Raw genomic sequence first — 57,671 nt, 5'->3', positions numbered from 1 at the left:
CGGGGCTCAAATCCGCCAACGTCGCGCTCGAACGAATGTACAGCGGCGAGACCGCCGCATTGACGGCTTTGGCCGACAGCACCGCTGACCTTTTACAGGCGCGTGTGGAGTTGGGCGGCTATGAGACGCTCGTCGCCCAAGGCAAGCCGACGGCGGCCACGCTCGAGCGCGCGCATGCCGCACTGGCTGCGAGCGATCGCGCGCTGTCGGCATACGGAGCACTTCCCGTATCCGATAATGTCGAAGCTGCGCTGGGCACGGCGCTGCGCGCGGTGCGAGACAAGCTGATCAAACAGGTCATTGCGCCGGAGGTGGCGGCACTCGATCAGGATGACTTCGCGTCGTTTCGGATGATCGAGCGACAGGCGCCCGATTCGCTGTTCGAGGACTATAAGCGGGCATCGCGCCAACTCGTTGACTTTCAAGTGCGGGCACAGCAGCTTCATTTCGCGCAGGCGCAACAGCGGTTCCATCAGTTGCTCGGGCTGTTCGCCATGGTCGGCTGCGCGTCGGTCGGATTCGCGCTGCTCGCGCGCAGGTTTTTGCGCGCCGCTGTCATCAAACCGATCGGCGCGGCGATCGACCATTTCGAGCGGATCGCAACCGGCGATCTGACTTCGGCGATCGATACGTCGTTCGGTGGCGAAATGGGCCGTTTGATGGCCGCGCTGGCCAGCATGCAACGCAGCTTGGCCGATGCCGTGACGCGCGTGCGCGAAGGCACCGCCGAAATCAGGCGCGGCGTGCATGAAATGGCCCACGGCAATGCGGACCTCTCTGTGCGTACGGAGCGCCAAGCGGCGGCGTTGCAGCAAGCCGCGGCGAGTCTCGAAGCGTTGACGAGGACGGTTACACAGAATGCCGGCCATGCGCGCAATGCCGACGCGTTGGCCGAGACGGCATCCGCAACGGCGCGGCGGGGCGGCGGTGTCGTGAGCGAGATCGTCGATGCGATAACCGATATGTCGGCCGACTCCGAGCACATTGTCGACATCATCGGCGCGATCGAAGGCATCGCTTTCCAAACGAACATTCTTGCGCTCAATGCCGCGGTTGAGGCGGCGAGAGCGGGCGAAGAAGGGCGCGGATTCGCTGTAGTGGCCGGGGAAGTGCGGGCGCTGGCGCAGCGCTCTGCCGCGGCGGCCAAGGAGATTCGCGAATTGATGACGACCTCCGTCGCGAAGGTACAAGCCGGGACGGAACTCGCCGAACGCGCAAGGGCGACGATGACGCAAGTGGTCGATGCGGCAGGTGAAGTGACGCAGATCGTCGCCGAAATCAGCCTGGCGTCGGAGCGTCAATCGTCGGGTATTGAACAGATCAACCGCACGGTGTCGCAGATGGAAACGACGACGCAGCAAAATGCCGCGCTGGTCGAAGAGGCGGCGAGCGCTGCGGCGTCGCTTGAAGAGCAGGCGCGCATGCTCGATGAAACGGTGGCGTCGTTTCGCCTTGACCGGGACGGGCGACGCCTCGGCAGGCGGGAATCAACGTCATCGGGCTCGCGGCAGCGTCTCCCGATCATTCACGCATGAGTACGATAGACGTTTGCCCGAAGCCGGCGGACACCTGTCGAAGCGAGGGGCACCGCCGCACCGGCCATCGCATCGTCGGGCTCATGCACAGCGGCAAGCCATTTCGTCCGGGCGACTGGGCCGAGCGGCTCGCGGGCGTCATCGCGCTGTTCGTCAAGGAGCGGCGCCCGGGCAGCAGCGTCGCGGCGACATGGCTTGCCGTGCCGTACGTCGATGGCAGCGTCAAATGTCTCGACGTCTGTGCGGAGCTTGCCGAAATCTGTCCCGAGGCATTCGACTTCGTCATGCGGTTCGCCGAGGACAACGAACTGCGGATTCAACCTGGACGATGACCGAAGCGGACCGGTCGCGTGCGACGCGCTTGCGCGCTAATGGGTCGGCTTGCAGCGAATGACCGGCGCCGTGTAAGGCGTGGGGTATTCCGAATAGGGACCGCTCAAGACACGCAACCGCTGGGTGGCCAGCACCTCGGCTTGCCGTTGTTCGGTCAGGCTCAAGCCGTTGGGCGCGCCGCTCGCGCTTGCGGGCCATTCGTTGACGTCGCAATCGACCGTCTTTCCGTCGGGTAGGCGCACTGTCGTCGAATAGGCGTAATCGGACGATATCGGCGTGCATGCCGCTTCCGCCACAAGGACGGCGATGCACGCGACAAGCGAAGATGAGCGCGTCGTCATGATGCTGCCTCCCGTTGCAACGCTGTCCTGGTTCGACCTTGCAAACGCCGATGCGTTGCGGCGGTCTCGCACGCTGGATGGTTCAAACAATAGGCGAACGTAGTGCTGGCCGACTGCGGCGTCGGCATTTCTTCCTTCTTTTTCTGCCAATTGAGTGCCACCCGCAGACAACCGGGTTGCCGCGAGCGGCCATGGACGGCAAACTGTTGTCCCGCTTTGCGCACCCCGTGTTTTTCTCTACATGAAAGAGAGGCATCGATGCAACTGATTGGCATGATGGATTCCCCGTTCGTGCGCCGCGTGGCCATTTCGATGGCTGTGTACGGCATGCCGTTCGAGCACCGGCCGCTGTCCGTATTTCGCAGCTTCGACCAGTTCCGGGAGATCAATCCCGTCGTCAAAGCGCCCACGTTCATCGACGACGATGGCACGCAACTGATCGATTCCACGCTCATCCTCGATTATCTCGATCAGTGCGTCGCTCCTCAAGCGCGTCTGATGCCGCAGGAGAACGCGATGCGCCGCCGGGCGCTGCACCTGGTCGGGTTTGCGCTGGCAGCTTGCGAGAAGACCGTCCAGACCATCTACGAGCGTAAAGTGCGGCCGCAGGAAAAGCAGCATGCGCCGTGGCTCGAGCGGCTGCAGAAGCAATTGACTGCCGCATACGATACGCTCGAAAGCGACATGGCGAGCCTGAGGGCCGACGCGTGGCTGTGCGGCGACCGTCTCATGCAGCCGGATATCACAGTGGCCGTGGCTTGGCGCTTCACGCAGTACATCCTGCCGGGCGAGTTCGATGCGAGCCGTTATCCGGCGCTGACGGCGCTCTCCGAGCGGGCCGAAGCATTGCCGGCGTTTCTCGGCGCGCCGCTGGAATAGGTCACTGAGCCCGGCGCGTCGCGATTGTTCGTTTCTTGCGGCTTCTGACTTTCGATTTGACGCATTTATCGGCATCGCGCGCGTCTCTAGAATGGCGATCAGGCTGCATGACGGGGCATAGGCTGCCCCGCAGCGCCAGCCAGGAGAGTCGCCATGAAGAAGCTCATCGAACAACGGCTGTATAGCCCGACCGTCGTCTTGCCGATGGTCGAACTGATGGAATTGATGGTGTCGCTCGATTTCAACCTGGGGCAGGTCGGCGCGGTCATGGCCACGCGCGGCGCGCGCGCGGCGTTGCATCGCTCGCGTGGCTTGCTCGGGCACCGTCAAACCAGCGCGGCCGCAGCGGTCTAGCGGCGCGTTTCCGGCCGGCGCCGGCTCTGGCGGGGCTGATCGGCGATCGATCTCCATGCGCAACCAAAGCGCTACCATCCGCATCGGTCTCATTTCCGACACGCACAATCTCGTGCGGCCGGAGGCGTTGGCGTGGCTGGCAGGCGTCGATGCGATCGTGCATGCGGGCGATATTTGCAAACCGGACGTGCTCGACGCCTTGGCGCGGATCGCGCCTGTCACCGCGGTGCGCGGCAACAACGATCGTGGCCCGTGGGCCGACGGTTTGCCACATGCGACGACGTTGACGACGGGCGACGTTGCGATTCATGTCGTCCACGATATCGCCGACTTGCGAATCAACCTGCAGCAGGCGCGAATCGACGTGGTCGTGACGGGGCACTCGCACAAACCGTCGATGGCGACGCGCGACGGCGTGTTGTTCGTCAATCCGGGCAGTGCGGGCCCGCGGCGTTTCAAATTGCCGATATCGGCGGGTATGTTGCTGATCGAAGGCGCGCACGTGAAGGTGGAGCTTCGTACGCTGGTGGCGGGATGAGTCGGCTCGCCAACGTTGGCGAGCCGCGGGTATCAGGTCAAACGCATGAACTGAAGGCAGGGCAGAGGGGCAGTGCAGCTCACCCTTCCGTCGGCGGCACGTATCCCGCCGCTTGATCGGCGCCTTCGCCGAAGAAGAACTTCTCGGTCTGCTTCATCAGGTACTGGCGAGCGCGCGGATCGGCCATGTTCAGGCGATTCTCATTGATCAGCATCGTCTGCTGTTTGAGCCACGCTTGCCAGGCTTCCTTCGAAACGCCCTCATAGATGCGCTTGCCGAGCTCGCCCGGCAGCGGCGGAAAATCGAGTCCTTCGGCTTCCTTGCCGAGCTTGACGCATTGAACCATGCGGGCCATCGTAAATTTCTCCTGTAGTCGATAGAGTCGGGCAGCGATGCCGGTGCGCTCAGAGGTGCTTCATCAGCACGAGCGACTTACGCTGCCAGTTGTAGAGGCGACGGCGGTCTTCGGGCAGGTCGTCGACCGTTGCCTTGACGAAGCCGCGCTTCAAGAACCAGTGCTCCGTGCGCGTCGTCAGCACGAAAATACGGGTCAGGCCACGCGCGCGCGCGCGTTGCTCGACGCGCTTGAGCAGCCGCTCTCCGTCACCCGCGCCTTGCGCATCGGGCGCCACGGTCAGGCAGGCCATTTCGCCGATGCGCTCTTGCGGGTACGCATAGAGCGCCGCGCAGCCGAACAGCACCCCATCGTGCTCGATGACGGAGAAGTGATCGATGTCGCGCTCGATCTGATGGCGGCCGCGTTTGACGAGCGTGCCGTCTGATTCGAGCGGCTCGATCAGCGTCAGGATGCCACCGACGTCGTCCGGCGTCGCTTCGCGCAGGCTTTCGAGGTTTTCATACGAAATCATTGTGCCGACGCCGTCGTGCAGGAACAGTTCGAGCAGAAGGCTGCCATCGAGCGCATACGGAATGATGTGCGCCCGTGCGACGCCGCCGCGGCAGGCGCGCACGGCATGTTTCAGATAGAACGCCGCATCGCCCTTGACCTCGCCGCTGTCGAGCAGCTTGTAGGCGTCGTCGAGCGACAGCTCCTGCACGAGTTCGCCGGCGTCGTCCATGAGCCCCGGCGTTTCGGTCAGGAAAATGATCTTGTCGGCGCGCAGCGCAATGGCGGCTGCGGAGGCGACGTCTTCCATCGACAGATTGAACGCCTCGCCTGTCGGCGAAAAGCCGAGCGGCGAGAGCAGCACGAGCTTGCGGCTCGCCAGCGAATGGCGGATCGACTCCGCATCGATCTTGCGCACGACGCCCGTGTGCGCGAAGTCGACGCCGTCGAGAATGCCGACCGGGCGCGCCGTGACGAAGTTGCCCGAGACGACGCTGATGTGCGCGTGCGCCATCGGCGTGTTCGGCAAGCCCTGGCTGATCGCCGCTTCGATATCGAGGCGCACTTCGCCGGCCGCTTCCTTCGCCGACTCCAGCGCTCGCGCGTCCGTAATGCGCATGCCGTGCGAGAACTCCGACTGCACGCCATGCAGATTCATCTGCTCTTCCACCTGCGGGCGCGATCCATGCACGAGCACGATCTGGATCCCCATCGCCTGCAGCAGCGCGACGTCGGAGACGAGCGCGTTGAGCAGCCCCTGGTGGACCACTTCGCCCCCGAACCCGACGACGAACGTCTTGTTGCGGAACGCGTGAATGTACGGCGCCACCGATCGCATCCAGTCGACGAACTGGGCGGGCGAGACGGCGGCGGTGTCGGGTACGGCGGAACGCGCAGCGGCGCTCTCCGGCGTGGGGGCGAGGTCGGTTTGGGAATTCATGCCGGGATTATAATGCGCCCCCATGTCGAACGTACCCAAAAGTCCGGCCGCAAGTGAGGTCCGCGCACAACACGCGCAACCGGCGCAGCAGGCCCCACGCACGCCTCGGGCGGCTCGCGGCCCAGGCCCGCGCCGTCCTGCCGCCCCGCCCAATCCCGTCCCACCGATCGATTTCCCGGCCGCACTGCCGGTATCGGCGCGGCGCGACGAGATCGCGCGCGCGATTCGCGACAATCAGGTCGTGATCGTTTCGGGCGAGACAGGGTCGGGCAAAACCACACAACTGCCGAAAATATGTCTTTCCCTCGGTCGCGGGCTCGGCGCCGGCGGCACGGGGCTCATCGGCCATACGCAGCCGCGGCGGATCGCAGCGTCCGCGACGGGCCGGCGCATCGCCGAGGAACTCGGCACGCCCTTCGGCGAGGTGGTCGGCTACAAGGTTCGATTCACCGATAACCTTGCGCCCGGCGCGTCGGTCAAGCTGATGACCGACGGCATTCTGCTGGCGGAGACGCAAACCGATCCGCTTTTGCGCGCCTACGACACGCTGATCATCGACGAGGCCCACGAGCGCAGTCTGAACATCGATTTTCTGCTCGGTTATCTGAAGGAAATCCTGCCGCGGCGGCCCGACCTGAAACTGATCGTCACGTCGGCCACGATCGACGCCGAACGCTTTGCGCGCCATTTCGACGGCGAAGAGACGCCCGCTCCCGTGATCGAGGTGAGCGGCCGGCTTTACCCGGTCGAAATCCGCTATCGTCCCGTCGAGGAACAGAGCGCGGCGATCAAGGCCGCACAGGGCACCGCGGCGCGCCCCAGAAGCGCGCGCGACGCCGATCGCGACCTCATGGACGCGATCGTCGATGCCGTCGACGAGCTGTGCCGCGAAGGCCCCGGCGACGTGCTCGTGTTTCTGCCTGGCGAGCGAGAGATCCGCGAGGCGGCCGAGGCATTGCGCAAGCATCATCCGCCGCACACCGAGATCTTGCCGCTGTTCGCACGGCTTTCGGCTGAAGAGCAGGCGCGCGTGTTCAAGCCGTCGAACGCGAGGCGTCTCGTGCTCGCGACGAACGTCGCCGAAACGTCGCTGACCGTGCCCGGCATTCGCTATGTCGTCGATACGGGCCTCGCGCGCGTGAAACGCTATTCGTACCGCAACAAGGTCGAGCAGTTGCAGGTCGAGGCGATTTCGCAGGCGGCCGCGAATCAGCGCGCGGGCCGCTGCGGCCGGGTGGCGGACGGCGTCTGCATCCGGCTGTTCGACGAAACCGAATTCCAGGGCCGCGCGCGCTTTACCGACCCCGAAATCCTGCGTTCGTCGCTGGCGGCCGTCATCCTGAGGATGAAGGCGCTGCACCTGACGGCAATCGAGACGTTCCCGTTCATCGAGCCGCCCCCGGGCCGCGCGATTGCCGACGGCTACCAGCTCCTGGCCGAGCTTGGCGCCGTCGACGACGACAACGCGCTGACGCCGCTCGGCGGCGAGCTTGCGCGCTTGCCGCTCGATCCGCGCGTGGGCCGCATGATTTTGGCCGCGCGCGACCAGCAGGCGCTGACGGAGGTGCTCGTGATCGCGAGCGCGCTGTCCGTCCAGGATCCGCGCGAACGCCCGGCCGATGCCCAGGAGCAGGCCGATGAAGCACACCGCCGTTTCGCGGACGAGCGTTCCGAGTTTCTGCAGTGGCTGCGGATATGGAAGTGGTTCGGCGAGGCCGTCGCGCACAAGAAGTCGAACCGGCAACTCGTCGATGCCTGTCGCGCGCAGTTCTTGTCGCATCTACGGCTGCGCGAATGGCGCGACGTTCATTCGCAGTTGCTGACGGTCGTGCGCGAGCACGGCTGGCGCTTGAACGAAAGCGAAGCGACCTACGAGCAAATCCATCTGGCCCTGTTGACGGGCTTGCTGGGCAATGTGGGTCTGAAAGCCGACGACGAACCGTATTACCTCGGCGCGCGCGGCATCAAATTCTTCCTGTGGCCCGGCTCGACGCTCGCGAAGAAGGCGGGGCGCTGGGTCATGGCCGGCGAACTCGTCGAGACGAGCCGGCTCTACGCACGCTGCCTCGCCAAAATCGAGCCGGAGTGGATCGAGAAGGTCGCCGGCCATCTGCTGAACAAGCAGCTCTCCGAGCCGCACTGGGAGAAGAAGCCGGCGCAGGTGACGGCGTTCGAGCGGGCGACGCTCTATGGGCTGCCTGTCTATCATCGCCGCCGCGTGGCCTTCGGTCGGCAGGATCCCGCGCGTGCGAGGGAGCTTTTCATTCGCGGGGCGCTCGTCGAAGGCGAATTCGACACGAAGCTCCCGTTCTTCGCTCATAACCGGAAGCTGCTCGCCGACATCGAGCAGCTCGAGCATAAGTCGCGTCGTCAGGACGTGCTCGTCGACGACGAACTGATCTTCGCGTTCTACGATCAGGCGTTGCCCGAGGGCGTCTATACCGGAGCGGCGTTCGAGCGCTGGTATCGCGACGAAGTGAAGAAGAGCGGTCAGGGCGAAGACAAGCCGCGTCTGCTCTATTTGTCGCGCGACGACCTGATGCGTCACGAAGCGGCCGGCGTCACGACCGATCTGTTCCCGAAGCGAATCACGATGGCCGGCATCGAAATGGGGCTCGGCTACCATTTCGAGCCCGGTTCGCCGCGCGACGGCGTGACGCTGACCGTGCCGCTTTACGCGCTCAATCAGGTCGACCAGCGGCGCACCGAATGGCTTGTGCCGGGCATGCTCAAGGAGAAGGTGCATCTGCTGCTCAAATCGCTGCCGCAGAAGCTGCGCCGCCATTGCGTGCCGTTGCCGGACTATGCGGCTGCGTTCGTCGATCGTCAGGCGCAGCGGGAGCAGGCCGCGCGCGGGGACACGCTGCGCGGCGGGCTCGTCGAGGCGATCATCGCCGATGTGCGCGAGCAGACGCAGGTTGCTTTGAGGTCGACCGACTTCAAGCTCGAAACGCTGCCCGCCCACTTGTTCATGAACTTCAAGATCGTCGACGAGCACGGCAGGCAGCTCGCGATGGGCCGCAATCTCGCGCAGCTGCGCGGTGAACTCGGCGCCGACGCGCAACGGCATTTCCAAAAGCTTGCGGCCGGCGCAGCGTTGACGGGGAGCGGGGCCGGGCGGCTCGGCGCGGCGGCCGACACGCCAGCGGCGCCCGCGCGCTCGCACGCGTCGGCTCATACGTCGGCCAATGCGTCGAAGGCGGGCGAGCGCGCGCCGGACACCGGCCGCAGGAGCGGTGAGGCGGGCGCTGCGGCCCCGGGCACGACCACCACCGCCCTTTATGACAACCTGACGACGTGGAACTTCGGCAAGCTGCCCGAGTTGCTCGAGATTCGGCGCGGTGGACAGACGCTGTTCGGCTATCCGGCGCTGGTCGATCGCACGACGCACTGCGACGTCGAAGTCTTCGATTCGCCAGAGGAAGCCGCCCGGATTCATCGCGCGGGCTTGCGGCGCCTGTTTGCGCTGCAGTTGCGCGAGCCGATCAAGTACCTCGAAAAGAATCTGCCGGGCTTGCGCGAAATGGCCATGCAGTTCATGCCGCTCGGCACCCAGGAGGCACTGCGTGATCAGCTGATCGATACGGCGCTCGATCGCGCCTGCCTGCAGGATCCGTTGCCCGACGACGACACGAGCTTCCACACGCGTCGCGACGAGGGCAGGGGGCGACTGTCGCTGCTTGCGCAGGAGATCGCGCGGCTCGTCGGGCAGATCCTGACCGAATACGCCGCCGTGACCAAAAAGCTGGCACAGGCCAAGCCTTTCGCCGCGGCGTACGCCGACATGCAGCAGCAGTTGCAGGGGCTGATCGGCAAGCGGTTCGTCGTCGATACGCCTTACTCGCAACTCGCGCATTTCCCGCGCTACCTGAAGGCGATCACGCAGCGAATCGACAAGCTCAAAGCCGATCCGACCCGCGATGCGCGTTCCTTTGCGGAAATGCAGCCGCTGCTTCAGCAATATCAGCGTGCGCAATCGGCTCGAGGCGGGGTGACCGACGGCCGGCTCACGGAATTTCGCTGGCTGCTCGAAGAGCTGCGCGTATCGCTGTTTGCGCAGGAACTCCGTACGCCGATGCCGGTCTCCGTCAAGCGGCTGCATAAAGTGTGGGAATCGATGCAGCGATGAGCGCACGGGCGGCGCGATGCCGCCCTTTATGGGTTCGCGTTCCGGCTATGCCCGTTTGCCGTCGTTGGCTGCGTTTTTTGAATCCGGGTCAACCGTACTGCGTGGCAAACGTTTAATGATGGCGGCGGTTTTTCAAACGGGTTCTCATGCTTACCTCTTTCTCCTCATGCGTCGGGCGCGTCAAACGTACGCTCGGCGTGCTGGCGACCGCGCTTCCCGCGCTCCTCGCGGCGGCATTGCTTGCTCCCGCGGCACACGCGAACAACGTCATCGTCCTCAATTCCGGCGAAGCCACGCTTTCGCTGATCGACGAAGCCACGCAGCAGGTGGTGGGCGCGAAGACGCCGACGGGCAAGGAGCCCCATCACCTGATGGCGACGCCCGACGGCCGGTTTTTGATCGTGGCCGATTCGGTCTCGAACGATCTGATGTTTGTCGACCCCAAGACGGGGAAGGTGCAAAAGCGCCTGGAAAACATCGAGGATCCTTATCAACTGGGTTTCTCGCCCGATCGCAAGTGGTTCGTGACGACCGGCCTGCGCCTGGACCGTCTGGACATCTACGCTTATGACGACAAGACGGAGACGCCGACGCTCGTGAAGCGCCTGCCGCTGGCGACGATGCCGAGCCACATGGCCTTCAGCAACGACAGCAAGACGGTGTTCGTCACGCTGCAGGTGTCTGGCGAAATCGCAGCCGTCGATCTGGCGTCGCAAACGGTCAAGTGGAAGATGAAGGTGGGCAACACGCCCGCCGGCCTCTGGCTGACGCCGGGCGACAAGTATCTGCTCGTCGGCATGACGGGCGAGGACGACGTCGCCGTTGTCGATTGGCGCAAGCAGGCGGTCGTCAAGCGGATTCAAACGGGCAAGGGCGCCCACAATTTCCGCTCGCTCGACGACGGCACGCACGTCGCCGTCAGCAATCGCGTGGCCAGCACGATCAGCATCATCGACGAAAACACGCTGACGAACGTCGGCGACATCACGGGCCTCATGCCCGGCCCCGACGATATGGAGCTCACGGCCGACAAACGCTACCTTTGGGTGACGTTTCGCTTCTCCAAGCATGTCGGCGTGATCGACCTGGCGTCGCGCAAGCTCATCAAGACGATTGCAGTGGGACGATCGCCGCACGGCATCTACTTTTTCGACCGTGCGCCGGTAACGGCACCGAACGGTGCCTGAGCGCTCCGTCAGGCAGGCGCCCAGGCGCCCACTCATTTAATCACTTCGGTCCGCCATGCTGCACCTGATCGTTGCATCGCTCGACTCGCTCGTTTCGTCGCTGCAAACCTGGGTCTTCATTCATGTCGCCCAGCCTCTGCTGTTCAGGTTCGGCTGGATGGACTACGACGAAGACACCTACGACGCCCTGTATCCCGTCATCGTCGGCTTTCTGACGATCCTCGCGATGTATGCGTTGTTGCGGCCGCTCGAAATGCTGCGGCCCGTCGAAAAGTGGCACGATCGCAAGGCCGTGCGCGTCGACGTGTTCTATACATGGATCAGCAAGCTCGGCCTGTTCAATCTGTTCTTCTTCGTCGCCTTCCAGCCGATCTTCGATCGCACGCAGGTCTGGCTTCGCTACCACGATATCGCCAACGTCAATCTCGATACGCTATGGCCGGGGGTGACTTCGCAGCCGCTCGTCGCCTTTGCGATCTACCTCGTCGTGCTCGATTTCGCCGGCTACTGGTATCACCGGTGGCAGCATCGAATCGGTATCTGGTGGGAACTGCACGCCGTGCACCACAGCCAGCGGCAAATGTCGCTGTGGTGCGACGATCGCAACCACTTGCTCGACGACGTGCTGCAGGCGGGGTTCTTTGCGGCGATCGCGTTGGCGATCGGCATTGCGCCGACCCAGTTCGTCGTGTTGTCTGCCGTGACGAACTTCTTGCAAAGCGTCCAGCATTGCAACGCACGCCTCGATTTCGGGCGTGTGATCGAGCGGCTGATCGTCAGCCCGGGTTTCCATCGACGCCACCATGCCGTGGGCTACGGGCATGAAGGAACGGCGTACGGTTGCAACTTCGGCGTCCTTTTCCCCTGGTGGGATATGCTGTTCAAGACCGCGTCGTGGGATCGCACGGTCGAACCGACAGGTATCCGCGAAGAGCGCGAGGGGCAATTGTATGGGGAAGGGTTCGTTTCGCAGCACTGGCTCGCCTTCGTGCGGATCGCGCGGCGCCTTGGCGCGGCACGCTCGGCCGCTCGCAGCGGGGGCGCGGCATCGCTCTGAAGGGGCCTGCGCATGACCGATTTTCTGCGTTCGTTCGGCAAGGCCGCGGCCAGTGCGCTGCATCCGCGTATGCTTTGGCTCACCTTCATGCCGTTCTTCGTCGCGACGGCGGGGTGGGGGCTGTTCTTTTGGTTCATGTGGCAGCCGCTCGTCGACAGTGCGCGGGGCTGGCTTGCGGCATCGTGGTTCGGCCAATCGCTCTACCATGCCTTCGATTGGATCGGCCTGACTTCGCTGCATGCCGCGCTGGCGCCGTTCATCATCGTCGCACTCTCGGTTCCGCTGATCGCTACGACGGTGCTGCTGCTCATCGCCACGATTTCGATGCCGATGGTCGTGCGCTATCTTTCCGCGCGACGTTTCGCCGGCCTCGAACAGCGTCGCGGCGGCACATGGTTCGGCAGCCTGGTGCATACGCTCGTGACGACGCTCGTCTGCATCGTGCTGTTCGTGCTGACGGTGCCGCTCTGGTTGTTTCCGCCGTTGTTCGCCGTCATTCCGCCGTTGCTATGGGGCTGGCTCACCTACCGGGTGATGACCTACGATGCGCTTGCGCTGCACGCCAGCAGCGAGGAGCGCCGTGCTTTGATCCGACGCCATCGCGGCCCGCTATTCGCCATCGGCATCGCCACGGGCCTGATGGGCACGGTACCGACGCTGATCTGGGCCTGGTCCATCTGGCTCGTCGTGCTGTTTCCCGTAATCGCCGCCGCCACGATTTGGATTTATGCGTTTATCCTCGTGTTTTCGGCGCTCTGGTTCGGTCATTATTGCCTGGACGCGTTGCAGCGCCTGCGCGCCAATGAGGCGCTTCCATCCACATGAGGGCGAGGGCAGTCTATGGCATTTGGCGTGATCATCATCGGCGATGAAATTCTGTCCGGCCGGCGCGTCGACAAGCATCTGCCGAAAATCATCGAATTGCTGAGCGCGCGCGGCCTCGCGCTCGACTGGGCGGAATACGTGGGCGACGACCGCGACCGCATCACGGCTACGCTCAAGCGCACCTTCGCGTCAGGCGATATCGTCTTCTCGACGGGCGGCATCGGCGCGACCCCGGACGACCATACCCGGCAATGCGCTGCCGAGGCGCTCGGCGTGCCGCTGGAGCTGCATCCCGAAGCGGCCGAACTCATTCGTGCACGCATCCGCGAGATGCATGGCGCCGCTGCAGGGGCGGGCGGCGCGAGTTCGGCCGCGGCGGCGTCGACCCCGCTCGACCTCGATTCGCCCGAAAACCTCCATCGCTTGAATATGGGCGTGTTTCCGCTCGGCGCGTCGATCATTCCGAACGGCTACAACAAGATTCCGGGCTTTTCGGTCGGCGACCACCATTTCGTGCCCGGCTTTCCGGTCATGGCGTGGCCGATGATGGAGTGGGTGCTCGATACGAAGTACGCCCATCTCCATCATGCTGTCGCCCGTGCCGAGCGCTCGCTTTACGTCTTCGAACTGATGGAGTCGACGTTGACGCCGCTCATGGAAAAGATCGAGGCCGATTTTCCGGGCGTGCGCGTATTCAGCCTGCCGAGCGTCGGCGACGCCGAGCGCGGCGGTCTCTTCGCGCGGCGGCACATCGATTTGGGCGTCAAAGGCGAACCCGAGGCGGTGGCCGCCGCTTTCGTCAAGCTAAGGGAAGGCGTGCATCTGCTCGGCGGCGATATCGTCGAGCCGGAGGCCGGTTAAACACGACCCCATAGACTGGAGGCCTGATTGCGGCTCAAGCCCCCATCCACGGCAGCCCGCGGAAGCACCAGCCGCTGACCATCTTTCGGTGACCATTCCCATCCTTGTCGCCCTCGAAGCCTTCGAGCAGGTCGTACGCTCGTGTAAAGCCCTGTTGAGCGGCGGTCACGGCCGCCAGCTTCGAGCGCGCGGCGCTGCGGCACAAGAACAGCACCGGCGTATCAGGGGAGCCCACCGCTTCCCGCAACTGAGCGACGAACTCCGGATTCGGCACGCCGCCCGGATACCGCGTCCATTCGATATGAACGTACTGGCCGTCGCCGACGAGCGGCCTTCCTACCCAATCGAGTTCGGCGCGCGTGCGCACGTCCACGAGTCGGGCCTTTGGTTCGAGCTGCAAAAGCTCGAACGCCTCCGCCGGCGACAGCGCCCCGGCGTAGGTCAATTGATGTTCGGCGCGGCGCTTGTCGGCCTGCGCGAGGATTTGTTCGAGCGAGCTCATGAGCCGTTGTCCCCTTCGTTCGGAAAACCGTCATCGTAAAAGTGCATTCTAGCGCGGCGGCACCCGGTGCTTCAGTGCGTCGTGGTGCATGGCTCGCGCATGATGTGTGCGCCAAAGAGGTGCATTTTTGGGGGTAATGCACCACAATGAGAGTGGCTGGCCGTTGCGTACGCGAATGAGCACCAAAACGGTGCTGTTTCGGCGCGGGCGCTGCGCATGCAGCGTCTCGTCGGTTCCCCAGCGCGGGGCGCGCTGCCTCGCGGCTTTGCGCCCGGTGGATCGAAAGTCTGGGCGTGATATCGAACGCTTGGCACGGAAGCTGCTTTTACCCGCGGCGATCGCTTGATAGACCGGATTTGGCGTCGGAAGGCGCGATGAGCCGAAGCGGCAAGAAGCGAAGAACCGCCGAACCTATTAAATGGAGAAGAGGATATGAGTAAATCCGTGGCCGACGTCATGCAGCTCGTGAAGGACGAGGACGTCAAGTTTGTCGACTTTCGCTTCACCGACACGCGCGGCAAGGAGCAGCACGTCTCGGTGCCGCTGTCGGCGTTCGACGAAGACAAGTTCGAGAGCGGCCATGCGTTCGACGGTTCCTCGATTGCCGGCTGGAAGGGCATCGAGGCATCGGACATGCTGCTCATGCCCGATCCCAACTCGAGCTTCATCGATCCGTTCTATGAAGAGCCGACGCTCGTGATGACCTGCGACGTCATCGAACCGGCAGACGGCAAGGGCTACGAACGCGATCCGCGCTCGCTCGCCAAGCGCGCCGAAGCGTATCTGAAGAGCACGGGCCTGGGCGATACCGCCTTCTTCGGTCCCGAACCCGAGTTCTTCATTTTCGACTCGGTTCAATGGAACACCGACATGTCGGGCTGCTTCGTCAAGATCGGCTCCGAAGAAGCGCCGTGGTCGTCGGGCAAGGAATTCGAAGGCGGCAACACGGGTCACCGTCCGGGCACGAAGGGCGGCTACTTCCCGGTCGCTCCGGTCGATACGTTCCAGGACATGCGCTCGGAAATGTGCTTGCTGCTCGAACAGATCGGCATTCCGGTCGAAGTGCATCACCACGAAGTGGCGGGCCAAGGCCAGAACGAAATCGGCACGAAGTTCTCGACGCTCGTGCAGCGCGCCGACTGGACCCAGCAATTGAAGTACATCGTCCACAACGTCGCGCACACGTACGGCAAGACGGCGACGTTCATGCCGAAGCCTGTCGTGGGCGATAACGGCTCGGGCATGCACGTCCACCAGTCGATCTGGAAGGACGGCCAGAACCTGTTCGCGGGCAACGGCTACGCCGGCCTCTCGGAATTCGCGCTGTTCTACATCGGCGGCATCATCAAGCACGCGCGCGCGCTCAATGCGATCACGAACCCGACGACGAACTCGTACAAGCGTCTCGTGCCGCACTTCGAAGCACCGGTCAAGCTCGCTTACTCGGCGCGCAACCGTTCGGCTTCGATCCGTATTCCGCACGTGAGCAACCCGAAGGGCCGCCGCATCGAAACGCGCTTCCCGGATCCGATGGCGAACCCGTACCTCGCATTCTCGGCGCTGATGATGGCCGGTCTCGACGGCGTGCAGAACAAGATTCATCCGGGCGAAGCCGCGGATAAGAACCTGTACGATCTGCCGCCCGAAGAAGACGCGAAGATCCCGACCGTTTGCGCAGGTCTCGAGCAAGCGCTCGAGGCGCTCGATGCCGATCGCGAGTTCCTGACGCGCGGCGGCGTGTTCACGGACGCGATGCTCGACGCCTACCTCGAACTGAAGGAAGGCGAACTGCAACGCTTCCGCATGACGACGCATCCGATCGAGTTCGAGATGTACTACTCGCTGTAAGCGACGCGATGCGCTTCGCTTGTTGTCGTCGGTGGAGCGCATCAGCAAGCTGATCGGTCTCGAAGGGACGGCGGCGCCGTCCCTTTTTCGTTCCGGTGAATCGACGATGGTGCTCAACAATTTGATCAAGGCGCAGAAAGGCCAAACCGAGCCGCTTTCAGACGACGATGCGCTCACGCAGTCGGGCTTGTTGCCGGGCTTCGAGGCGTTGCCGACCGTTGCGCTCCTGCTCGAGACGCGCACGCTGCGCGTTGCGTTCGCGAACCCGTCAGCGGAGTCGATGCTCGATTTGTCGCGTCGGCAGCTCATGCAGATGTCGTGGTCGGAGTTGTTCGTCAACAGCGACGACCTCGTCACGACGATTGCAGCCATCGCGGAGCATCGCTTTCATGCGACGCATCTCGACACCGTGCTCGAGCGGCCGGGGCGCGAGCCGTTGCATGTGCATGTCGTGGTCGGTTTCCTCGAAAGCGCGCCCGATTACGTTTTGCTCGAGTTGTTCGAAAACGAGCGCCATTTGCGCACCGATCGCGAAGAGCGTATTCACGATCTGTCGATTGCGAACAAGCAATTGATCCGCAATCTTGCGCATGAGATCAAGAATCCGCTCGGCGGAATACGCGGCGCCGCGCAACTGCTCGAATTCGAGTTGGGCGCACGCGAGCGACAGGAGTTGCGTGAATACACGCAGGTGATCGTGAAGGAATCGGATCGCCTGCAAACGCTCGTCGATCGGTTGCTCGAGCCGCATCGACATCCGCACATCGTCGGCGACGTCAATATCCACGAAGTGTGTGAGCGCGTGCGTGCCGTGATTCTCGCGGAATTCCCGCGCGGTCTCACGATCGAGCGCGATTACGACGTGAGCGTGCCCGATTTGCGCGGCGACAAGGAGCAGCTCATTCAAGCGCTGCTCAACATCGTGCGCAATGCCGCGCAGGCGCTGCGCGAGCGCATCGGCCAGGGCGATGCGCGCATTGCATTGCGTACGCGCGTTGCGCGCAAAGTCACGATCTCGAAGCGCCTGTGCAAACTGGCATTGGATTTGCGAGTGATCGACAACGGGCCCGGGATTCCCGAAGAAATCCGCGATCGTATTTTTTATCCGCTCGTGTCCGGCCGCGAGGACGGCAGTGGGTTGGGTCTCACACTCGCGCAGACGTTCGTCCAGCAGCACGACGGACTGATCGAAGTGGAGAGCCGCCCCGGACACACCGAGTTTCAGATTTTGCTGCCGCTCGTCAATTGATAAGACCCACTCCATGAAGCCGATCTGGATAGTAGACGACGACCAATCGATCCGTTGGGTGCTCGAGAAAGCCCTCGCGCGCGAGAATTTCCCGACGCGTAGTTTTGCCAACGTACGCGAGGCGCTCGCCGCCCTCGATCGCGAAAGCCCGCAAGTGCTCGTCTCCGATATCAGAATGCCGGGGGCGTCGGGCCTCGAATTGCTGCAGGCGATCCGTACGCGACTGCCCGAGCTGCCCGTCATCATCATGACCGCGTACTCCGATCTCGACAGCGCGGTGGCCGCGTTCCAAGGCGGCGCGTTCGAATATCTGGCGAAGCCGTTCGACGTCGACAAGGCCGTCGAATTGATTCGCCGCGCGGTCGACGAGAGCCTGCGCGGTTCGCCGGCCAGCGAAGTGCTCTCGAGCGACGCCCCCGAAATGCTGGGCCAGGCGCCGGCGATGCAGGACATGTTTCGCGCCATTGGGCGGCTTTCGCATTCGGCCGCCACCGTTTTGATCACGGGCGAGTCGGGCACGGGTAAAGAGCTCGTCGCGCGTGCATTGCATCGGCACAGCCCGCGTGCGAATGGGCCGTTCATCGCGCTCAATACCGCTGCGATTCCGAAGGATCTTTTGGAGTCCGAACTGTTCGGTCATGAGCGCGGTGCATTTACGGGCGCTCAAGCTACGCGACAAGGACGCTTCGAACAGGCCGAGAACGGCACGCTGTTTCTCGACGAAATCGGCGACATGCCGTTCGACCTGCAAACGCGACTCTTGCGCGTCCTTTCGGACGGACAATTCTATCGCGTGGGTGGGCATAGCCCGCTGCGCGCGAACGTGCGCGTGATTGCCGCGACGCACCAGAATCTGGACGCGCGCGTGCGGCAGGGATTGTTCCGCGAAGACCTGTATCACCGCTTGAATGTCATCCGTCTGCGCTTGCCGGCGTTGCGCGAACGGCGCGAGGATATCCCGTTGCTGACGCGCCATTTCTTGCAAAAGAGTGCGCGCGATCTTGGGGTTGAGCCGAAGCGCGTATCCGAGGCGGCGCTCGCCTATCTGACGACGTTGCCGTTTCCGGGCAATGTGCGGCAGCTCGAGAATCTCGCGAATTGGCTGACCGTGATGGCGCCAGCGCAGACGATCGAGATCAAGGATTTGCCGCCCGACCTCGTGCCCGGCGCGACGCCCGAGAGCAGCGGCGACATCGTTGCGGGGCCTGCTACGAGCGCATCGGTTTCTGCGAATCCGGCCGGGCTTGACGGTAGCGAGCGCAACGGGGTCGCGATTGCGCCGGCTGCGCTGGCCGGCGTGGCCACGGGGCTGCCTGTCAGCGTGTGGGAAAGTGGTTTGCGCGCGGAAGTCGCGCGCATGCTGCGCGAAAATACGGGCGACGTCATGGACGAACTCGCGCGGCGATTCGAAGCGGCAGTCATTCGAGAAGCGCTCGACTTCACGCGCGGTCGCAAGGTCGAAGCGGCGGAGCGGCTTGGCATTGGCCGCAATACCATCACGCGCAAGATCCAGGAACTGCATCTGGAGCCGTGACGCGCGAGGGGTAGAGCGTTGTCAGCCCAGCTGCGCGATGACGGGAGCGTGATCTGACGGCTGCTCCCATTTGCGCGGGGTTTTATCGACTTCGCAAAGCGTGCATGCTTGGGCGAGCTCGGGCGAGAGCAAGATGTGGTCGATACGTAGCCCGGCGTTGCGACGGAAGGCGAGCATTCGATAGTCCCACCAGGTGAAGGTTTTTTCGGGCTGCTCGAATTGACGGAAGGCGTCGACGAGGCCCAGTTCGACGAGCTTGAAAAACGCTGCGCGCTCTTCGGGCGAGACGAGGTTCTGACCTTCCCACGCTTTGGGATCGTGAACGTCGCGATCTTCGGGCGCGATGTTGTAGTCGCCGAGCAGCGCGAGCTTCGGATGAACGTGGAGTTCGTCTTTGAGCCATTGCGCAAGGGCATCGAGCCAGCGCAGCTTGTACGCGAACTTTTCGGTGCCGGGCGCTTGTCCGTTCGGAAAGTACGCCGATACGATGCGGGCGCCGCCGACAGTCAGGGCGATCAAGCGCTGCTGTTCGTCGGCGAAGCCGGGGATGTTGCGCACGATTTGCGTTTCGTCCACTTCGATGCCATCGCGCACGATGATCGCCACGCCGTTGTAGGTCTTCTGTCCGGCGAACCAGCTTCGGTAGCCTTTTTCAGCCAGCTCGGCGCGCGGAAATTTCTCGTCGGGCATTTTCAATTCCTGCAGACAGAGCACATCGACATGGCTCAACTCGAGCCAATCGATGACGTGTTGCTGGCGAACCTTCAGAGAATTGACATTCCAGGTGGCGATTTTCATTGTGTTCTCACGTCTTTGCTGCACGGGGCAGGCGTCATATCGTTGGCTCTTTTCGCTCCGGGCGAAAGCGAAAGGTTCGCTGGACTACCGATGCGCACGGGTGCGATCTGCGGCGGGCGGAAGCCAGACGTGATGGTAAACGAGGACGGCCGACGCCGTCCCGAATCGACGGTTTTGCTATGCAGTGGCCGCAGCGCCTATGTCGGCTTGCGAGGCGGCGCCGTGGTGCCTGACGGGCATTGCGTATGACATGCGCCTCGGGCTGTCGACATGCTTACCGGTAGTACATGAGGAACCATTTTTTATCGCTGCCCGATTGCGCATGTGCGAAGACGACCAGTAGGAGGTTTGTCAATCCTTTTGTAGCCAGGTCGTGTCGATTTCGTCAATGGTGCAGACTGAACGTATCGGACGATGCTATATTCGGCGCCGAATGAGTCCAAGAACTCTTACAAAGTGTCCACGAGACCTTTAATAACCACTTGCTATTCCGGGGCTTAGACAGATGCAAAGCAGCAATCCTATCGTTCGACTCGTCGCGCAATGCGGCGTTTCGGTCGTCAATCGTTTCCCTGGTTCATCGCGCAAAGGCTGCGGGCACGGCGTGCCTATGGGCCTACGATCGCGGCGCGTCGGCTCGCCGTGGGCGCGCGTAGCCGCGTAACGTTTTTGGTTCGACTGGTGTTTTCCGGTCGAATCAAGCGACTCCGAGAAAAGCATTCCGCAATCGCAATCCGAGCGTTCGCCGTTTTGTTCGCGCGGCGTCCGAATGCGCATGGTTGTTTTATCGGAATTCGTTAGGGGCGGCATGGCGGCCCCGTCTATTAAAAGCAAAGAGGAGCTTTACCTGATGCGTAGTCACCCCTTGTTTCGTCGGGCCGGCGAATTCGCCGCGGCAGCTATTCTCACGTTCGCCTTGGCCGCTTGCGGCGGCGGCAATAGCGCGGTCGGCGTTTCTTCCGGAAGTACGTCCACGACAAACGCGACCGTCGAGCAGGTATCGACCGTGGCGGGATCGACCGCATGGGGCGCGACGAATGGCCCGGTAGCGACGGCAACGTTCAACGATCCGTGCGACGTGGCCGTCGATGCGGCGGGCAATCTCTACGTGGCCGATACGGGTAACCATCTCATCCGCAAGATCGATACGAGCGGGAACGTCACGACGGTGGCCGGAGCGGGTACAGGCGGCAACGTCGACGGCAATGGGGTAGCCGCAAAATTCACTTTCCCGAACGGCTTCGCGCTCGATTCGAGCGGAAACCTGTATGTCGCGGATTCGGGCAACAACACGATCCGCAAGATCGATACGAGCGGCAATGTGACGACGCTCGCGGGCTCGAGCACCCCGGGCTCGGCCAATGGTCGTGGCACAGCCGCCTCGTTCGATTTCCCGGCAGGTATCGTCGTCGATCCGGGCGGAAACCTTTTCGTGGCGGACGATGGAAACAACCTCATCCGTAAGATCGATCCGAGCGGCAACGTCACGACGTTCGCGGGCTCCGGCGCCCAAGGCTCGGCTAACGGACTGGGCACGGCCGCGTCGTTCAATGCGCCGCATGGCCTCGTCCTCGATGCGAGCGGCAATTTGTATGTGGCCGACGCGGGAAACAACCTGGTCCGCAAGATCGATCCGAGCGGAAACGTCACGACGCTCGCCGGCTCGGGGGCACAAGGCTCGGCTAACGGCCAGGGCACGGCTGCTACGTTCAACAAGCCGAACGGCGTTGCTGTGGACGCGAGCGGGAACGTCTATGTCGCGGATACGGGCAATAACGTGATTCGCAAGGTCGACTCGGCGGGGAACGTGACCACGCTCGCAGGCTCGGGCGCGGCAGCTTTGACGAACGGTCAGGGTACGGCGGCATCGTTCGATAGCCCCGACGGGCTCACCGTTGACGCAGCCGGTAACGTGTTCGTGGCCGATACGCTGAACAACGCGATCCGCAAGATCGTTGCTACGCACTCCTAATGGTTAGAACGTACTCGAAAGACGCCTTGCCGTTGTCTCGCGGCAGGGCGCGACGCCGCTAAGTCCTCGCGCTTTGGCTCGGTAAATAGAAAAAGCCGACCGAGTCGCGTTCAGCCACACCTCGCCGCCGAAATCCAGGCTTCAAGAGAAATTGGGATGCGCAATCCGTTCTGGGACAAAAGAGGGAAAAACGTTTCCGTTTGGACCCGGGACGACCATGACCGACGAAGTCGGCGTCGAGTCCGTACGCCAGCATCGCGCGAGTTCGATCTTGCAGCGCCCGGGCACGGTGGAAGAGGTGCGAACCTTGTCGTCTATGTCTGCTCGCCGCAAGCCTCGGCCACGACAGGTGCGGCGCTGCGTGTAGATGGTGGCGTCGTCGACAGTATTGTTTGACGCAGCGCACGAAGTCTCGTATAATTTATTTCTCTGACGCGGGGTGGAGCAGTCTGGCAGCTCGTCGGGCTCATAACCCGAAGGTCGTAGGTTCAAATCCTACCCCCGCAACCAAACACAAAAACCCGCTGATTTTGGCGGGTTTTTGCTTTTGTAGTCTTTCCGCCTTGTCTTTCTGCCTCTCTGGCATGAGCGACATGGCCACCGGCACGGTGGCTTCAATCAACGCGGCTGCATTTTCATCTTCGCACCCCCCTTTTCCGTGCGTGCTGACGCCCGCAACGATCGCATCCACCCTCAGGCATTCGCGGCGCGCGCCGATATTGCATGCAGCAGTCTGGGCGAGCGGATGTCGGCCTCGAACCCTTGCTCGCTTGCGTGCGGAACGGTTATTCCTCTGGGCGCGTCCGTCCCCATTCGATGTTGCGTACAAACGTTGTCGCGTGTTCTCCCGGATTACTTAGGAGAACTGAATGAATGTACGAGTCCCGCGCTCGTTCACACTTTCGCCCATCGCACGATTGGCGCCGTTCGCGGTCAGGGGTTTCGGCATTTATCGGTCGCGACGCATCTACGACGCCGCCAGCTACGGTACCGAACACCGTGCGGAGCTTCGAAATGCTCGACCGCGCTTTGAAGGCTTACGAGGGCGAGCACTTGGTCACGGATTTGCGCCGACTTCGCCTGAGCCGCTCGTCACCCGCGCCGCTTGATATGATTACTGTGTTTTTGTACAGTAACGCTCACTTTGCATACGCGCGAACCGACCCCACCGGCCCCCGTTCCTGCGCCATCGGGCGCGGCGGCTGCGCTCGCGCGCAAAATCATCCACTGCGATTGCGATTGCTTCTATGCCTCGGTCGAAATGCGCGACGATCCGAGCTTGCGCGGCAGGCCGCTTGCGATCGGCGGTCGGCCCGAGCATCGCGGCGTAATCGCCACGTGTAACTATGAGGCGCGTCGCTATGGCGTGCATTCGGCCATGTCTTCGGCACTCGCCATGCGCAAGTGCCCCGATCTCCTGATCCTGCCGCCAGCGATGGAGAAGTACCGCATCGCATCGCGCCAGATCATGGCGATCTATCGCGATTACACGCCGATCGTCGAACCGCTGTCGCTTGATGAGGCGTATCTGGACGTGACGCAGGCCACGCACTGCAAGGGCAGTGCGACGCTGATGGGCGCCGAGATCCGCGAGCGCGTGCGCGAGACAGTCGGCGTCACGGTATCGGCAGGCGTCGCGCCGAACAAATTCGTCGCGAAGATCGCCTCCGATTGGAACAAGCCCGATGGCCTCTTTGTCGTGCGCCCGCACGAAGTCGACGCCTTTGTCGCGGCGTTGCCGGTGCGCAAGATCTTCGGCGTCGGCAAGGTCACGGCCGCCAAGCTCGAAAAGCTCGGCATCGAAACCTGCCGTGATCTGCGCGAATGGACGCTCGTCGATCTGCATCAACGCTTCGGCGCATTCGGTCGCCGGCTTTACGACCTCGCTCGCGGCATCGATCATCGCGCGGTCGAGCCCGATCAGGAACGCAAGTCGATCAGCGTCGAAACCACTTACGTGACCGACTTGCAGACGCTCGATGCCTGCGCGGCCGAAATCCGGCAGTTGGCCGGGCAACTCGACGCGCGCATCGAACGCGTGGGTGCGGCGGCCGCCATCCGCAAGCTCTACGTGAAGATTCGCTTCGCGGATTTTCAGCGGACGACGGTCGAATGCGTGGCCGGCGAGACCAACGTGCCGACATTCATTGCTTTGCTCGAAAAGGGCTTCGCACGGCGCAATCGGCCGGTGCGTCTGCTCGGGGTTGGCGTGCGACTGGAAGAGGACGACGGCATCGCCAAGGGCCAGTTTCCGTTGTTCGACGACAAAGATGATGAGGAAAGCGACGCGGCTGGCTAGAATCATTGCCAGACGCACGCTATGCACGCCTTGCCGCTCGTTGCCGCTTGCGCGGCGCAGTCACGCAAAAGCAGGAGCTTCGCTGCCCCGGCAGCGCACGCCGGCCCAACGCCCGAGGAACCATCCATGGATCTCATCATCCGTCGCGCTGCATTGGCCCACCACGTTGCTGGTCGCGATGCACTCGTCGATATCGCGATGAAAGACGGGCGCATGATCGGCGTCGAGCCGAACCTTGCGGCGAAGGCCGCGCAGGAGATCGACGCAGCGGGCCTGCTCGTCATACCGGCTTTCGTCGACGCGCACTTCCATCTGGACGCCACGCTTTCATACGGTTTGCCGCGCGTGAACGCGTCGGGGACGTTGCTCGAAGGGATCGCACTATGGGGCGAGTTGAAGCCGCAACTGACGCAAGAGGCGTTGATCGAGCGTGCGCTCCAGTATTGCGATTGGGCCGTTGCGCGCGGTCTGCTGGCAATCCGCTCTCACGTCGATGTCTGCGACCCCCGCTTGCTGGCCGTGGAAGCGCTGCTCGAGGTCAAGCGCCGGGTCGCGCCTTACCTGGACCTGCAACTTGTAGCGTTTCCGCAGGACGGGTTGCTTCGCTCACCGGGCGCTTTCGACAATCTGAAGCGGGCGGTGGGGATGGGCGTCGATGTCGTCGGCGGTATTCCGCATTTCGAGCGGACGATGGCGGATGGGGCGGAATCGATTCGGCTTCTCTGCGAATTCGCGGCCGAGAAGGGCCTGGCCGTCGATATGCATTGCGACGAATCGGACGATCCGCTCTCGCGCCACATCGAAACGCTTTGCGCGCAGGCGCATCGGCTCGGGATGCAAGGCCGCGTCGCGGGCTCGCACCTGACGTCGATGCATTCGATGGACAACTATTACGTCAGCAAGCTGCTGCCGTTGATGCGTGAGTCGGGCGTGGCTGCCATCGCCAACCCGCTCATCAACATCACGTTGCAAGGGCGTGCGGATACCTACCCCAAGCGGCGCGGCATGACGCGCGTGCCCGAGATGTTGGCCGCCGGCATCAATGTCGCGTTCGGCCACGATTGCGTGATGGACCCTTGGTACAGCCTCGGTTCGGCCGATATGCTCGAAGTCGCGCACATGGGCCTGCACGTCGCGCAGATGACCGGCGTCGATGCGATGCGCGCCGCTTTCGACGCAGTCACGGTACGCCCGGCGCAAATCCTGAATCTCGATGGCTACGGTATCGCGCCCGGATGTCGCGCCGATTGCGTCTTGCTCGATGCGCGCGACCCGATCGAAGCGATCCGGCTGCGGGCGACGCGCCTTGCCGTCGTCCGGCGCGGAGCGATCGTCGCGCGCACGCCGTCGGCACGTGCGACGCTTTCGTTGGAGGGGCGCCCTGGCGAGATCGACTTCAAGCTAAGCCGCTAAAGCCGACACGCGCAGGGCGCCCCGTTCGATCCCCGGCAGTGCGAGTGGGGGCGTCAGCTCGTCTGCAGCGGCGCTTGCGCCATTCCGTGATGGCGCAGCAGCGCGTCGATCGTCGGCGCCCGGCCGCGGAACGCCTGGAACGAATCCATCGCGGGACGGCTGCCGCCGACCTCGAGGATTTCCCGGCGATACCGTGTGCCCGTCTCGACATCGAGTACGCTGCCCTGCGCGGCTTTCGCCGCTTCTTCGAACGCGGCATACACATCGGCCGACAGAACTTCGGCCCATTTGTAGCTGTAGTACCCGGCCGCGTAGCCGCCGGCGAAGATATGGCTGAACGTATTGGGCCAACGCGAGAAGCTCGCTTGCTCGATGACGTGGTAGCGCGCGTTGATTTCACGTGCGAGATCGATTGCGCTTTTCGCGCCGGCGGGATCGAAGCTCGTATGCAGCTCGATGTCGTACATCGAGAACACGATCTGACGCAGCGTCGCCAGCCCGCTTTGGAAGTTCTTCGCAGCGATCATTTTGTCGAACAGCGCGCGCGGCAGCTTGGCGCCCGTATCGACGTGCGACGACATATCGGCCAGGACGTCCCACTCCCAGCAGAAGTTCTCGAGGAATTGCGAAGGCAATTCGACGGCGTCCCACTCGACGCCGTTGATGCCCGAGACGCCTAATTCGCCCACGCGCGTCAGCATGTGATGAAGCCCGTGTCCGAACTCGTGGAACAGCGTGATGACTTCGTCGTGCGTGAAGCATGCCGGCTTGCCGCCGACAGGCGCCGAAAAGTTGCAGGTCAGGTAAGTGACCGGCGTTTGCAGCGTGCCGTCGCTGCGCTGGTGGCGCGAACGCGCGTCGTCCATCCAGGCGCCGCCGCGCTTGCCTTCGCGCGCGTACAAGTCGAGATAGAACTGCGCGCGCAGCGTGCCGTCGGCATCTTCCACGCGGAAAAAGCGCACGTCCGGGTGCCAAACGGGCGCTTGATCCTGGCGGATCGTTACACCGAACAGCGTTTGCGTGACCTTGAACAGCCCCTGGATAACGGCCTGCTCGGGGAAGTATTGCTTGACCTCGTTTTCCGAGAACGCATAGCGCTTTTCGCGCAGGCGCTCGCCCGCGAACGCGACGTCCCAAGGCTCGAGTTGGGCCAGACCCAGCTCGTTGGCAGCGAATTCGCGCAGTTCCTGCCAGTCCTTCTCGCCATAGGGGCGGGCGCGCTGTGCGAGGTCTTCGAGGAACGTGGCGACCTGGCTTGGCGTATCGGCCATCTTCGGCACGAGCGAGACCTCTGCGAAGTTGCCATAGCCGAGCATCTGCGCTTCTTCTTTGCGCAGCTTCAAGATCTCAGCGACGTTGTCGGTGTTGTCCCACTCGGCCTTACCGCCGCCGTAGGTTGGGCCGAGCTCGGATGCGCGCGTGACGTAAGCGCGGTACATCGCCTCGCGCATCGGGCGATGGGCCGCGTACTGCATGACGGGAAAGTACGACGGGAAGTGCAGCGTGAACTTCCAGCCTTCGAGGCCGGCTTCCTGCGCCGCTTCGCGAGCAGCCTGGATTACATCGGCCGGCAATCCGGCCAGCTCGGCTTCGGTTTTCGCGATATAGGCGTAAGCGTTGGTCGCGTCGAGAACGTGATCGGAGAACGCCTTCGCGAGCGCCGCCTGACGCTCCTGCAATTCGGAGAATCGCGGCTTTTTGTCTTCGGGCAGCTCGGCGCCCGACAGACGGAAGTCCCGCAACGAGTTTTGCAGGATCTTTTTGCGTTCGGCCGAGAGCGCGGCATAGGCGTCGCTGGCGACGATAGCCTTGTACTTCTCGAACAGGGCCAGGTTCTGGCCGACGCTGGACCAGAATTCGGTGACGCGAGGCAGATTCTCCCCATAAGCGGCACGCAGCTCGGGCGTATCGGCCACGGCGTTCAAATGACCGACGACGCCCCAGGCGCGCGAAAGCGGCTCGGTTGCGGCCTCCGTGGCATCGACGACATCGGCCCAGATGGCGGGCGTAGCGGGATCGGTGGCGCGATCGATCGCCGCTTGAGCCTGGGCCAGCAGCGTGTCGAGCGCGGGCGTGATGTGCTCGGGGCGGATTTCGCCGAAGCGCGGCAAGCCGGAAAAGTCGAGCAGCGGGTTCTCGTGAGGAATGCGCTGATCGGTTGCGGGGGACGAATCGGATGTATTCGAAGCCATAGCGCTGGTCCTGTCTGTCGAGTGTAGAGAGGCGGGCGCTTCGAGCGCCCGATTCCGACATTATTGGGGCGAGGCGCGCCGATTCCAAATGCACGCGCGATTTTTCGTCCGCACGGCCGATCCCGATCGTCCGTGCGCCGACCGTGCCGCGGCTGGCTCAGCCTTGCGCCGCGCTGCGCTCGGCCGCTTCGATCGTATTGACGAGCAGCATCGTGATCGTCATAGGACCGACGCCGCCCGGCACCGGCGTAATGAGTCCGGCCACTGCCGATACGCCGGCGAAATCGACGTCGCCGCAGAGCTTGCCGGCGTCGTCGCGGTTCATGCCGACGTCGATGACCGTTGCGCCGGGCTTGACCATGTCGGCCGTCAGGATGTTGCGCCGCCCGGTCGCGGCCACGACGATATCGGCCGCGCGCGTATGGCCGGGCAAATCGCGTGTCTTGCTATGGCAGATCGTGACGGTGGCGCCGGCTTCGAGCAACAGCATGGCCATCGGTTTGCCGACGATGTTCGAACGACCGATCACGACGGCGTTCGCGCCCTGCAATTCGACGCCGTACGCTTCGAACATTTTCATGACGCCGTAGGGGGTGCAGGGACGAAACAGCGGTTTGCCGGTCATCAATGCGCCGGCATTCGCCACATGGAAGCCGTCGACGTCTTTCTCGGGCGCGATGGCTTCGATGACTTTGTGGCTGTCGATATGCTGCGGCAGCGGCAGTTGCACCAGGATGCCGTGAATGCGCGGATCGCGGTTCAGCGCGTCGATGCGCGCGAGCAGATCGGCCTCGGAGAGCGTGGCGGGATAGCGGTCGTAAGTGGAATACAGGCCGTTGTCTTCGCAGGCTTTCACCTTGTTGCGCACGTACACTTCGCTGGCCGGGTTGTCACCGACGAGCACCACCGCGAGCCCCGGCTGGTGGCCGCGCGCGGTGAGCTGGGCGGCTCGCGCGGCGACATCGGCGCGAAGGGTCCTGGAAAGAGCAAGGCCGTCGATCAGTTTGGCTGTCATGGTGGTCGGTCGAGAATGAGACGATGAAAAGCAGCGGTCGCGCGAGGGGCGGGGGCCAGCGGGGCAAGGCGCTCGGCTTCGATGGTTCGGGTGCGAACAGCAAAGCATGCGTGCCCGGCGACTGGCATGGGCGGCGGCGGCCGCCGACGCATCGCGGCGCGTGACAAAAGCGTGATTATAGCGTCGGACGCCATCCCGACGTGGAGGGAAGTCCCGGCGCGAACGCGCGCCGGGGCGGGAGCAGGCGGACCGGCGTGCGCCGGGCGGAACGTTACGCCTGGTTGGCGGGCTTGTTCGACAGCGCGAGGCGCAGCAGATCGGCCACCGTGTTGACGTTGAGCTTTTCCATGATGTTGGCGCGGTGCGCTTCGACCGTCTTGATGCTGATGCCGAGGTCGTCGGCGATCTGCTTGTTCAAGCGGCCGGCGATGATGCGCTCGAGCACCTGATGTTCGCGCGCCGTGAGCTTGCCCAGGCGCTCTGCTGCCGCGCGCTGCTGCTGCACGGTGCTGCTCTCGCTGCGCGCTTTGTCGAGCATGCGCTCGACCAGTTTGCGAAGTTCCGCTTCGTCGAACGGCTTCTCGATGAAATCCATCGCACCTTTCTTCATGGTCGAGACGGCCATCGGCACATCACCGTGACCCGTGACGAAGATGATCGGCAGCGAGGCGTTTTCTGCGATAAGGCGCTCTTGCAGTTCGAGTCCGCTCATGCCCGACATGCGCACATCGAGGATGAGGCAGGCGATCTGGCCGGCGTGTGGTCCAGGCTGGTAGGCCTCGAGAAACTGCTCGGCGCTCGAAAAGCACTGCACGCGATAGCCGTTCGCTTCCAAAAGCCAGCGCAGTGAATCCCGCACGGCTTCGTCATCGTCGACCACGAAGACGGTTTCTTGACTGGTGACTGGGCTGCTCATAGCTCTCCCGTAACGGTTTGTGGTCTCGGCGCCTCGACCGTGCCGATGTGGCTCGGATCGCCAGGCTCGCCGATCGGCAGACTACAGTGAAACGTGGCGCCTGTGATCCTGCCGTTGTCGTCGACGTTGTTGACAACCCACAGACGGCCCCGATGCGATTCGATGATCGAGCGGCAGATGTTCAATCCCATGCCCATGCCGTCCGACTTCGTGCTGTAAAACGGCTCGAACAGCCGTTCGATGGCCGCTTCGTCGACACCGGGGCCCTGATCGATGACGCTGATGCATACGAACCCGGCGTCGAGCCTGACGATGACGCGGATGATCGGGTCGATCGCGTTGGGCCGCGCGTCGTGCATGGCCTCGGCGGCATTCTTGAGCAGATTGACGAGAACCTGCTCGATCAGCACGGGGTCGACGTAAATGACGGGCAGCCGCGAGCGGATTTCGGTGAGGATGCGAATGCGACGCTTGCGCGCTTCGATCTCGGCCAGACCGACTGCGTCGGCGACGATATCCGAGACGCGTGCGGCTTGGCGCTTGGGTTCGCTGCGCTTCACGAACTCGCGGATACGCTTGATGATCATGCCGGCCCGCACGGCCTGCTGGGCTGTTTTCTCGAGCACGGGCAGCAGCGTCTCCTGCGTCGTGCGGCCCGCCTTGACGAGCGCGACGGTGCCCGAGCAGTAATTGTTGATGGCAGCGAGCGGCTGGTTGAGTTCGTGCGCGAGCGACGAAGCCATTTCGCCCATCGTCATCAGGCGGCTCGTGAAGTGCAGCTTCTCTTCCTGCTGACGCGCGAGCTCCTGCGCCTGCTTGCGCGTCGTGATATCGGTCGCGATTTGCATCTGCGCCAGATGGCCGTCGACCCACTGGATATACTGGCGCCGCACTTCGAACCATTTCTGGATGCTCTGGACGTAGATTTCCTGGGCGTCCGCCGCGCTTTCCGTCAGCGCGGCCGCGGGCAGGCCGGCGTAAGCATCGACCATGTCGATCGAATCGGACGACGCCTGCGCGCTGTCGAAGCCGCCTCCGGCCAGTTCGAGATGGCCGTCGGGCCGGATGCCGAACAAATGGCGGTAATAACGATTCGCGAAGAGCAACTCGGCTTCGTCGGCGGCCAGCACCGACACGGCCGCGTCGAGACTTTCGAGCACGGTCGTGAAGCGCTCGTGCGCGGCGGCCAGCTCCTCGCGTGCGCGCTTCGGTTCCGTGATGTCGGTCATCGACGACATCCAGCCCGTTTGACGGCCCGAGCTGTCGATGAGCGGCGAGACGTACAGGCGCGCATGAAACAGCGAGCCGTCCTTGCGCCGGACGCGCAGCTCGAACCCGGACGAAGGAGCCTTGCCGCGCAGCGTCATATCGAGCTGGCGCTGCATTTCGGGGTAGGAATCGCGCGGCCAATAAGGGAACGGCGCCGTCTTGCCGACCAGATCGCTTTCGTCCCAGCCCGTCATACGGCAAAACGCCGGATTCACGTGCGTAATGCGACCGTGCATATCGAGCACGCGCATGCCGATCAGCACCGAGTTTTCCATCGCGCGACGGAAGAACGCTTCGGCATAGAGCGCCTGCTGCGCCTCGAAGCGCTGGCGCGTGTGCTTCCACAGACTCCACAGGCTCCACAGCACGAAGCACGAAAGCCCGGCCACGAGCCAGACGAGCGTGTTGTTCGTGAAGTTCGTGATTTGCGGGAATGCATAGACGCGCACGGTCACGCCCTGGCCCGGTGGATCGAGGGGCAGGTCGTAGAAGATATCGCGCGGCAGGCGCGGGCGCGTCGAGGTCGTGGCGAGCTCGCGATTGTTGGCGTCGGTGATCGAAATCTTGTACTTGGCCGAAAGCTCGGGCGGGATGTCGTGCTTGAGAATCCCTTCGATCGAAAACACGGCGGCGATCGAGCCAAGGAACTCGCGATCGCGGTAGATCGGCGTTTGCAGCGTCAGATAACCGTTGCCGACATCGTCATAGATGAGCGGCGAATAAACCTGGCGGCGCGTGCTGCGCGCATCGGCGAACGCGGCTTTGACGGCCTCGTCCATTTGCGCATCGGTGAGCCGCGCGAAGCGCTGGCCGGCGAGCGGCAGCGGGGTGTTCGGCCAGCGCGGCGTCTTTTGCACCGTGTACCAGTTCAGGTACAGGACCTCGGGATGCCCCTGCATGACATCGGCCGTCGACATTTCGAACGAATGCTGATCGGCATGGCCGGCCGCGATGTCGCGCGCAAGCGCTTGCAATTGCTCCTGGGCGCCCGTCATCGACAGCCTGATCTGTTGCTGCGCCCATGCGACGTTGCGGTACAGCGTGTCTTCCTGTTGTTGCTGCTCGCGCCGGTTCAAGCTCCACAGAATGAGGCTCATCACCACCAGAAAGACGAGGATCGAAAGCAGCGGCGTGAGCAAATACGAATTGGACCACCACGGTCCGTGGTGCCAGCGAGACGGCGCCGAATCCGCCCTGGGACGGGACGGCCGCGCCGAACGTGCAAAAAGCCGATCGGTCAACATGGCTCGAATTGTAGCGCAGCACGCTCAGACCAATTGGCGTAAAACGAGCGTATTGACGGCTCAATCGGCGCAACTGACGTCACGTTGTCGCGCGGATGTCTGCAATTTTAGATGCATTGCAGCAATATTCCGCATTATGAGAAATGATCTCGTCATTCGAAAAATTGTTTGCTAAGGCACCGCAAGCTTCTTTACAATCGCCGACAACTGCCGCGGCCGGCCCCGGTCTGCGTAGCCCGTTCGAAGAGCATTCCCCATCCAGGAGACGAGAATGTCCGCTGTGCCCGACGAAGTCATGAAGTATGTCGCCGCCGATAAAGACGACGATCCCCAGGAAACCGGCGAATGGCTCGAAGCGCTCGAAGGGGTCATTTCTGCCGTCGGACCTGACCGTGCGCACTATCTGATCGAGAAGCAGATCGAATTCGCGCGCGTGCATGGCGAACATCTGCCGTTCTCGGCGAAAACGCCGTACATCAATACGATTCCCGTCTCGCACCAGGCGAAGATCCCGGGCGATCAGGACATCGAGCATCGTATTCGCTCGTATACACGGTGGAACGCGATCGCGATGGTGTTGCGCGCGGGCAAGCATACGAACGTCGGCGGCCATATCGCGTCGTTCGCATCGGCGGCCACGCTCTACGACGTCGGCTTCAATCATTTCTGGCATGCGCCTTCGGCCGAGCACGGTGGCGACCTCGTCTTCGTGCAGGGCCACTCGTCGCCCGGTATTTACTCGCGCGCGTTCCTGCTCGGCCGTCTGACCGAGAACCAACTCGACAACTTCCGTCAGGAAGTGGGCGGCGAGGGCATCTCGTCGTACCCGCACCCGTGGCTGATGCCCGATTTCTGGCAGTTCCCGACCGTGTCGATGGGCCTTGGCCCGATCATGGCGATCTATCAGGCGCGTTTCATGAAGTACATCCAGGCGCGCGGCATTGCGAAGACGGATGGGCGCAAGGTATGGGCGTTCCTCGGCGACGGCGAGACGGACGAGCCGGAATCGCTGGGTGCGATCGGCATGGCGGGCCGCGAGCGTCTGAACAACCTCGTATTCGTCATCAACTGCAATCTGCAGCGTCTGGACGGCCCCGTGCGCGGCAACGGCAAGATCATCCAGGAGCTGGAATCGGAGTTCCGCGGCGCCGGTTGGAACGTCATCAAGGTCATCTGGGGCAGCCGTTGGGATGCGCTGTTCGCCCGCGACAAGACGGGCGCGCTGATGCGCCGCATGATGGAAGTCGTCGACGGCGAATATCAAACGTACAAGTCGGAATCGGGCGCGTTCGTCCGCGAGCACTTCTTCAACACGCCGGAGTTGAAGGCGCTCGTCGCCGATTGGTCCGACGAAGACATCTGGAATCTGAACCGCGGCGGCCACGACCCGCACAAGATCTACGCCGCGTTCCATCAGGCGCAGCACGCCAAGGATCAGCCCACCGTCATTCTGGCGAAGACGATCAAGGGCTACGGCATGGGCGAGGCCGGTCAGGCGATGAACATCACCCACCAGCAGAAGAAGATGCAGGTGGATCAACTCAAGGTGTTCCGCGATCAGTTCCGCCTGCCGATCTCCGACGAAGACCTCGTCAACGTGCCGTACCTGAAGTTCGAGGAAGGCTCGAAGGAACTTGAATACATGCGCGCGCGGCGCCAGGAGTTGGGCGGCTATCTGCCGGCGCGTCGCGAGAAGGCCGAATCGCTGCCGGTGCCCGAGCTCGCCGCGTTCGAGCCGCTGCTCAAGGGCACGGGCGAAGGCCGCGAGATTTCGACGACGATGGCGTTCGTGCGCATCCTGAACATCCTGCTCAAGGACAAGACGCTCGGCAAACGCGTCGTGCCGATCGTTCCCGACGAATCGCGTACGTTCGGCATGGAAGGTCTGTTCCGTCAAATCGGCATTTGGAACCAGGACGGCCAGAAGTATGTGCCCGAGGATTCCGATCAGCTGATGTTCTACAAGGAATCGGAGACGGGCCAGATTCTGCAGGAAGGCATCAACGAAGCCGGCGGCATGTGCGACTGGATCGCGGCCGCGACGTCGTACTCGACGCACGGCGAGATCATGGTGCCGTTCTACATCTTCTATTCGATGTTCGGTCTGCAGCGTATCGGCGATCTCGTCTGGGCGGCCGGCGACATGCGCTCGCGCGGCTTCCTGCTGGGCGGCACGGCCGGACGCACGACGCTGAACGGCGAAGGTCTGCAGCACGAAGACGGCCACTCGCTGTTGTGGGCGCAATCGGTGCCGAACTGCGTGAGCTACGACCCGACGTTCGGCTATGAACTCGCCGTCATCATGCAGGATGGCCTGCGTCGCATGGTGCAGAACCAGGAGGATGTGTTCTATTACGTCACCGTGATGAACGAGAACTACGAGCACCCGGCGATACCGCAGGGCGAGCACGTGGCGCGGGACATCATCAAGGGGATGTACGCGTTCAGAAAGGGCGATGCGGCCGGCAAGGGCCCGCGCGTGCAACTGATGGGTGCCGGCACGATTCTGAACGAAGTGATTGCTGCGGCCGATCTGCTGAAGAACGATTGGAAGGTCGATTCCGACATCTGGAGCGTGCCGAGCTTTACGGAACTCGCGCGCGAAGGGCAGGACATTGCGCGCTGGAACCTGTTGAATCCGAACGAGCCGCGCAAGCTCTCGCACGTCGAGACGCTGCTCCAGGATGCGAAGGGGCCGGTCATTGCATCGACCGACTATGTCCGCGCGCTCGCCGATCAGATCCGCGCCTACGTGCCGAACCGCTTCGTCGTGCTCGGTACGGATGGCTTCGGTCGCTCGGATACGCGCGAGAAGCTGCGCCACTTCTTCGAAGTGGATCGCTACTGGGTCACAGTCGCCGCGCTGAACGCGTTGGCCGACGAAGGCACCATCGAGCGCAAGGTCGTTGCCGATGCGTTGGCGAAGTACAAGCTCGACCCCAACAAACCCAACCCGATGACCGTTTAAGGCATCGCCTTCGCGTGAGGCTATGCGCGCCCGCCGCTTGGAAACACGGCGGGCGCGCCTCTGTGAGCCCTGGAGACACGAACAATGAGTGAAGCGATCGAAGTCAAGGTGCCGGACATCGGCGACTACAAAGACGTGCCCGTCATCGACATCCTCGTGAAGGCCGGCGATGCCGTCGACAAAGAACAGTCCCTCATCACCCTCGAATCGGATAAGGCGACGATGGACGTACCGAGCCCCCAGGCCGGTGTCGTCAAGGAAGTGAAGGTCAAGCAGGGCGATTCCGTGTCCGAAGGCACGCTGATCATCCTGCTCGAGCCGGCCGGCGGCGCGCAAGCGCAAAAGCCTGCTCAGCCGAACGGCGCCGCGGCGCCCGCGCAGGCGGCTGCGCCCGCACAAGCCGCCGCCGCGCCTGCTGCGGCAGCCGCGCCGGCTGCCAGCGGTGGCGTGCAGGAAGTGAAGGTGCCGGACATCGGCGACTATAAAGATGTGCCCGTTATCGAAATCGCGGTGAAGGTCGGCGATCGCATTGAGAAAGAACAATCGCTCGTCACGCTCGAATCGGACAAGGCAACCATGGACGTGCCGAGTCCGGTGGCCGGCGTCGTCAAGGAAGTGAAGGTCAAGGTTGGCGACTCCGTGTCGGAAGGCACGCTGATCGTGCTGGTCGAGGCGCAAGCTGCAGCGGGCGCCGCGCCGGCAGGCGAGGCAGCCGCTCCGGCCAAGAAGGTCGAGCCGCCGGCCGATTCGCCGCGCCCGGACGTGCCGCACAGCGTGCCGGCTCAGCCGTCCGCACTCGCGCAAGCGCCGATCATTCCGGCCGGCGAAGGCGGCGCACGTCGTCCGAGTCATGCCTCGCCGTCCGTGCGCAAATTCGCACGCGAACTGGGCGTCGATGTGGGACAAGTGCCCGGTACGGGTCCGAAGGGGCGCATCACGCAAGAGGACGTCACCGCGTTCGTCAAGGGCGTGATGACGGGCCAGCGAGCGGTGTCCGGCGCGGCCCCGGCCCCGGCGGCTGGCGCGGGCGGCGGCGAGCTCAATCTGCTGCCGTGGCCGAAGGTCGACTTCACGAAGTTCGGTCCTATCGATCCCAAGCCGCTTTCGCGCATCAAGAAGATCTCGGGCGCCAATCTGCACCGCAACTGGGTGATGATCCCGCACGTCACGAACAACGACGAAGCAGACATCACCGAACTCGAAGCGTTGCGCGTGCAGTTGAACAAGGAAAACGAAAAGGCCGGTGTGAAGATCACAATGCTCGCATTCGTGATCAAGGCCGTCGTCTCGGCGCTGAAGAAATTCCCGACCTTCAACGCGAGCATCGATGGCGACAATCTCGTTTTCAAGCAGTACTACCACGTCGGTTTCGCGGCCGATACGCCGAACGGGCTCGTCGTGCCCGTCATTCGCGATGCCGACAAGAAGGGACTCATCGAGATCGCCCGGGAAATGGCCGACCTCTCGAAGCTCGCGCGCGAAGGCAAGCTCAAGCCCGATCAGATGCAAGGCGGCTGCTTCTCGATTTCGTCTTTGGGCGGCATCGGCGGCACGAACTTCACGCCGATCATCAATGCCCCCGAAGTCGCGATTCTCGGTTTGTCGCGCAGTGCGATGAAGCCCGTGTGGGACGGCAAGCAGTTTGCGCCGCGCCTCACGTTGCCGCTGTCGCTCTCGTACGATCACCGTGTGATCGACGGCGCGGAAGCCGCGCGGTTCAATGCTTATCTCGGCGCGTTGCTTGCTGATTTCCGGCGCGTGATTCTTTGATGTTGGGGGGGGGCTCGCGGGGGCGTGGGTTTTTATTTTTGTGGTTCACGCTCTCTCGTTGGACTTGCTTTCTTAGCGGTCTGCTAGCGTTGCCCCTGCGCGGGGCGGCGGTCACTTTTCTTTGCCCCCCAAGGGGATTTCCTTCGGGGCACACTTCCAAAGAAAAGTAACCAAAAGAAAGGCGCGTCCTTGGGCGGACAGCAAAGGTGGTCTCGCCCATACGCCCGCGCTGACTGTCAGGCCGTAGGCGCACGGTGGGTGGGTTCGCCCGAGCGCTTCGCGCTGACCGTTCAACACGCGAGTTGCCTCCCTCTGTCAGCTGCTAAACAAGAAGGGGACGTACATGAGTCTCATCGAAGTCAAAGTACCCGATATTGGCGATTTCAAAGACGTCGACGTCATCGAAGTCAACGTCAAACCCGGCGACGTCATCGAGAAAGAACAGTCGCTGCTGACGCTCGAATCGGATAAGGCGTCCATGGAAGTGCCGAGCGATGTCGCCGGCACCGTCAAGGAAGTCAAGATCAAGGCAGGCGACAAGGTCTCGCAGGGCACCGTTGTCGCGCTGGTCGAAGCGGCCGCTGCAGCAGCCGCACCCAGCCCGGCCCAAAGCACGCCCGCGCCGCAGGCGGCTGCTGCCGCGCCGTCCGCTTCGGCAGCAGTTGCTTCCGCACCGGCTGCCGCGCCGCAAGCCGGCAGCTTCTCCGGCTCGGCAGACATCGAATGCGACATGCTCGTTCTCGGTGCCGGCCCCGGCGGCTATTCGGCAGCGTTCCGCTCCGCCGACCTCGGCATGAAGACGGTGCTCGTCGAGCGCTATTCGTCGCTCGGCGGCGTCTGCTTGAACGTAGGCTGCATTCCGTCGAAGGCACTGCTGCATACGGCGCTCCTCACCGATGAGGTCGCGGCACTGGCAGAGCACGGTATTACTTTCGGCAAGCCGCAGATCGATCTCGACAAACTGCGCGCGTTCAAATCGGGCGTCGTCAAAAAGTTGACGACGGGCCTCGCCGGCATGGCGAAAGCGCGTAAGGTCGAAGTGGTGACGGGCGTCGGTGCATTCGTCGATCCGCATCACCTGGAAGTGCAAGGCGAGGGCGGCAAGAAAGTCGTCAGGTTCAAGCAGGCGATCATCGCAGCGGGCTCGCAAGCCGTGAAGCTGCCGTTCATGCCCGAAGATCCGCGCGTCGTGGATTCGACGGGCGCGCTCGAATTGCGTCAGGTGCCGCAACGCATGCTCGTGATCGGCGGAGGCATCATCGGTCTCGAGATGGCGACGGTCTATGCGACGCTGGGTGCGAAGATCGATGTCGTCGAAATGCTCGACGGCCTCATGATGGGCGCCGACCGTGACCTCGTGAAAGTCTGGCAGAAATACAGCGCCAAGCACTTCGCGAACCTCATGCTGAAGACGAAGACGGCATCGGCCGAAGCCAAATCGGACGGCATCTACGTCAGGTTCGAAGGCGAACAGGCGCCTGCCGAGCCGCAGCGCTACGACCTCGTGCTCGTGGCCGTCGGCCGCAGCCCGAACGGTAAGAAGATCGGCGCTGACAAAGCAGGCGTGGCGGTGACCGAGCGCGGCTTCATCGACGTCGACAAGCAGATGCGCACGAACGTGCCGCATATCTTTGCGATCGGCGATATCGTCGGCCAGCCGATGCTCGCGCACAAGGCTGTGCATGAAGGTCACGTCGCAGCCGAAGCCGCGCATGGCGAGAAGGCCTACTTCGACGCGATTCAGATTCCGTCGGTCGCTTACACCGACCCGGAAGTCGCATGGGCCGGCAAGACGGAAGACCAGTGCAAGGCCGAGGGCATCAAGTACGGCAAGGCGGTGTTCCCGTGGGCCGCGTCGGGTCGCGCCATCGCCAACGGGCGCGACGAAGGCTTTACGAAGCTGATCTTCGACGAGGAGACGCATCGTGTGATCGGCGGCGGGATCGTCGGCTTGAATGCGGGCGATCTCATCAGCGAAGTGTGCCTGGCCATCGAAATGGGCGCGGACGCAACCGACATCGGCCGCACGATCCATCCGCATCCGACGCTCGGCGAATCGATCGGGATGGCAGCTGAGCTATACGAAGGTGTCTGCACCGACTTGCCGCCGCAACGCAAGAAGTGACGCCCGCCCGCTGCCCGGGCCATGCCCGGCAGCGGTCGTTTCCGCAACGCGGAGCAAAAGAACGATTGCGAAGGTTTGCCCCAGCCGTGATTGCCGCGGAAGGCATAAAAGAGAAGGGCGCGCCTCCCTGGGGAAGCGCGCCCTTCTGGTACTTCGGCGCGGAGCGAGAGGCCGGTCTTAGGCTGCCGACTTCTTCGTGGCGGCAGCGCGCGAAGCTTGCGAGGCCGCTTGTTGCGCAGCCTTCTGCGCAGCCGTGGCGGCGGCGTTGAAGTTGCTTTCGGCGATTTCAACGGCCTGCTTCGTGGCCTTGTGAACCGTTTCGTACGTCGTGTTCGCAGCGGTGATCGCCGACTTCATTACGGCAACGGCGGTTTCCGAGCCAGCCGGGGCGTTCTTGGCAACGTTCTCGACGAGCGCTTGCACCTTGCGGTTCTGCTCTTCGTACTGGGCTTCCGCAACGCGCGCGAATTCGGCTTGCGTGGCCGAGGCGATCTCGTAGAGGTGACGGCCATACGACAAGACCTTTTCGGCGACCGGTTGCGTCAGGCTGGCTTGCAGCGCAACGAACTCTTGCGCGTCCTTGACCGACAGCGCACGTTGTGCGTTTTCCTGGCTTTCCGCGATCGTCGACTTCACCACTTGCAGGTTCAGTTCGACAAGCTTTTCGATTCCTTCGAATGCCTTGTTGGTCAGACCGAACAGGGCTTCGAGGTTCGCTTTTTGGGCTGCCGCGAATTGCTCAGGTGTCAGCAGAGTCATGTTTTCGCTCCTGAAAGTCGACCTGTCTCTTCAGGCCGAATGGGTTGGAATGGCTAAACTTGCGCGTCGCTTCTTATGCTCGACGGGTTTTGTGCGTCGCAACAACGGTTCCCATTTTAGGACGACTGGCGCAAATGTCAAGCATATTTGGTGCGTTGCACCATCTCGTGAATTTCCTGACAAAACAATGCGTTGCGAGTATTTGGGGTCGCTTGGATGGTAACGATTTCGGTTATTCTCGTCGCGGTGCGCAATGCACCGGGCGGGCTTGATGGCCAAGGGGTCGAGCCAGTGTGCGGGCGCAGACGGACGTTTTGCGGGCGGCGCTGTACACCGAATGGCAGGTTCGCGCGTTATGCCGGATTGCCCGCGGTGCGCCCGGGGCGGCTGTGAATTTAGCCGCATCTGTGAACGTTTTCGCTCAAGTTCGGACAAATATCGCCGTTATGCGGGTATGGCCCTAGAGGGCCGGGCGACGTTCGCGCAAGATTCGTGCATGACCGACGCATCACCGTCTTACAAATTGGATCAAGGACGGCACATAAGTGCTTAATATTGCTAATTTTTCGTAGCTTTACTACACTTGCCGTCAACCGTTCGCCACTCCTGCCTCAAGAACACCAATGAAAATCGCTCTGTTTTCGTCGCTCAACGTGATGCGAGGCGTGGCGCTCGGCACAGTCGTGTCCGCAGCTGCCAGCGCCTTGGTCATGGCGACGCTCGTCGCGCCGATCGACGCATTTGCCGCCAGCGAAACCGCTCCCGCTCATACGGTTCATCATAAAAAGCACCTTAAAAAGGGCGCGAAAGCCGCTGTGTCGACCGCGACGGCAGCCCACATCGGCGCCAAGGCGTCGACGAAGCACAAGCGCGTGACCTACACGTTGCGCGCTCACGGCCGCCACGGCGTCGTTCACCGCGTCGCGTTCCAGCCACGCTCGCCCACGGCGGGTCAGGCTTTTGGGCTGCAAGAGACGCCCGAGGGCGTCGCGCTGCGTTCCAATGTCGCATTCGTGGTCGATCAAAACACGTCGGAAGTGTTGTTCGACAAGAACTCCACCTCCGTCGTGCCCATCGCCTCCATTACGAAGTTGATGACGGCGATGGTCGTGCTCGATTCGAAGGCACCGCTTACCGATCAGATAGAGGTAACCGACGAGGACCGCGACTATGAAAAGCACACGGGTTCGCGCTTGCGCGTGGGCTCGGTGTTGTCGCGTGAAGACATGTTGCACATTGCTCTGATGGCGTCGGAGAACCGCGCAGCGGCCGCGCTGTCGCGCTACTACCCGGGCGGCCGGCCTGCCTTCATCGCCGCGATGAATGCAAAGGCGAAAGAACTCGGCATGAGCGACACGCACTTCGAGAACCCGACGGGGCTGACGAGTCATAACGTCTCGACGGCGCGGGATCTCGTCAAGATGATCAACGCCGCGTATCAGTATCCGATGATCCGCAGGTTCTCGACCGATCGCAGCTACGAAGTCTATCCGGGCCGGGGCGTGCTGGCCTACAACAGCACCAATGCGCTCGTGCGCAATCCGTCGTGGGACATCGGCTTGCAAAAGACCGGCTTCATCAACGAAGCGGGGGAGTGCCTGGTGATGCAAGCGACGATTCACGGTCGGCCGGTGGTCATGGTTCTGCTCGACTCTGCCGGCAAATATTCGCGCTTCGCCGATGCGACGCGCCTGCGCAAGTGGCTCGATGACACCGATGGCCCGCGCATCACGAGCGCGGACGCCGGCGGTCGCGGTACCTGAGATACGTCGGACACGTCGGCCCGCACGGGGCGACGTGCCGCAGAATGAACGAGCACTCGTACCCAAAATCCCAGCCATCGAGGCAGGGCTTTTTATCGGCTACGACAGTTTGCGCAAGTTCGCGTCAGGCGATGTTTTCGCGTCAATGCGCACCGGATTTGCGGTGTTCCCCGCCGGCGGTCGCATCGGGGTGGTAGCCAAGCGACTCGGAGATGACGAGCGCCGTATGGTTCAGTTGGGCGATCCAGGCATCTTGCAGGCGGTCGGCCGGCGCCGATAGCGATAACCCCGCAACGAGCTTGCCCGTATCGTCATAGATGCCCGCGGCAATGCATCGCACGCCCAATTCGAGCTCTTCGTTGTCGCGCGCACACGCCTGCTGGCGAACCTGCGTGAGTTCCCGCTCGAGCCGGGAAATATCGGTAATGCTGTTTTGCGTGTGGCCCGACAGCCCCGTGCGCATGGCATAGGCGCGCACGCGGGACGCTTCGTCGGCCGCCAGGAACAGTTTGCCGACCGAGGTCAGATGCAGCGGCGCGCGTCCGCCGATCGCGCGCACGACCTGCATGCCCGAGCGTTCGGAGTAGGCGCGCTCGATATAGACGATTTCATCGCCTTGTCTGACTGAAAGATTGACCGTTTGCCCCGTCATGCGGTGCAACTCACGCATCGGCGCGAGCGCTGCGTCGCGTACCGACAAGCGCGCCTTGACGAGGTTGCCCAGTTCGAGCAGGCGCATCCCGAGGCGGTAGGTGCCCGGGTCCGAACGATCAACGAGGCGGCATGTGACCATGTCGTTGAGGATGCGGTGCGCCGTGGACGGGTGCAGTTCGGTGCGCAGCGCGAGCGCCTTGAGACTGACCGGATCGGTGTGGTCGGCAAGGGCGTCGAGCAGGCGCATCATGCGTTCGATCACCTGGATCGACGTCTTGGAGTCCTGATTCGTCTCGCTCATTGGAAATCGATTGACTCGGCAATTAACAGGTTGAAGCCATTGTATCTCGTATTGTGAAAAAAGCGAACGCCGTTTGAATAGGCCTTCGGGTCGACGCTGTCCGCTTTTTTCGATTTGCCCCGCCGCTTCATGGCGCAAAGGAAGCATAATCGAGCCATTTCGTTCACCTTGAGCCGCCATGCGAGTTGGACTTTTCGTCACGTGTCTCGTCGACCTGATGCGCCCCGAGATTGGCTTTTCAGTCATCAAGCTGCTCGAGCAGGCCGGCTTCGAGGTCATCGTGCCGCCGGCACAAACCTGCTGCGGACAACCGGCGTACAACTCGGGCGAGCGACGCATCGCACGCGATCTCGCGGAGAAGATGCTGCGCGAATTTGAGCAGTTCGACTACGTGGTGGTTCCCTCGGGTTCCTGCGGCGGTATGGTCGCAGCGCATTACGGCGATCTTTTTCGTGACGATCCGGAACTGATGGGCCGGTATGAGCGGCTGCAGGCGAAAGTCTATGAATTGACCGATTTTCTGGTCAACGTAGCCCGGGTGCAATTGGCGCCGGGCTCGTTTGCGGGGCCGGTGACCTACCACGACTCATGCTCGGGGCTGCGCGAACTCGGGGTCAAGCAGCAGCCGCGCACATTGCTCGCCCAACGCGGCGTTGCCGTGACCGAAATGAAGGACTGCGAGCACTGCTGCGGCTTTGGCGGTACGTTCGCCGTCAAGTACGGCAACATTTCCACGGCCATCGTCGACGAGAAATGCGCGAATGTCCAAGCAAGCGGCGCGGGCTGCGTCGTGCTCGGCGATCTCGGCTGCATGCTCAACATCGAAGGGCGGCTGCGCCGAACGGGTGACACCACGACGCGCGTGCTGCATATCGCGCAAGTGTTGGCCGGCGACGCCGATCACTGAGCCGCTGGCCCGCGCCAACCGAACGTAACCGATCGAGCGATTCCTCATGCAAGTTCAATCGATGCACTTCAAGGCGCGCGCCAAAGCCGGCCTCGCCGATGCGCGTCTGCAGCAGAACCTGAAGAAGCTGTCGACCAAATTCGTTTCGGCGCGCGCGGCCTCCATTCAGGCGATCGATTTTCCCGCGACGCGTGCAGAACTCAAAGCTCGCCGTGACCGTGGGCTCGAGAGTCTCGACCTCTGGCTCGAAACTTTCGAACGCGAGGCTGCGCGGCGCGGCACGACGGTGCTGTATGCCGAAACGACGCGCGATGCGGCTCGGCTCGTGGCCGACATCGCGTGCACGCACGACGTCAAGAAAGTCATCAAGACGAAATCGATGGTGACCGAAGAACTGCAGTTGAATGCAGTGCTCGGTGAAATGGGCGTGCAGTCGATCGAAACGGATCTGGGCGAATACATTCTTCAGATCAACGACAATGAGCCGCCGAGCCACATCATTGCGCCCGTCGTGCATAAGGACAAAGAGCAGATTGCCGACTTGTTCGCGGCCACGCATGGCCGCGAGCGGCTCTCCGAAATCCCCGACATGACGCGCGAGGCCCGCGAAGTGCTGCGGCCGCATTTCCTGTCGGCCGATATGGGCGTGACGGGGGGCAATTTCCTGATCGCCGAAACGGGTTCGGTCGCGCTCGTGACGAACGAAGGCAACGAAGGGATGTGCACCGTGATGCCGCGCGTCCATGTGGCCGTCACCGGAATCGAAAAGGTGCTGCCGACGCTGGAGGATCTCGCGCTCGCCATGCGGCTGCTGCCGCGCAGCGCGACCGGGCAGGTCACGGCGAACTACTTCTCGCTGCTGACCGGGCCGCGCGAGACCGGCGACCTCGACGGCCCTGAACACATGTATGTCGTGCTCGTGGACGGCGGGCGTACAGGGCTGATCGGCGGTGCGTTCCAGGAGATGCTGCGCTGCATTCGCTGCGGCGCCTGCATGAATCATTGCCCCGTTTATCAGAAAGTCGGCGGCCATGCTTACGGTTGGGTCTATCCCGGGCCGATGGGTTCGGTTCTCACGCCGAGCTACGTCGGACTCGATAAAGCGCTCGACCTGCCGCAAGCCGCAACGTTGTGTGGTGAGTGCAACGCCGTTTGCCCGGTCGGCATTCCGCTTTCTGATTTGCTGCGGAAGCTGCGCGAAAAGCAGGTCGAACGTCACCTGCGTCCGCTGCCCGAGCGCCTTGCGCTGGCTGCCTGGGGATTTGTAGCGATGCGGCCGGCCCTGTATGCGATGCTTGCGAGGCTCGCCGTCCGGGTGCTCGAGCGTGCCGGGGGAAGTCGGCGCTCGATCGGCCGGTTGCCGTTCGGCCAGGGCTGGACGGCCACGCGCGAGATGCCGGCACCGGTCGGCCGGACCTTTCGCGAGCTATATGCCGCGCAACGCAGTCACAAGGGCTGAGGGGGCATGAGCGGGTCGCGGTGATCATGACCGCTGCGATTGTTTATACCAGCGCAACGCTGAATTCGCTATTCACCCCTTTGTCTCGATAGGCTGGATTTATAAAATACGTGCCATGGATAAGTGCGGGCGCTCGATGGGGCGCACGCGATCGGGCTAGGGGCACGCGCATGAAAACGACAAAATCGGGCTATCTCTCAAGCTATTGGCCGGTAGCGCTTGCAGTGGCGCTGATCGCCCTGGCTGCGCTGCGCGCCTACGGCGACGGCGGTGCGACGCGCGAGCCGCTGCCTGCCGACCGGGTCACGGCCGAACTGGCGCGCACGGTGGGCTACGGATTCATCGATGCGGCACCGACGCCCACCGCGTCGTCTGTGCGTTCGAGCGGCGTTCCCGCGCCGATGCCCCGGGCATCGTAAATGGCGGTATCCGATACAATGGGCCATTCGGCCGGCGCTGCCGCTCAGTTGCGGGACAGGCGCGGCGGGTACAGGCCCGGCTACCTGGCTTCTCGTCGATGAAAACCGTTTCGATCTGCTTCGTCTGTCTTGGAAATATCTGTCGCTCGCCCACCGCCGAAGCGGTGATGCGGGCGCAGGTCGAGGCCGCCGGCCTCACGGAGCGTATTTTCATCGATTCGGCCGGCACCGGCGATTGGCACGTCGGTAAAGCGCCCGACGAGCGCGCGCAACATGCAGGGCGTGCGCGCGGCTACGATCTCGCGCCGCTGCGCGCGCGGCAGGTGGCGCCGACCGATTTCGAGCAGTTCGACCTGCTCCTCGCGATGGACGACGCCAATATCGACCATCTGCGACGTCTTTGCCCGCCCCGGTTGCACACACGCGTGCGGCTGTTGATGGACTTCGCGCCCGGCGGTGGTCGCGAGGTCGTGGATCCCTATTTTGGCGATGGCGAGGGTTTCGAAGCGGTGCTCGATCAATGCGAAGCCGCATGCGAGGGGTTGCTCGCGCACCTGCAAGCGCTACTTGCGAAGGAATAGCAGCGATGCGCACCCGCTCCGGCACCAATAACCTAACTGCTGTAAGGGGATACTTGACTAAAATCGTCATGTATTTATACTTGACCAAAATCGTCGAGAATTCTGGTTTATCGCCCCTATGAGACTCACCACGAAAGGCCGTTTCGCCGTTACGGCGATGATCGACCTGGCCCTGCGCCAGGAGCAAGGTCCGGTGACGCTCGCCGGCATCAGCCAGCGTCAGCGCATTTCGCTGTCGTACCTGGAGCAGTTGTTCGGCAAACTGCGGCGCCACGGGATCGTCGAATCGGTTCGCGGCCCGGGTGGCGGCTACTACCTGGCGCGGCGCGCGCAAGAAGTGACGGTGGCGGACATCATTATCGCCGTCGATGAACCGCTCGACGCGACGCAGTGCGGCGGGAAGGGTTCATGCGAAGGCACGAAGCAGCACGATGGCCATTGCATGACGCACGAGCTCTGGTCGACGCTGAACCAGAAGATGGTCGAGTATCTGGATTCGGTTTCTTTGCAAGCTCTTGTCGAGCAGCAGCGCGCCCGCGAGGGGTCGCCGGCGGTGCTGCGGGACAGGCGCACCGAGAGCACGGCCGCCGAAGCGACGCGCGTCGTGCCGAAAGGACCGAATTCAGTATTCAACATTGCGAATTCGTGAAGTCGCGCTCGGACGAGCGCGCGAACGGACCGAACCTGGACCGAACGAACCGCAACAACGACAAGTTATAACGATCTCCCCCGGAGCTATTGATGACTAACGAGATGCCCCACCTGCCCATTTATATGGACTACAGCGCGACGACGCCCGTCGATCCGCGCGTGGTGGACAAGATGATCCCGTTTCTGCGCGAGCAGTTCGGCAACCCCGCGTCGCGCAGCCACTCGTACGGGTGGGACGCGGAGCGTGCGGTCGAGGAGGCGCGCGAGCAGGTCGCCGCGCTCGTGAATGCCGATCCGCGCGAAATCATCTGGACGTCGGGCGCAACGGAGTCGGACAACCTGGCCATCAAGGGCGCCGCGCACTTCTACAAGAGCAAGGGCAAGCACATCGTCACCGTCAAGACCGAGCACAAGGCGGTGCTCGACACGTGCCGCGAGCTCGAGCGCGAAGGATTCGAGGTTACCTATCTCGACGTCAAGAGCGATGGGCTCATCGACCTTGACGTTTTCAAGTCGGCGCTGCGCCCCGACACGATCCTCGTTTCCGTCATGTTCGTGAACAATGAGATCGGCGTCATTCAGGATATCGAGGCGATTGGCGAGATTTGCCGCGAAAAGGGCATCATATTTCACGTCGACGCTGCACAAGCAACCGGCAAGGTCGAGATCGATCTGAGCCGTTTGAAGGTCGACCTGATGGCATTCTCGGCGCACAAGACCTACGGCCCGAAGGGCATTGGTGCGCTCTACGTGCGCCGTAAGCCGCGCGTGCGCATTGAAGCGCAAATGCATGGCGGCGGACACGAGCGCGGCATGCGCTCGGGCACGCTGGCGACGCACCAGATCGTCGGCATGGGCGAGGCGTTCCGTCTCGCGCGCGAAGAAATGGCGACCGAGAACGAGCGCGTGCGCATGCTGCGCGATCGCTTGCTGCGCGGGCTGACCGAGATCGAAGAGGTCTATGTGAACGGCGACATGGAGCGCCGGGTGCCGCACAACCTGAATATCAGCTTCAATTTCGTCGAAGGCGAATCGCTGATCATGGCGATCAAGGATGTGGCCGTGTCGTCCGGCTCCGCCTGTACGTCGGCGTCGCTCGAGCCCTCGTATGTGTTGCGCGCGCTTGGCCGCAACGACGAACTCGCGCATAGCTCGATCCGCTTCACGGTGGGTCGCTTTACGACAGAGCAAGACGTCGATTACGTCGTCGATCTGCTGAAGAACAAAATTGCGAAGCTGCGCGATCTTTCTCCGCTTTGGGAAATGCATCAAGACGGCATCGACCTGTCGACAATCAAGTGGGCCGCGCACTAAGGCCGAACGAACGAATCCAGGAGTTTGATCATGTCTTACAGCAGTAAAGTTCTCGATCACTATGAAAATCCGCGCAACGTAGGCGCGTTCGCCAAGGACGACGACGCGGTCGGCACGGGCATGGTTGGCGCGCCGGCTTGCGGCGACGTCATGAAGCTGCAGATTCGCGTGGGCGCAGACGGCGTCATCGAAGACGCGAAGTTCAAGACGTACGGCTGTGGTTCGGCCATTGCGTCGAGTTCGCTCGTGACGGAATGGGTGAAGGGCAAGACGCTCGATGAGGCCCTCTCCATCAAGAACACGCAGATCGCCGAAGAGCTCGCATTGCCGCCCGTCAAGATCCACTGCTCGATCCTCGCGGAAGACGCGATCAAGGCGGCTGTGGCCGACTACAAGCAACGTCACGGCGGCGCGCAAGCGGCCGACGACGAGGCTAAGCAGCACGTCGCGTAAGCGCACCCGGCATCATGGCGATCACATTGACCGAAAAGGCCGCGCAGCACGTCCAGAAGTATCTCGCACGCCGCGGCAAGGGCGTCGGGCTGCGCCTCGGCGTGCGGACGACGGGGTGCTCGGGCTTGGCTTACAAGCTCGAGTATGTCGACGAACTCGAGCCGGAAGACCAGGTCTTCGAATGCAACGGCGTGAAAGTCGTCGTCGATCCGAAGAGCCTCGCCTATATCGACGGCACGGAACTGGACTTTGCGCGGGAAGGGTTGAACGAGGGCTTCAAGTTCAACAACCCGAACGTGAAGGACGAATGCGGCTGCGGCGAGTCGTTCCGCGTATAACGCATCCTGCCGCCTTGCGCGGACGATAAGGCGGCGCGGGCCGCCTTTTTGTTTCCGGGCGCCCGAGCCTGCCCAGCAACGAAGCGGGGCCGTGCAGCGGCGGCCACGTACGTTCGACCGACGTTTGACCGACGATTGATCCCATGTCCTCGATCCAAGACAGTCACTTCGATTTGTTCCATTTGCCGGCACGCTATTCGCTCGACCTCGATGCGCTCGAACATGCCTACCGCACGGTGCAGGCGCAGGTCCATCCGGACCGGTTCGCGGCAGCGGGCGAGGCGCAGAAGCGCGTCGCGATGCAATGGGCCACGCGCGCGAACGAGGCCTATCAGACATTGCGCGATCCGCTCAAGCGCGCAACGTATCTGTTGTCGTTGCGTGGCGTCGATGTCGGCGCGTCCGAGAACACGTCGATGGAGCCCGCGTTTTTGATGCAGCAGATGGAATGGCGCGAGCGCGTCGAAGATGCGGCCGACGCCAGAAATGTCGGGGAGCTGATGGCATTGCATCAGGAGCTACGCGACGAAGAGCGCGCGCGCTTCGACCGGCTTTCGGCGCTGCTCGACAACGGCGCCGATCAACCGGCCGCCGAGGCGGTACGGCAACTGATGTTTCTCGAGCGCGTCGCAGGCGAAATCAGCCGGCAAATCGAGCGGCTTGAGCATTGAACGCGCTTTCCCGTTGGTTGGGCCGTTTGTCGGGCCCGGACGACGTGGGCGCCGGTACGTCATGCGGGCCGGAGCCGCTTGGAGCGATAAGCGCAGCGCGAAGGTCGCGCCGCGCGAGATAATCGATGTTTCCGCCGCGACTCGGCGGCGCACGAACCACACTGACCAGAATGGCTCTACTGCAAATTTCGGAACCCGGCATGGCGCCCGCGCCGCATCAGCGGCGGCTGGCGGTTGGCATTGATCTAGGCACCACGAATTCGCTCGTGGCGGCTGTCCGCAACAGCATTCCCGAAGCGCTGCCGGACGAGCAGGGGCGCGTTTTGCTGCCCTCGGTCGTGCGCTACCTCGAACGCGGCGGGCGCCGCATCGGCCATACGGCCAAAGAGGAAGCCGTGCTCGATCCGCGCAACACCATTGTCTCGGTCAAGCGCTTCATGGGGCGCGGGAGGCAGGAAGTGGAGGGCGCGGAGAACGCCCCGTACGAATTCGTCGATGCGCCGGGCATGGTGCAGATCCGCACGATCGATGGCGTGAAGAGCCCCGTCGAGGTATCGGCGGAGATCCTGGCCACGCTGCGCCAGCGAGCCGAGGATTCGCTCGGCGACGAGCTCGTCGGCGCGGTCATCACCGTGCCGGCCTACTTCGACGAAGCGCAGCGCCAGGCAACGAAAGATGCAGCGCGATTGGCCGGGCTCAACGTATTGCGCCTGCTCAACGAGCCGACGGCGGCCGCCATCGCATACGGGTTGGATCATGGCGCCGAAGGCCTCTACGCCGTCTACGATCTCGGCGGCGGCACGTTCGATTTGTCGATTCTGAAGCTGACCAAGGGCGTGTTCGAAGTGCTCGCTGCCGGCGGCGATTCCGCGCTTGGCGGGGACGACTTCGACCACATCCTGTTCCGCCACGTGTTGACCGAAGTCGGGCTTGCGCCGCAGGGTCTCGCGCCCGAAGACGTCCGTCTGCTGCTCGACCGCGTGCGCAGCGCGAAAGAGGCGTTGTCGACGGTGCCGCAAGCGGCGGTCGAGGCGACGCTGGCCGACGGCACGTCGATCTCGGTGTCCATTACCGAAAGCCGGTTCGCCGAGCTTGTCCGCTCGCTCGTCGAACGCACGCTTGGGCCGACGCGCAAGGCGCTGCGCGATGCGAAGATCGCGCCGCAGGATGTCAAAGGGGTTGTGCTCGTCGGCGGCGCCACGCGCATGCCTGTGATTCGCCGCGCCGTCGAAGCGTTCTTCGGCAAACCGCCGTTGACCGATCTCGACCCCGACCAGGTGGTGGCACTCGGCGCGGCTATTCAAGCCGATCTGCTGGCCGGCAATCGCACCGGAGACGATTGGTTGCTGCTCGACGTCATTCCGCTGTCGCTCGGCGTCGAGACGATGGGCGGCCTCGCCGAAAAAATCATTCCGCGCAATTCGACGATCCCCGTCGCGCGCGCGCAAGAGTTTACGACCTTCAAGGACGGCCAAACGGCCATGGCCATCCACGTCGTGCAGGGCGAACGGGAACTGGTCTCGGATTGCCGTTCGCTCGCGCGTTTCGAGTTGCGCGGTATTCCGCCGATGGCCGCCGGCGCAGCGCGCATCCGTGTGACTTATCAGGTCGACGCAGACGGCTTGCTGTCGGTATTCGCCCGCGAGCAGCACTCGGGTGTCGAGGCATCGGTGGTCGTCAAGCCATCGTACGGCCTGGCCGACGATGAAATCGCCCGCATGTTGGAAGACAGTTTCCGAACGGCGGACGTCGACATGCGCGCGCGGGCGCTGCGCGAGGCCCAAGTCGAAGCTCAACGTTTGCTCGAGGCGACGCAGGCTGCGCTGGCTGCCGACGGCGAACTGCTCGCGCCCGATGAGCGAGCGCAAGTGGACGAGTCGCTCGCGCGATTGCGCGATGCGGCGCAGAGTTCCGACGCCGACGCCATCGAAACGGCGACCAAAGCGCTGGCAGAACGAACCGACGAATTCGCGGCGCGGCGAATGAACAAGAGCATTCGTCAAGCGTTGACCGGTCGCAAGCTCGACGAAATCTGAGGCCGGGCACCGCTATAAAATGACAAGGCGAGCGCCGCTTGCCGCCCCGCATCCTACAGTTAGAACGGAATTTTCTATGCCTCAAATCGTTGTCCTGCCCCACGCCGAACTGTGCCCGGAAGGCGCGGTGTTCGAGGCCACTCCGGGCGAGAGCGTCTGCGACGCGCTGCTCGAACACGGCATCGAAATCGAGCACGCATGCGAAAAGTCTTGCGCTTGCACCACGTGTCATGTGATCGTGCGGGAAGGCTTTGAAGCGCTCACGCCGTCCGAGGAAGACGAAGACGATCTGCTCGACAAGGCGTGGGGGCTCGAGCCCACCTCGCGGCTCTCATGTCAGACGCAAGTGCCGCAGGACAAGGATCTCGTCATAGAGATCCCGCGTTACTCGATCAATCACGCGAAAGAAAATCACTAAGACCGAAGGAGGGAGCAGCCATGAAGTGGACGGACGTGCAAGATATCGCGATGGCCCTCACCGACAAGCACCCGGAGATCGATCCGCAGCAGATTCGCTTCACGGACTTGCATCGGTGGGTCATGGAACTCGACGGTTTCGATGACGATCCCAACCGGTCCGGCGAAAAGATTCTCGAAGCAATCCAACTGGCTTGGATCGAAGACGCGGCCGAGTGAAACTCGGCGAGTGAGCGGTGGGCCGGGCAGGCCTGCTGCACATGCGTTGATTGCGGATATGAAAAAAGGCGACCGAAGCATGGTCGCCTTTTTTATGGCTGACGCCGGATTGGGTGGCTCGTTGGGTGGCTCATTGGCGGCGCGGGTCTGTGACCTGCGCTTCGCTGCCGGGAGGCGCTTTGCCTCCATTGCCTCCAGGATCTTCAGCCGGCCGCGAGCGTGCCGTGTTCGATGTGAACGCGTTCGCCTTGCTGGAACCCCGGCGGCTGGCGATAGTTGAAGTAACGCAGATGGCCGTTCTGCATGCGAACGCGCACTTGGTAGCTTGTTTCGCTGCGCAAATGCTTTTCCACTGCATTGCCGGCGAAGCCGCCGCCGACAGCGCCGAGCGCGGTCATGCCCAGCCGTCCGTTGCCGCGGCCGAATTGGTTGCCGAGCAGGCCGCCGACCACCGCACCGCCCACTGCGCCGACACCCGTTCCATGTCCCTCGTGCCTGACGGCCGCGATCGATTCAACGGTGCCACAGGTCGAGCAATAGGCCGATTGGCCGCTTGGCCGCTGCGGCTCAGCGTACGGTTGTTGCGCGAGTTGCTGTTGCTGCGCATATTGCCGCGGCTGACCGGGTGCCGGCTCGTAGGGCTGCTGCTGAGCGTACGAAGGTTGGCCCGGCTGCCCTGTGTAAGTGGGCTGGCCTGGCGCCGATGGTGCTGCCTGCGCCAAGCGCGACGGTTGAGCAGACAACGGCGCCGATGGCTGCGGTTGCTCGCTCGTCGGCCCGGCCACATTGGCCGTGTTGGCCGGCGCGGCCGAGTCGACGACCGGTTGCGAGCCCACTTGGGCCGTCTGCGATTGATCGGTTTGGAAGCTGGAACTGGACGCCTTCGGGAACACGCCCGTAATAGCGGCCGTGGCGGCCAGGCTTGCGACGATAATGGTGCCGGCCGCCACCGCAATCAGCGGGTGTAAGCGGCGAGGGGATGTGGTCGGATTGTTCATGTTGTGCCTCCGCGAATAACGAAGGATGTGCGGTCTAAACATCGCTAGTGTCCGTCATCGGCGGGAGGCGCTCGTTTCAATTTGTAACGCCGCTTAAACGATTCAAAGCAGGCCGGCGCGCGTTTTCTTGTGGGAGCGAACGAATCTGACGTTTTTGCAAGGGTGAGATCGGACGAAAAAAAGCCGCCCGAAGCGAGGCTGCGGACGGCTTTTACCGATGGTTACAAACTGCTGTGGCCGGGGCGCGTCAGTCCTCGCGGCGCAGGTGCGGGAACAGGATGACGTCGCGAATGCTGGGGCTGTCGGTCAGCAACATGACAAGGCGGTCGATGCCGATCCCGCAGCCGCCTGTCGGCGGCATGCCGTATTCGAGTGCGCGAATGTAGTCGGCGTCGTAGTACATCGCTTCCTCGTCGCCGGCATCCTTCTGCTCGACCTGCTTCTTGAAGCGGGCGGCCTGGTCTTCGGGATCGTTGAGCTCCGAGAATCCGTTGGCGATTTCGCGGCCCGTGATGAACAGCTCGAAACGCTCGGTGATGCCTTCCACGGAATCGGACGCACGCGCGAGCGGCGAAACCTCGACGGGGTAATCGATGATGAACGTCGGCTCCCACAACTGCGCTTCTGCTGTCTCCTCGAACAGCGCCAATTGCAAAGCGCCGACGCCGGCGTTCAGGAACATCGGCTGAGTCGTGTCGACGCCAAGACGCTTGAGTTCGGTTCGCAGGAATGCGGCGTCGCCCAGTTGCGCATCGGTGTAGTCGGGCGCGTACTTGCGAATCGCCTGCGTGATCGTCAAACGATGGAAGGGCTTCGACAAATCAAGCTCGCGCCCTTGGTACGAAATGTTTGCCGTACCGAGCGCATCGACCGCGGCCTGTCGGATCAACTCCTCGGTGAAGTCCATGAGCCACGTGTAATTCGTGTACGCGGCGTAGAACTCCATCATCGTGAATTCGGGATTGTGCCGCGGAGACACGCCTTCGTTCCGAAAATTGCGGTTGATCTCGAAGACGCGTTCGAAGCCACCGACGACCAATCGCTTCAGATAGAGCTCGGGTGCAATCCGCATGAACATCTGCATGTCGAGCGCATTGTGATGCGTCACGAACGGCTTGGCTGCGGCGCCGCCCGGGATCGGATGCAGCATCGGCGTTTCGACTTCCATGAAGCCGGCGTCCGACATGAACCTGCGGATCGACGAAATGGTTTTCGTGCGCGCAACGAACGTGTTGCGGGCCTCGGGCGTGACGATCAGATCGACGTAGCGTTGGCGGTAACGCGTTTCCTGGTCGGACAAGCCATGGAACTTGTCGGGCAGGGGGCGCAGCGCTTTCGACAGCAGGCGCAACTCGGTGCAGCGCACCGAGAGCTCGCCCTTGTTCGTGCGAAACAGCACGCCGCGGGCGGCGATGATGTCGCCGAGATCCCATTTCTTGAAGGCTTCGTAGGTTTGCTCACCGACGTCCGCCGGCGTCACGAAGAACTGGATCTGGCCCGAGCCGTCTCGGACGGTTGCAAAACTCGCCTTGCCCATGACGCGCTTGAGCATCATGCGGCCGGCGATGGCCACTTGCAGCGCCGTGGTTTCGAGCGCGTCTTTGTCCGCTTCGGCGTATTGCGTTTGCAGATCGCCCGCGCGGTGCGTCGGCACGAAATCGTTCGGGTAGGCAATGCCCGCCTCGCGCAGCAGACGCAATTTCTCGCGGCGCTCGGCGATGATCTTGTTCTCGTCGACGGCGGCGTCGGCGGGGGGGAGAGTCGATTCGGTCATGGTGTGTCCGCTGCTGCGCTTAGACGCCTTGCTTCAGGCTCGCGCTGATGAAATCGTCGAGATCGCCGTCGAGCACGGCCTTCGTGTTGCTCATTTCGACGTTGGTGCGCAGATCCTTCACGCGGCTTTGGTCGAGCACGTAAGAGCGAATCTGGTGGCCCCAGCCCACGTCGGTCTTGCTCGACTCGAGCTTGTCCTGCTCGGCCTGGCGCTTGCGCATTTCGGCTTCATACAGGCGCGATTTGAGCATCGCCATGGCCTCGGCACGGTTACGGTGCTGCGAGCGGTCGTTCTGGCATTGCACAACGATGCCCGTCGGCAGGTGCGTGATCCGCACGGCCGAATCGGTCTTGTTGATGTGCTGCCCGCCGGCGCCCGATGCGCGGTATGTATCGATCCGCAAATCGGCCGGGTTGATGTCGACTTCGATCGAATCGTCGATTTCGGGGTAGACGAATACCGACGAGAACGACGTGTGCCGCCCGCCCGACGAATCGAACGGCGATTTGCGCACGAGGCGGTGGATGCCCGTTTCGGTGCGCAGGAAGCCGTAGGCGTATTCGCCCTCGACTTTGATCGTCGCGTTCTTGATGCCGGCAACGTCGCCTTCCGATTCTTCGAGCACCTCGGTCTTGAAACCCTTGCGCTCGCAATAGCGCAGGTACTGGCGCAGCAGCATCGACGCCCAATCGCAGGCTTCGGTGCCGCCGGCGCCGGCCTGGATGTCGATAAAGGCGTTGTTCGGGTCGGCCGGGTTCGAGAACATCCGGCGGAACTCGAGATCGGCCACGCGCGCCTCGATTTTCGCGGCGTCGTCTTCGCAGGCGATGAGCGTGTCTTCGTCGTCCTCTTCGCGAGCCATGTCGAACAGATCCTGCGCGTCGCGCAAATCGGTATCGAGTGCGGACAGGGTCAGAACGACGCCTTCGAGCGATTTCTTGTCCCGGCCGAGGGCCTGGGCATGCTTCGAGTCGTTCCAGACGTTCGGATCTTCGAGTTCCTTGTTGACTTCAGCCAGGCGCGCGGCTTTGGCGTCGTAGTCAAAGATACCCCCGTAGCTCGCCCGCGCGTCGGCGCAGGTCTGCCAGTGAGCTTTCGATCGCGTTCAGGCGTTCGGCTTCCATGTCGATCTTTTCGGCTTCGTAAAAAGGAGAAATTATAGCCGATCGGGGCCTTGTCCCGGCTGCTTGAGCGAGGCGTCGCGGGAGATTGTGCCTCGCCCCTGCCTGGCTTTGTTTCAGCGTCTCGCGTTGTCCCCCGCCTGGACGCCTGTCGCGTGTTCGACGATGAGTTGCACGCGCACGACGCCGTTCCAACTGTCGGCCGCGAGCCGATACGCAAGCCGGGCGCGCGCCGGCAGCGACTCGGTGTGGTTGAACCAGATTGCCTGAAAGCGTTGGCGGCCGCGCGCGAGTTGCAGCTTCAAATGCTTGTCCTTCACGAGCGCTTGCGACACGACGTCGAATTCGCCCGAGAACGTGGGCGCCGGAAAGCCCTGGCCCCAGACGGCCGCATCGATCAGCTCGACGACCTGCGGCGTGAAATACGCGTCTTCCAGCTCGCCGTCGGTCATGACCACCCGGGCGAGGGCGTCGTCGTCGAGCTGCTCGCGCGCGACGGCTTCAAACGCGGCGGCGAAGCGCGGTACGTCGCGCGCGGCGAGCGTGACGCCGGCCGCCATCGCGTGGCCACCGAACGTGACGATGAGATCGGGCTCGCGCTTGGCGATCAGATCGAGCGCGTCGCGTAGATGGAAACCGGCAATCGAGCGGCCCGAGCCCTTCACGCGCTCGCCCTTCTCGTCGGCCGGGGCGAAGGTGAATGCCGGGCGGTGATATTTTTCTTTCAGCCGGCCCGCGACGATGCCGATCACGCCTTGGTGCCAGCTCTCGTTGAAAAGCGTGATCGTGGCGCGGTCCTCGGTTTCGAGCGCGGCGATTTCGATGAGCGCCTGCTGTTGCATGCCCGCTTCAATCTCGCGCCGCTCGCGATTCATCGCGTCGAGCTGCTGCGCGAGTTCCCAGGCACGGCCCACGTCGTCCGTCGTCAGGCATTCGATGCCGAGCGACATGTCCGACAGTCGCCCGGCGGCATTCAGGCGCGGACCCAATGCGAAGCCCAGATCGAAACCCGAGGCAGTGCGCGCTTCGCGGCCGGCCGCACGGAAGAGGGCGGCGACGCCCGGCTGCATACGGCCGCGGCGGATGCGTGACAAGCCTTGCGCGACGAGCACGCGGTTGTTGCCGTCAAGCCTGACGACGTCGGCCACGGTGCCGAGGGCGACGAGGTCGAGCAGACCATCGAGCCGCGGCTCGGCGATGCCGGCTTTGGCGAGCGCGCCCCCTTCGCCGAATGCGCCGAGCTCGCGCAGGCGGGCGCGCAGCGCGAGCAGCACGTAGAACATGACGCCGACGCCCGCGATGCATTTGCTCGGAAAACGGCAGCCGGGCTGGTTCGGGTTGACGATCGCGCGCGCCGCGGGAAGCGTTTCTCCGGGCAGATGATGATCGGTGACGAGCACGTCGATGCCGAGCGCGTTGGCGGCGGCGACGCCATCGACGCTCGCGATGCCGTTATCGACGGTGATCAGCAGATCGGGCTTGCGCGTGGCGGCAAGCTCGACGATCTCGGGCGTCAGCCCGTAACCGTACTGGAAGCGGTTCGGAACGAGATAGTCGATCTGCGCGCCGAACATGCGCATCCCGCGCACAGCCACGGCGCAGGCGGTTGCGCCGTCGCAGTCGTAGTCCGCCACGACGAGCAGGCGCTTGCGCGCGAGGACGGCTTGCGCGAGCAATTGCGCCGCATCGTCCACTCCCTTGAGATCGGCCGGCGGCACGAGGCGCGTGAGCGCCGTTTCGATCTCATCGGGTAGGCGCACGCCTCGCGCGGCATACAAACGGGCCAGGATCGGGTGCAGGCCGTGCCGGATGAGCGCTGCTTCATCGGCGGGCGGGCACGCGCGGGTGACGATTCGAGTCATGCGGAACGAGCAAAAAGAGAGGGCGGGCGGCGGG

At 63.1% G+C, this 57,671-nt stretch carries 47 protein-coding genes, 1 tRNA gene and 1 pseudogene (1 of these 49 running past the window's edge); 34 read left to right on the top strand and 15 right to left on the bottom strand.

Going from position 1 to position 57,671, the window contains the following annotated elements; all coding sequences use genetic code 11:
• Positions 1–1,535: the 3' portion of a methyl-accepting chemotaxis protein gene (locus C0Z19_RS25215; protein WP_102612570.1), read on the top strand. Its footprint begins 91 nt before the window's first position; only the last 1,535 of its 1,626 coding nucleotides appear in the window; its start codon lies beyond the left edge, outside the window; its stop codon occupies positions 1,533–1,535.
• Complete coding sequence (locus tag C0Z19_RS25210) at positions 1,532–1,867, top strand: DUF3579 domain-containing protein (protein WP_102612569.1); 336 nt, start codon at positions 1,532–1,534, stop codon at positions 1,865–1,867. The genes C0Z19_RS25215 and C0Z19_RS25210 overlap by 4 nt, the downstream gene beginning before the upstream one ends.
• A gap of 36 nt (positions 1,868–1,903) precedes the next feature.
• Here the strand turns inward: C0Z19_RS25210 and C0Z19_RS25205 are convergent, their stop codons facing one another.
• Positions 1,904–2,209: a hypothetical protein gene (locus C0Z19_RS25205; RefSeq protein WP_102612575.1), complete on the bottom strand. Its 306-nt coding sequence runs from the start codon at positions 2,207–2,209 to the stop codon at positions 1,904–1,906.
• 258 nt (positions 2,210–2,467) lie between these two features.
• On the opposite strand from C0Z19_RS25205, the gene C0Z19_RS25200 reads away from it, so the two are divergent.
• The 3 genes from C0Z19_RS25200 to C0Z19_RS25190 all read left to right on the top strand — a co-directional run bounded on the left by C0Z19_RS25200 (position 2,468) and on the right by C0Z19_RS25190 (position 3,980).
• Positions 2,468–3,088, top strand: a complete 621-nt coding sequence (locus C0Z19_RS25200; protein WP_102612568.1) for a glutathione S-transferase — start codon at positions 2,468–2,470, stop codon at positions 3,086–3,088.
• Between the two features lie 153 nt (positions 3,089–3,241).
• Positions 3,242–3,442: a hypothetical protein gene (locus C0Z19_RS25195; protein WP_102612567.1), complete on the top strand. Its 201-nt coding sequence runs from the start codon at positions 3,242–3,244 to the stop codon at positions 3,440–3,442.
• Positions 3,443–3,497: 55 nt separating this feature from the next.
• A complete protein-coding gene (locus C0Z19_RS25190) occupies positions 3,498–3,980 on the top strand; it encodes a metallophosphoesterase family protein (protein WP_102612566.1) in 483 nt (160 codons plus the stop codon).
• Positions 3,981–4,059: 79 nt separating this feature from the next.
• Here the strand turns inward: C0Z19_RS25190 and C0Z19_RS25185 are convergent, their stop codons facing one another.
• Both C0Z19_RS25185 and argA read right to left on the bottom strand, forming a co-directional pair.
• Positions 4,060–4,335 carry an oxidative damage protection protein gene (locus C0Z19_RS25185; protein ID WP_102612565.1) on the bottom strand — a complete coding sequence of 92 codons (276 nt, stop codon included), beginning with the start codon at positions 4,333–4,335 and terminating at the stop codon, positions 4,060–4,062.
• Between the two features lie 49 nt (positions 4,336–4,384).
• Positions 4,385–5,767, bottom strand: a complete 1,383-nt coding sequence (gene argA / locus C0Z19_RS25180) for an amino-acid N-acetyltransferase (RefSeq protein WP_102612574.1) — start codon at positions 5,765–5,767, stop codon at positions 4,385–4,387.
• Between the two features lie 22 nt (positions 5,768–5,789).
• On the opposite strand from argA, the gene hrpA reads away from it, so the two are divergent.
• The 5 genes from hrpA (at position 5,790) to C0Z19_RS25155 (ending at position 13,826) form a co-directional block, all read left to right on the top strand.
• A complete protein-coding gene (hrpA, locus tag C0Z19_RS25175) occupies positions 5,790–9,896 on the top strand; it encodes an ATP-dependent RNA helicase HrpA (RefSeq protein WP_102612564.1) in 4,107 nt (1,368 codons plus the stop codon).
• 146 nt (positions 9,897–10,042) lie between these two features.
• On the top strand, positions 10,043–11,083 hold the full coding sequence (locus tag C0Z19_RS25170; protein ID WP_102612563.1) for a YVTN family beta-propeller repeat protein: 1,041 nt from the start codon (positions 10,043–10,045) through the stop codon (positions 11,081–11,083).
• Positions 11,084–11,138: 55 nt separating this feature from the next.
• The gene (locus C0Z19_RS25165) at positions 11,139–12,140 is read left to right on the top strand and encodes a sterol desaturase family protein (RefSeq protein WP_102612562.1); all 1,002 of its coding nucleotides are present in this window, start codon (positions 11,139–11,141) and stop codon (positions 12,138–12,140) included.
• A 12-nt stretch (positions 12,141–12,152) separates the two neighbouring features.
• Entirely contained in the window at positions 12,153–12,965 is an 813-nt protein-coding gene (locus C0Z19_RS25160) for an EI24 domain-containing protein (RefSeq protein WP_102612561.1), read from the top strand.
• A 15-nt stretch (positions 12,966–12,980) separates the two neighbouring features.
• Positions 12,981–13,826: a competence/damage-inducible protein A gene (locus C0Z19_RS25155; protein WP_102612560.1), complete on the top strand. Its 846-nt coding sequence runs from the start codon at positions 12,981–12,983 to the stop codon at positions 13,824–13,826.
• Positions 13,827–13,860: 34 nt separating this feature from the next.
• On the opposite strand, the gene C0Z19_RS25150 is transcribed toward C0Z19_RS25155, so the two are convergent.
• A complete protein-coding gene (locus C0Z19_RS25150; protein ID WP_102612559.1) occupies positions 13,861–14,328 on the bottom strand; it encodes a rhodanese-like domain-containing protein in 468 nt (155 codons plus the stop codon).
• A gap of 432 nt (positions 14,329–14,760) precedes the next feature.
• Here C0Z19_RS25150 and glnA point away from each other — a divergent pair, with 432 nt between their 5' ends.
• The 3 genes from glnA (at position 14,761) to ntrC (ending at position 18,959) form a co-directional block, all read left to right on the top strand.
• The gene (gene glnA, locus C0Z19_RS25145; protein WP_102612558.1) at positions 14,761–16,176 is read left to right on the top strand and encodes a type I glutamate--ammonia ligase; all 1,416 of its coding nucleotides are present in this window, start codon (positions 14,761–14,763) and stop codon (positions 16,174–16,176) included.
• 106 nt (positions 16,177–16,282) lie between these two features.
• A complete protein-coding gene (gene glnL, locus C0Z19_RS25140; protein ID WP_102612573.1) occupies positions 16,283–17,425 on the top strand; it encodes a nitrogen regulation protein NR(II) in 1,143 nt (380 codons plus the stop codon).
• Positions 17,426–17,438: 13 nt separating this feature from the next.
• A complete protein-coding gene (gene ntrC, locus C0Z19_RS25135) occupies positions 17,439–18,959 on the top strand; it encodes a nitrogen regulation protein NR(I) (RefSeq protein WP_102612557.1) in 1,521 nt (506 codons plus the stop codon).
• A 21-nt stretch (positions 18,960–18,980) separates the two neighbouring features.
• Here the strand turns inward: ntrC and xth are convergent, their stop codons facing one another.
• Positions 18,981–19,757 (bottom strand): exodeoxyribonuclease III, encoded by a 777-nt coding sequence (gene xth, locus C0Z19_RS25130; RefSeq protein ID WP_102612556.1) that lies wholly within the window; start codon positions 19,755–19,757, stop codon positions 18,981–18,983.
• Between the two features lie 850 nt (positions 19,758–20,607).
• On the opposite strand from xth, the gene C0Z19_RS25120 reads away from it, so the two are divergent.
• From C0Z19_RS25120 to C0Z19_RS25100, 5 genes and pseudogenes are all read left to right on the top strand, one after another.
• A complete protein-coding gene (locus C0Z19_RS25120) occupies positions 20,608–21,729 on the top strand; it encodes an NHL repeat-containing protein (RefSeq protein WP_102612554.1) in 1,122 nt (373 codons plus the stop codon).
• A 223-nt stretch (positions 21,730–21,952) separates the two neighbouring features.
• Positions 21,953–22,125, top strand: a pseudogene (locus C0Z19_RS28815) (SDR family oxidoreductase); the annotation flags it as partial.
• Between the two features lie 37 nt (positions 22,126–22,162).
• Positions 22,163–22,239 (top strand) — tRNA-Met (locus tag C0Z19_RS25110).
• A 634-nt stretch (positions 22,240–22,873) separates the two neighbouring features.
• On the top strand, positions 22,874–24,028 hold the full coding sequence (gene dinB, locus C0Z19_RS25105) for a DNA polymerase IV (protein ID WP_102612553.1): 1,155 nt from the start codon (positions 22,874–22,876) through the stop codon (positions 24,026–24,028).
• 126 nt (positions 24,029–24,154) lie between these two features.
• Positions 24,155–25,441 carry an amidohydrolase family protein gene (locus C0Z19_RS25100; RefSeq protein WP_102612552.1) on the top strand — a complete coding sequence of 429 codons (1,287 nt, stop codon included), beginning with the start codon at positions 24,155–24,157 and terminating at the stop codon, positions 25,439–25,441.
• Positions 25,442–25,494: 53 nt separating this feature from the next.
• On the opposite strand, the gene C0Z19_RS25095 is transcribed toward C0Z19_RS25100, so the two are convergent.
• From C0Z19_RS25095 to fixL, 4 genes are all read right to left on the bottom strand, one after another.
• Complete coding sequence (locus C0Z19_RS25095) at positions 25,495–27,633, bottom strand: M3 family metallopeptidase (RefSeq protein ID WP_102612551.1); 2,139 nt, start codon at positions 27,631–27,633, stop codon at positions 25,495–25,497.
• A 157-nt stretch (positions 27,634–27,790) separates the two neighbouring features.
• Entirely contained in the window at positions 27,791–28,648 is an 858-nt protein-coding gene (gene folD / locus C0Z19_RS25090) for a bifunctional methylenetetrahydrofolate dehydrogenase/methenyltetrahydrofolate cyclohydrolase FolD (protein WP_102612550.1), read from the bottom strand.
• Positions 28,649–28,919: 271 nt separating this feature from the next.
• Complete coding sequence (fixJ, locus tag C0Z19_RS25085) at positions 28,920–29,564, bottom strand: oxygen response regulator transcription factor FixJ (RefSeq protein WP_102612549.1); 645 nt, start codon at positions 29,562–29,564, stop codon at positions 28,920–28,922.
• Positions 29,561–32,077: an oxygen sensor histidine kinase FixL gene (fixL, locus tag C0Z19_RS25080; RefSeq protein WP_102612548.1), complete on the bottom strand. Its 2,517-nt coding sequence runs from the start codon at positions 32,075–32,077 to the stop codon at positions 29,561–29,563. The genes fixJ and fixL overlap by 4 nt, the downstream gene beginning before the upstream one ends.
• A 271-nt stretch (positions 32,078–32,348) precedes the next feature.
• Here fixL and aceE point away from each other — a divergent pair, with 271 nt between their 5' ends.
• From aceE to lpdA, 3 genes are all read left to right on the top strand, one after another.
• Complete coding sequence (aceE, locus tag C0Z19_RS25075; RefSeq protein ID WP_102612547.1) at positions 32,349–35,045, top strand: pyruvate dehydrogenase (acetyl-transferring), homodimeric type; 2,697 nt, start codon at positions 32,349–32,351, stop codon at positions 35,043–35,045.
• An 84-nt stretch (positions 35,046–35,129) separates the two neighbouring features.
• On the top strand, positions 35,130–36,815 hold the full coding sequence (gene aceF / locus C0Z19_RS25070; RefSeq protein ID WP_102612546.1) for a dihydrolipoyllysine-residue acetyltransferase: 1,686 nt from the start codon (positions 35,130–35,132) through the stop codon (positions 36,813–36,815).
• Positions 36,816–37,158: 343 nt separating this feature from the next.
• Positions 37,159–38,940 carry a dihydrolipoyl dehydrogenase gene (gene lpdA, locus C0Z19_RS25065; RefSeq protein ID WP_102612545.1) on the top strand — a complete coding sequence of 594 codons (1,782 nt, stop codon included), beginning with the start codon at positions 37,159–37,161 and terminating at the stop codon, positions 38,938–38,940.
• 177 nt (positions 38,941–39,117) lie between these two features.
• Here the strand turns inward: lpdA and C0Z19_RS25060 are convergent, their stop codons facing one another.
• Positions 39,118–39,699, bottom strand: a complete 582-nt coding sequence (locus C0Z19_RS25060) for a phasin family protein (protein ID WP_102612544.1) — start codon at positions 39,697–39,699, stop codon at positions 39,118–39,120.
• A 623-nt stretch (positions 39,700–40,322) separates the two neighbouring features.
• Here C0Z19_RS25060 and pbpG point away from each other — a divergent pair.
• Entirely contained in the window at positions 40,323–41,462 is a 1,140-nt protein-coding gene (pbpG, locus tag C0Z19_RS25055) for a D-alanyl-D-alanine endopeptidase (RefSeq protein ID WP_102612543.1), read from the top strand.
• A 142-nt stretch (positions 41,463–41,604) separates the two neighbouring features.
• Here pbpG and C0Z19_RS25050 read toward each other — a convergent pair whose 3' ends face one another.
• A complete protein-coding gene (locus C0Z19_RS25050) occupies positions 41,605–42,417 on the bottom strand; it encodes an IclR family transcriptional regulator (RefSeq protein WP_102612542.1) in 813 nt (270 codons plus the stop codon).
• Between the two features lie 178 nt (positions 42,418–42,595).
• On the opposite strand from C0Z19_RS25050, the gene C0Z19_RS25045 reads away from it, so the two are divergent.
• The 12 genes from C0Z19_RS25045 to iscX all read left to right on the top strand — a co-directional run bounded on the left by C0Z19_RS25045 (position 42,596) and on the right by iscX (position 51,882).
• Positions 42,596–43,324, top strand: a complete 729-nt coding sequence (locus tag C0Z19_RS25045) for a (Fe-S)-binding protein (protein ID WP_102612541.1) — start codon at positions 42,596–42,598, stop codon at positions 43,322–43,324.
• A gap of 46 nt (positions 43,325–43,370) precedes the next feature.
• Positions 43,371–44,783 carry a lactate utilization protein B gene (locus tag C0Z19_RS25040; RefSeq protein WP_102612540.1) on the top strand — a complete coding sequence of 471 codons (1,413 nt, stop codon included), beginning with the start codon at positions 43,371–43,373 and terminating at the stop codon, positions 44,781–44,783.
• Between the two features lie 170 nt (positions 44,784–44,953).
• Positions 44,954–45,202, top strand: a complete 249-nt coding sequence (locus tag C0Z19_RS25035; RefSeq protein WP_102612539.1) for a hypothetical protein — start codon at positions 44,954–44,956, stop codon at positions 45,200–45,202.
• Between the two features lie 98 nt (positions 45,203–45,300).
• Positions 45,301–45,783, top strand: coding sequence for a low molecular weight protein-tyrosine-phosphatase (locus C0Z19_RS25030; protein ID WP_102612538.1), 483 nt, complete (start codon positions 45,301–45,303; stop codon positions 45,781–45,783).
• A 118-nt stretch (positions 45,784–45,901) separates the two neighbouring features.
• Positions 45,902–46,432 (top strand): Fe-S cluster assembly transcriptional regulator IscR, encoded by a 531-nt coding sequence (iscR, locus tag C0Z19_RS25025; protein WP_102612537.1) that lies wholly within the window; start codon positions 45,902–45,904, stop codon positions 46,430–46,432.
• Positions 46,433–46,524: 92 nt separating this feature from the next.
• A complete protein-coding gene (locus C0Z19_RS25020; protein ID WP_102612536.1) occupies positions 46,525–47,748 on the top strand; it encodes an IscS subfamily cysteine desulfurase in 1,224 nt (407 codons plus the stop codon).
• 30 nt (positions 47,749–47,778) lie between these two features.
• Positions 47,779–48,201 carry a Fe-S cluster assembly scaffold IscU gene (gene iscU / locus C0Z19_RS25015; protein ID WP_102612535.1) on the top strand — a complete coding sequence of 141 codons (423 nt, stop codon included), beginning with the start codon at positions 47,779–47,781 and terminating at the stop codon, positions 48,199–48,201.
• Positions 48,202–48,215: 14 nt separating this feature from the next.
• On the top strand, positions 48,216–48,539 hold the full coding sequence (gene iscA, locus C0Z19_RS25010; RefSeq protein WP_102612534.1) for an iron-sulfur cluster assembly protein IscA: 324 nt from the start codon (positions 48,216–48,218) through the stop codon (positions 48,537–48,539).
• Between the two features lie 143 nt (positions 48,540–48,682).
• A complete protein-coding gene (hscB, locus tag C0Z19_RS25005) occupies positions 48,683–49,210 on the top strand; it encodes a Fe-S protein assembly co-chaperone HscB (protein ID WP_102612533.1) in 528 nt (175 codons plus the stop codon).
• A 170-nt stretch (positions 49,211–49,380) separates the two neighbouring features.
• Positions 49,381–51,246, top strand: coding sequence for a Fe-S protein assembly chaperone HscA (gene hscA, locus C0Z19_RS25000; protein WP_102612532.1), 1,866 nt, complete (start codon positions 49,381–49,383; stop codon positions 51,244–51,246).
• A 76-nt stretch (positions 51,247–51,322) separates the two neighbouring features.
• The gene (fdx, locus tag C0Z19_RS24995) at positions 51,323–51,664 is read left to right on the top strand and encodes an ISC system 2Fe-2S type ferredoxin (protein ID WP_102612531.1); all 342 of its coding nucleotides are present in this window, start codon (positions 51,323–51,325) and stop codon (positions 51,662–51,664) included.
• Between the two features lie 20 nt (positions 51,665–51,684).
• Entirely contained in the window at positions 51,685–51,882 is a 198-nt protein-coding gene (gene iscX / locus C0Z19_RS24990; protein WP_102612530.1) for a Fe-S cluster assembly protein IscX, read from the top strand.
• A 203-nt stretch (positions 51,883–52,085) separates the two neighbouring features.
• Here iscX and C0Z19_RS24985 read toward each other — a convergent pair whose 3' ends face one another.
• The 4 genes from C0Z19_RS24985 to recJ all read right to left on the bottom strand — a co-directional run bounded on the left by C0Z19_RS24985 (position 52,086) and on the right by recJ (position 57,637).
• Complete coding sequence (locus tag C0Z19_RS24985) at positions 52,086–52,880, bottom strand: glycine zipper 2TM domain-containing protein (RefSeq protein ID WP_102612529.1); 795 nt, start codon at positions 52,878–52,880, stop codon at positions 52,086–52,088.
• 247 nt (positions 52,881–53,127) lie between these two features.
• Positions 53,128–54,654 (bottom strand): lysine--tRNA ligase, encoded by a 1,527-nt coding sequence (gene lysS / locus C0Z19_RS24980; RefSeq protein WP_102612528.1) that lies wholly within the window; start codon positions 54,652–54,654, stop codon positions 53,128–53,130.
• Between the two features lie 19 nt (positions 54,655–54,673).
• Positions 54,674–55,778, bottom strand: a protein-coding gene (prfB, locus tag C0Z19_RS24975) for a peptide chain release factor 2 (RefSeq protein WP_102612527.1) whose coding sequence is annotated in 2 segments (ribosomal slippage) — positions 54,674–55,696 and positions 55,698–55,778 — 1,104 coding nt in all. Because the reading frame shifts where the segments join, the coding sequence is not laid out codon by codon here.
• Between the two features lie 113 nt (positions 55,779–55,891).
• The gene (gene recJ / locus C0Z19_RS24970) at positions 55,892–57,637 is read right to left on the bottom strand and encodes a single-stranded-DNA-specific exonuclease RecJ (protein ID WP_102612526.1); all 1,746 of its coding nucleotides are present in this window, start codon (positions 57,635–57,637) and stop codon (positions 55,892–55,894) included.
• Positions 57,638–57,671: the final 34 nt, after the last annotated feature.

The sequence above is a fragment of the Trinickia soli genome (assembly GCF_002879855.1).
Taxonomy (GTDB): Bacteria; Pseudomonadota; Gammaproteobacteria; order Burkholderiales; family Burkholderiaceae; genus Trinickia; species Trinickia soli.
Note: the sequence above shows the minus strand (reverse complement) of the source record. Positions and strands in the feature narration are given on the sequence as shown.

Bases quoted from the DNA above. Each gene is read 5' to 3' on its own strand.
- C0Z19_RS25160 (WP_102612561.1), top strand. From the start codon at position 12,153: ATGACCGATTTTCTGCGTTCGTTCGGCAAGGCCGCGGCCAGTGCGCTG.
- C0Z19_RS25155 (WP_102612560.1), top strand. From the start codon at position 12,981: ATGGCATTTGGCGTGATCATCATCGGCGATGAAATTCTGTCCGGCCGG.
- argA (WP_102612574.1), bottom strand. From the start codon at position 5,767: ATGAATTCCCAAACCGACCTCGCCCCCACGCCGGAGAGCGCCGCTGCG.
- C0Z19_RS25040 (WP_102612540.1), top strand. From the start codon at position 43,371: ATGCAAGTTCAATCGATGCACTTCAAGGCGCGCGCCAAAGCCGGCCTC.
- C0Z19_RS25020 (WP_102612536.1), top strand. From the start codon at position 46,525: ATGACTAACGAGATGCCCCACCTGCCCATTTATATGGACTACAGCGCG.
- C0Z19_RS25095 (WP_102612551.1), bottom strand. From the start codon at position 27,633: ATGGCTTCGAATACATCCGATTCGTCCCCCGCAACCGATCAGCGCATT.
- C0Z19_RS25185 (WP_102612565.1), bottom strand. From the start codon at position 4,335: ATGGCCCGCATGGTTCAATGCGTCAAGCTCGGCAAGGAAGCCGAAGGA.
- C0Z19_RS25120 (WP_102612554.1), top strand. From the start codon at position 20,608: ATGCGTAGTCACCCCTTGTTTCGTCGGGCCGGCGAATTCGCCGCGGCA.
- C0Z19_RS25210 (WP_102612569.1), top strand. From the start codon at position 1,532: ATGAGTACGATAGACGTTTGCCCGAAGCCGGCGGACACCTGTCGAAGC.
- C0Z19_RS25205 (WP_102612575.1), bottom strand. From the start codon at position 2,209: ATGACGACGCGCTCATCTTCGCTTGTCGCGTGCATCGCCGTCCTTGTG.
- hscA (WP_102612532.1), top strand. From the start codon at position 49,381: ATGGCTCTACTGCAAATTTCGGAACCCGGCATGGCGCCCGCGCCGCAT.
- iscA (WP_102612534.1), top strand. From the start codon at position 48,216: ATGGCGATCACATTGACCGAAAAGGCCGCGCAGCACGTCCAGAAGTAT.
- iscR (WP_102612537.1), top strand. From the start codon at position 45,902: ATGAGACTCACCACGAAAGGCCGTTTCGCCGTTACGGCGATGATCGAC.
- ntrC (WP_102612557.1), top strand. From the start codon at position 17,439: ATGAAGCCGATCTGGATAGTAGACGACGACCAATCGATCCGTTGGGTG.
- C0Z19_RS25190 (WP_102612566.1), top strand. From the start codon at position 3,498: ATGCGCAACCAAAGCGCTACCATCCGCATCGGTCTCATTTCCGACACG.
- lysS (WP_102612528.1), bottom strand. From the start codon at position 54,654: ATGACCGAATCGACTCTCCCCCCCGCCGACGCCGCCGTCGACGAGAAC.
- lpdA (WP_102612545.1), top strand. From the start codon at position 37,159: ATGAGTCTCATCGAAGTCAAAGTACCCGATATTGGCGATTTCAAAGAC.
- fixL (WP_102612548.1), bottom strand. From the start codon at position 32,077: ATGTTGACCGATCGGCTTTTTGCACGTTCGGCGCGGCCGTCCCGTCCC.
- C0Z19_RS25100 (WP_102612552.1), top strand. From the start codon at position 24,155: ATGGATCTCATCATCCGTCGCGCTGCATTGGCCCACCACGTTGCTGGT.
- aceE (WP_102612547.1), top strand. From the start codon at position 32,349: ATGTCCGCTGTGCCCGACGAAGTCATGAAGTATGTCGCCGCCGATAAA.
- xth (WP_102612556.1), bottom strand. From the start codon at position 19,757: ATGAAAATCGCCACCTGGAATGTCAATTCTCTGAAGGTTCGCCAGCAA.
- recJ (WP_102612526.1), bottom strand. From the start codon at position 57,637: ATGACTCGAATCGTCACCCGCGCGTGCCCGCCCGCCGATGAAGCAGCG.
- C0Z19_RS24985 (WP_102612529.1), bottom strand. From the start codon at position 52,880: ATGAACAATCCGACCACATCCCCTCGCCGCTTACACCCGCTGATTGCG.
- C0Z19_RS25165 (WP_102612562.1), top strand. From the start codon at position 11,139: ATGCTGCACCTGATCGTTGCATCGCTCGACTCGCTCGTTTCGTCGCTG.
- C0Z19_RS25170 (WP_102612563.1), top strand. From the start codon at position 10,043: ATGCTTACCTCTTTCTCCTCATGCGTCGGGCGCGTCAAACGTACGCTC.
- C0Z19_RS25200 (WP_102612568.1), top strand. From the start codon at position 2,468: ATGCAACTGATTGGCATGATGGATTCCCCGTTCGTGCGCCGCGTGGCC.
- glnA (WP_102612558.1), top strand. From the start codon at position 14,761: ATGAGTAAATCCGTGGCCGACGTCATGCAGCTCGTGAAGGACGAGGAC.
- fixJ (WP_102612549.1), bottom strand. From the start codon at position 29,564: ATGAGCAGCCCAGTCACCAGTCAAGAAACCGTCTTCGTGGTCGACGAT.
- C0Z19_RS25060 (WP_102612544.1), bottom strand. From the start codon at position 39,699: ATGACTCTGCTGACACCTGAGCAATTCGCGGCAGCCCAAAAAGCGAAC.
- iscU (WP_102612535.1), top strand. From the start codon at position 47,779: ATGTCTTACAGCAGTAAAGTTCTCGATCACTATGAAAATCCGCGCAAC.
- C0Z19_RS25030 (WP_102612538.1), top strand. From the start codon at position 45,301: ATGAAAACCGTTTCGATCTGCTTCGTCTGTCTTGGAAATATCTGTCGC.
- C0Z19_RS25035 (WP_102612539.1), top strand. From the start codon at position 44,954: ATGAAAACGACAAAATCGGGCTATCTCTCAAGCTATTGGCCGGTAGCG.
- folD (WP_102612550.1), bottom strand. From the start codon at position 28,648: ATGACAGCCAAACTGATCGACGGCCTTGCTCTTTCCAGGACCCTTCGC.
- fdx (WP_102612531.1), top strand. From the start codon at position 51,323: ATGCCTCAAATCGTTGTCCTGCCCCACGCCGAACTGTGCCCGGAAGGC.
- hrpA (WP_102612564.1), top strand. From the start codon at position 5,790: ATGTCGAACGTACCCAAAAGTCCGGCCGCAAGTGAGGTCCGCGCACAA.
- iscX (WP_102612530.1), top strand. From the start codon at position 51,685: ATGAAGTGGACGGACGTGCAAGATATCGCGATGGCCCTCACCGACAAG.
- pbpG (WP_102612543.1), top strand. From the start codon at position 40,323: ATGAAAATCGCTCTGTTTTCGTCGCTCAACGTGATGCGAGGCGTGGCG.
- aceF (WP_102612546.1), top strand. From the start codon at position 35,130: ATGAGTGAAGCGATCGAAGTCAAGGTGCCGGACATCGGCGACTACAAA.
- hscB (WP_102612533.1), top strand. From the start codon at position 48,683: ATGTCCTCGATCCAAGACAGTCACTTCGATTTGTTCCATTTGCCGGCA.
- C0Z19_RS25045 (WP_102612541.1), top strand. From the start codon at position 42,596: ATGCGAGTTGGACTTTTCGTCACGTGTCTCGTCGACCTGATGCGCCCC.
- C0Z19_RS25150 (WP_102612559.1), bottom strand. From the start codon at position 14,328: ATGAGCTCGCTCGAACAAATCCTCGCGCAGGCCGACAAGCGCCGCGCC.
- glnL (WP_102612573.1), top strand. From the start codon at position 16,283: ATGGTGCTCAACAATTTGATCAAGGCGCAGAAAGGCCAAACCGAGCCG.
- C0Z19_RS25050 (WP_102612542.1), bottom strand. From the start codon at position 42,417: ATGAGCGAGACGAATCAGGACTCCAAGACGTCGATCCAGGTGATCGAA.
- C0Z19_RS25195 (WP_102612567.1), top strand. From the start codon at position 3,242: ATGAAGAAGCTCATCGAACAACGGCTGTATAGCCCGACCGTCGTCTTG.